Annotated in this window: 33 protein-coding genes and 8 pseudogenes (1 of these 41 running past the window's edge); 26 read left to right on the forward strand and 15 right to left on the reverse strand. The window is 31.7% G+C overall.

The features are described from left to right. Positions 1–388, forward strand: a 388-nt coding sequence (locus V1503_RS23440; protein ID WP_410629522.1) for a DDE-type integrase/transposase/recombinase, incomplete at its 5' end; no start/stop codon positions are given. A 983-nt stretch (positions 389–1371) separates the two neighbouring features. Beyond that, a complete protein-coding gene (locus V1503_RS23445; RefSeq protein WP_410629523.1) occupies positions 1372–2685 on the forward strand; it encodes a replication initiation protein in 1314 nt (437 codons plus the stop codon). A 424-nt stretch (positions 2686–3109) separates the two neighbouring features. Here the strand turns inward: V1503_RS23445 and V1503_RS23450 are convergent. Continuing rightward, a pseudogene (locus V1503_RS23450) lies at positions 3110–3283 on the reverse strand (IS3 family transposase); the annotation flags it as partial. A gap of 499 nt (positions 3284–3782) precedes the next feature. Between V1503_RS23450 and V1503_RS23455 the strand changes: the two are divergent. From V1503_RS23455 to V1503_RS23470, 4 genes are all read left to right on the forward strand, one after another. Continuing rightward, entirely contained in the window at positions 3783–5051 is a 1269-nt protein-coding gene (locus V1503_RS23455; protein ID WP_410629525.1) for a hypothetical protein, read from the forward strand. Between the two features lie 1524 nt (positions 5052–6575). Beyond that, the gene (locus V1503_RS23460) at positions 6576–6998 is read left to right on the forward strand and encodes a cell wall hydrolase (protein WP_410629527.1); all 423 of its coding nucleotides are present in this window, start codon (positions 6576–6578) and stop codon (positions 6996–6998) included. A gap of 2806 nt (positions 6999–9804) precedes the next feature. Further along, positions 9805–10299 (forward strand): hypothetical protein, encoded by a 495-nt coding sequence (locus tag V1503_RS23465; protein ID WP_410629529.1) that lies wholly within the window; start codon positions 9805–9807, stop codon positions 10297–10299. A 438-nt stretch (positions 10300–10737) separates the two neighbouring features. Next, positions 10738–13059, forward strand: coding sequence for a TULIP family P47-like protein (locus tag V1503_RS23470; protein ID WP_410629531.1), 2322 nt, complete (start codon positions 10738–10740; stop codon positions 13057–13059). Positions 13060–13938: 879 nt separating this feature from the next. Here the strand turns inward: V1503_RS23470 and V1503_RS23475 are convergent. Both V1503_RS23475 and V1503_RS23480 read right to left on the reverse strand, forming a co-directional pair. Then, positions 13939–14034: pseudogene (locus V1503_RS23475) on the reverse strand (hypothetical protein); the annotation flags it as partial. Between the two features lie 328 nt (positions 14035–14362). Further along, positions 14363–14842, reverse strand: coding sequence for a CAP domain-containing protein (locus V1503_RS23480; RefSeq protein WP_410629533.1), 480 nt, complete (start codon positions 14840–14842; stop codon positions 14363–14365). Positions 14843–15424: 582 nt separating this feature from the next. On the opposite strand from V1503_RS23480, the gene cas9 reads away from it, so the two are divergent. Beyond that, positions 15425–18625, forward strand: coding sequence for a type II CRISPR RNA-guided endonuclease Cas9 (gene cas9, locus V1503_RS23485; RefSeq protein WP_410629534.1), 3201 nt, complete (start codon positions 15425–15427; stop codon positions 18623–18625). 184 nt (positions 18626–18809) lie between these two features. On the opposite strand, the gene V1503_RS23490 is transcribed toward cas9, so the two are convergent. The 3 genes from V1503_RS23490 to V1503_RS23500 all read right to left on the reverse strand — a co-directional run bounded on the left by V1503_RS23490 (position 18810) and on the right by V1503_RS23500 (position 22471). After that, positions 18810–20231, reverse strand: a complete 1422-nt coding sequence (locus tag V1503_RS23490) for a spore germination protein (RefSeq protein WP_410629537.1) — start codon at positions 20229–20231, stop codon at positions 18810–18812. A gap of 69 nt (positions 20232–20300) precedes the next feature. Beyond that, positions 20301–21374, reverse strand: a complete 1074-nt coding sequence (locus V1503_RS23495) for a GerAB/ArcD/ProY family transporter (protein WP_410629539.1) — start codon at positions 21372–21374, stop codon at positions 20301–20303. Continuing rightward, positions 21371–22471 (reverse strand): Ger(x)C family spore germination protein, encoded by a 1101-nt coding sequence (locus tag V1503_RS23500; protein WP_410629541.1) that lies wholly within the window; start codon positions 22469–22471, stop codon positions 21371–21373. The genes V1503_RS23495 and V1503_RS23500 overlap by 4 nt, the downstream gene beginning before the upstream one ends. 257 nt (positions 22472–22728) lie before the next feature. Here V1503_RS23500 and V1503_RS23505 point away from each other — a divergent pair, with 257 nt between their 5' ends. Further along, on the forward strand, positions 22729–23217 hold the full coding sequence (locus V1503_RS23505) for a hypothetical protein (RefSeq protein ID WP_410629543.1): 489 nt from the start codon (positions 22729–22731) through the stop codon (positions 23215–23217). A 316-nt stretch (positions 23218–23533) separates the two neighbouring features. Continuing rightward, positions 23534–24594 (forward strand): annotated as a pseudogene (locus V1503_RS23510) (IS3 family transposase). A gap of 393 nt (positions 24595–24987) precedes the next feature. Here V1503_RS23510 and V1503_RS23515 read toward each other — a convergent pair. From V1503_RS23515 to V1503_RS23535, 5 genes and pseudogenes are all read right to left on the reverse strand, one after another. Further along, positions 24988–26670 carry a hypothetical protein gene (locus V1503_RS23515; protein ID WP_410629545.1) on the reverse strand — a complete coding sequence of 561 codons (1683 nt, stop codon included), beginning with the start codon at positions 26668–26670 and terminating at the stop codon, positions 24988–24990. Between the two features lie 57 nt (positions 26671–26727). Next, complete coding sequence (locus V1503_RS23520; RefSeq protein WP_410629547.1) at positions 26728–26856, reverse strand: hypothetical protein; 129 nt, start codon at positions 26854–26856, stop codon at positions 26728–26730. A 30-nt stretch (positions 26857–26886) separates the two neighbouring features. Beyond that, a complete protein-coding gene (locus V1503_RS23525) occupies positions 26887–27186 on the reverse strand; it encodes a hypothetical protein (protein WP_410629548.1) in 300 nt (99 codons plus the stop codon). Between the two features lie 266 nt (positions 27187–27452). After that, a complete protein-coding gene (locus V1503_RS23530; protein ID WP_410629550.1) occupies positions 27453–27677 on the reverse strand; it encodes an IDEAL domain-containing protein in 225 nt (74 codons plus the stop codon). Between the two features lie 121 nt (positions 27678–27798). After that, positions 27799–28167 (reverse strand): annotated as a pseudogene (locus V1503_RS23535) (CAP domain-containing protein); the annotation flags it as partial. Positions 28168–28615: 448 nt separating this feature from the next. Here V1503_RS23535 and V1503_RS23540 point away from each other — a divergent pair. Beyond that, positions 28616–29609 (forward strand): annotated as a pseudogene (locus tag V1503_RS23540) (zinc ribbon domain-containing protein). Between the two features lie 163 nt (positions 29610–29772). Here the strand turns inward: V1503_RS23540 and V1503_RS23545 are convergent. Together V1503_RS23545 and V1503_RS23550 are read right to left on the reverse strand one after the other, a co-directional pair. Continuing rightward, a complete protein-coding gene (locus V1503_RS23545; RefSeq protein WP_410629552.1) occupies positions 29773–30687 on the reverse strand; it encodes a GH25 family lysozyme in 915 nt (304 codons plus the stop codon). Between the two features lie 132 nt (positions 30688–30819). Further along, the gene (locus V1503_RS23550; RefSeq protein ID WP_410629554.1) at positions 30820–31296 is read right to left on the reverse strand and encodes a hypothetical protein; all 477 of its coding nucleotides are present in this window, start codon (positions 31294–31296) and stop codon (positions 30820–30822) included. A gap of 764 nt (positions 31297–32060) precedes the next feature. On the opposite strand from V1503_RS23550, the gene V1503_RS23555 reads away from it, so the two are divergent. The 13 genes and pseudogenes from V1503_RS23555 (at position 32061) to V1503_RS23610 (ending at position 51050) form a co-directional block, all read left to right on the forward strand. Then, positions 32061–34652: a TULIP family P47-like protein gene (locus V1503_RS23555; RefSeq protein WP_410629556.1), complete on the forward strand. Its 2592-nt coding sequence runs from the start codon at positions 32061–32063 to the stop codon at positions 34650–34652. 30 nt (positions 34653–34682) lie between these two features. Continuing rightward, positions 34683–36674 carry a TULIP family P47-like protein gene (locus tag V1503_RS23560; protein WP_410629558.1) on the forward strand — a complete coding sequence of 664 codons (1992 nt, stop codon included), beginning with the start codon at positions 34683–34685 and terminating at the stop codon, positions 36672–36674. 210 nt (positions 36675–36884) lie between these two features. Further along, positions 36885–38927 carry a TULIP family P47-like protein gene (locus tag V1503_RS23565; protein WP_410629560.1) on the forward strand — a complete coding sequence of 681 codons (2043 nt, stop codon included), beginning with the start codon at positions 36885–36887 and terminating at the stop codon, positions 38925–38927. A gap of 169 nt (positions 38928–39096) precedes the next feature. Further along, entirely contained in the window at positions 39097–40503 is a 1407-nt protein-coding gene (locus V1503_RS23570) for a TULIP family P47-like protein (protein ID WP_410629561.1), read from the forward strand. A gap of 419 nt (positions 40504–40922) precedes the next feature. After that, a complete protein-coding gene (locus tag V1503_RS23575; RefSeq protein ID WP_410629563.1) occupies positions 40923–41312 on the forward strand; it encodes a hypothetical protein in 390 nt (129 codons plus the stop codon). Between the two features lie 281 nt (positions 41313–41593). Then, positions 41594–41791: a cold shock domain-containing protein gene (locus V1503_RS23580; RefSeq protein WP_410629947.1), complete on the forward strand. Its 198-nt coding sequence runs from the start codon at positions 41594–41596 to the stop codon at positions 41789–41791. 349 nt (positions 41792–42140) lie between these two features. Beyond that, complete coding sequence (locus V1503_RS23585; protein ID WP_410629564.1) at positions 42141–44051, forward strand: hypothetical protein; 1911 nt, start codon at positions 42141–42143, stop codon at positions 44049–44051. Between the two features lie 131 nt (positions 44052–44182). Further along, a complete protein-coding gene (locus V1503_RS23590; RefSeq protein WP_410629566.1) occupies positions 44183–45016 on the forward strand; it encodes a YihY/virulence factor BrkB family protein in 834 nt (277 codons plus the stop codon). Positions 45017–45314: 298 nt separating this feature from the next. Next, positions 45315–45734, forward strand: coding sequence for a hypothetical protein (locus V1503_RS23595; RefSeq protein ID WP_410629568.1), 420 nt, complete (start codon positions 45315–45317; stop codon positions 45732–45734). A 1207-nt stretch (positions 45735–46941) separates the two neighbouring features. Next, positions 46942–47109: a DUF4279 domain-containing protein gene (locus V1503_RS23600; protein ID WP_410629570.1), complete on the forward strand. Its 168-nt coding sequence runs from the start codon at positions 46942–46944 to the stop codon at positions 47107–47109. A 23-nt stretch (positions 47110–47132) separates the two neighbouring features. After that, the gene (locus V1503_RS25120) at positions 47133–47255 is read left to right on the forward strand and encodes a hypothetical protein (RefSeq protein ID WP_436976277.1); all 123 of its coding nucleotides are present in this window, start codon (positions 47133–47135) and stop codon (positions 47253–47255) included. 7 nt (positions 47256–47262) lie between these two features. Next, positions 47263–47424 (forward strand): annotated as a pseudogene (locus V1503_RS25125) (IS66 family transposase); the annotation flags it as partial. Between the two features lie 914 nt (positions 47425–48338). Then, on the forward strand, positions 48339–51050 hold the full coding sequence (locus V1503_RS23610) for a TULIP family P47-like protein (protein ID WP_410629574.1): 2712 nt from the start codon (positions 48339–48341) through the stop codon (positions 51048–51050). A 109-nt stretch (positions 51051–51159) separates the two neighbouring features. Here V1503_RS23610 and V1503_RS23615 read toward each other — a convergent pair. After that, positions 51160–51561 (reverse strand): annotated as a pseudogene (locus tag V1503_RS23615) (IS66 family transposase); the annotation flags it as partial. Further along, a pseudogene (locus V1503_RS23620) lies at positions 51561–51937 on the reverse strand (peroxidase family protein); the annotation flags it as partial. The pseudogenes V1503_RS23620 and V1503_RS23615, both read right to left, overlap by 1 nt. 211 nt (positions 51938–52148) lie before the next feature. On the opposite strand from V1503_RS23620, the gene V1503_RS23625 reads away from it, so the two are divergent. The 3 genes from V1503_RS23625 to V1503_RS23635 all read left to right on the forward strand — a co-directional run. Continuing rightward, positions 52149–52772 (forward strand): hypothetical protein, encoded by a 624-nt coding sequence (locus V1503_RS23625; RefSeq protein ID WP_410629575.1) that lies wholly within the window; start codon positions 52149–52151, stop codon positions 52770–52772. A 272-nt stretch (positions 52773–53044) separates the two neighbouring features. Then, complete coding sequence (locus tag V1503_RS23630; protein WP_410629949.1) at positions 53045–55702, forward strand: TULIP family P47-like protein; 2658 nt, start codon at positions 53045–53047, stop codon at positions 55700–55702. Between the two features lie 902 nt (positions 55703–56604). After that, a protein-coding gene (locus V1503_RS23635) for a TULIP family P47-like protein (RefSeq protein ID WP_410629577.1) crosses the window boundary here: on the forward strand, positions 56605–57671 show its start. Its footprint extends 1609 nt past the window's final position; only the first 1067 of its 2676 coding nucleotides appear in the window; its start codon is at positions 56605–56607; its stop codon lies off the right edge, out of view.

Raw genomic sequence — 57671 nt, forward strand, 5'->3', positions numbered from 1 at the left:
TTCCTTTTCAAATGAAATGACAACAAATGTCGTAATAAAAGCTCTAGAAAACGCTTACGCAACTCAATTACCACCCGAAGGGTTAATTCTACATACTGACCTAGGGTCACAATATACAAGCCAAGCATTTACTGACCGTATTAAATCTTATGGTATAACACACTCCTTTAGTCAAAAAGGGTGCCCTTATGATAACGCCTGTATTAAATCATTCCACGCTATATTGAAGAAAGAAGAAGTAAATCATGTTCAATATCTAGACTATAAAACTGCCAATATCGCCATCTTTGAATTTATTGAAGCTTGGTATAACAGAAAAAGAAAGCATAGTAGCATTGCATATAAAACACCTCAAGCAGTAGAAGAACTATTCAAAGACTCTGCATAAAACTTAATCTTTTTGTGTCCAAGATATTGACTCAAATCCAATATAAAGGTTGGAGTTATGAGTTGATTGATATTTGTCTATGTTTATATTGTTATTATATGTTTTTATATGTTTTTATTTTGTTTATTTGTTTACTAGATTTATAATCCTTGGGAGAGTAAGGATGGAAGGACTTTATAGCTACCTATTCGATGTGATAAGTCTATCATTTCGGTGAATAAGTCTATTAAATCGATATTATATGGCTATAAATTTAGTGTAATATGTCTATTAACTCGATGTGATACGTCTACTTAAACGATAGGAAGGTATCTGTTACAAGATAATATGTCTATGATTTCGGTGGATAAGGGTAAAATTTGGATTATTCTTGTCTAGTTCTTTAAATTATATAGTTATATTTAGAAAATATACCCATTTTTATTAAGAAAATTTCATTCCATAAGATTATTAGCATCGTTTTGATAGACATATAAATTAGAAAACGAAAAAACGATTTCTTAAATAGTGGCACGGCATCATTGAGGTAGCTATATGTCTTTAACTCTTATATTATCTATGATAATAACCATCTAATCACTATATTTACCAAAGTAAATCTTTAATAACAGAAGAATAAGATCCATTTAGAGAATAAATAAGTAATATATATGTCTAGTAAAACGATGTTAGATTGTTGTTCAGTAAAAAAAATTTTAGCATCTAATAAGTAGACATATGAAACTGATTTTTTTTAGACATTCATTCCTTTTTACCAAAAATGCAGTCATATTTCCATAAATACCTAATAATAAAAGGTTTTTACGCACCGTTAAGGTAGACATATACTATTTTGACTTAATATTAAAATTTTTCATTACACCGAATAGGTAGACATAAGAGATTTCTTTCGTTTCAGGATATCAAACTTTGTAAATTAACGTGGATTATTACTATTATTTGTACTATATTGTAATTATACCTATGTGTTAAGGAGGCAGAAAATGGTGGATGCAGAAGCAATACAAGAGGAGCAACTTACATTTGATGCTGATTTGGTAGAAGCAGATATTAAACCATATTATTGGGTCAATCAATCCAATGCTTTAATTAATATGAGGCAGAACCTATCAATTAATGAGAGAAGACTATTGTACGCTTTAGTTTCATTGGTTCAGCCTGAACATAAGGACTTTAAAACATATACCTTACAGACAAAGGAATTGGCGCATTTATTTGGCATTTCAGAAACAGGATTCTACGAAAGAATTAGAGAAGTTGTTCAAGGCTTAAATAATAAGCCGCTATCAATTCAACGAACAGAAAACAATAAACTTGTAATAGATGATATATATTGGGTACAAAGAGCATCGTATAAAGAGGGACAAATAAAAATTAAATTGTCTGAGGATTTGGCTCAATTTCTATTAAATTTAAAGTCATATACTAAATATCAACTTTATAACGTATTACAGTTAAGGTCGGAATACTCCTGGAGGATATATGAACTATTAAAAGAGAGAGAGCCTTGGCATCAACGGATTATTAAAGTAAAAGAGTTGAGACACTTATTAGGTATACCCGATGATAAATTGAAGCTCATGAAAAATTTCCGTTCAGTTGTTCTTGAGAAAGCGAAAAAGGAAATTAGTGAGAAAACAGATATAAGATTTGAATATGAAGTACATAAAAAGATTGGTAGAACCATTGATTCATTTATTTTCTACATCTACAAAAATACGAATAATATTGAGATGAATATATCAGAGGAAGCAGTAGATTACGATATACAACTAATGTTGAGTCGTTTAGTATCCAAGGGTGTTAGAAGAGAAAAAGCAGTAGCAATTATTAAAAAGTATCATCCAAAGTATATAGAGGACAATCTGCGTTATGTCATGCGAATGGATAATCAAGTCCTAGGTAATGTTGCAGGCTATATAGTGAAAGCTATTGAAAACAATTATGCGGAGGTTTCATATGAAGTAGAAAGTAATGATAATCCGTTATATAAATTAGCAATCGGAAACGTAGCTAGTCGAATAAAAGAGTTAACTAGTAAAGATATAAAAGAACTGGAGGAACTTTATGATCATTTCATTATAATGATTAAGAAAGTAAATCCAGAAACGAAAGCAGATGTTGATGAAATAGCTAGAGAAAGAGAGAAAGTCTTATTCAACAAATTTGATAGTATTAATCAATATCGTATAGACAATCGATTACCTCCATTATCTGAATTGGATTTAGAAAAAACGAAGGTAATACAATTATATAAAAAATGGTATGAAAATCATATCGATGAAATGCCATATTAGAAAGATTGAAAAAAGTGGCCATATGAGGCATTGTTACAACACATATAAAGTGTTTCTACTAAGCTTAGTATGGCTTCTTTGTTAGTTTTTATCATTTTTCGGTCAGAAGACTCCCACTTCAAATGGAATCAATGCGAAACGAGTGGAGGTTAAGTGTGTATCCTCTGACTGTTAGTGTAAGCCAAAACTCACTTTTACCTCTTTGTCTAAAAATATTACTACAGAAAAGTCATACCGAGTACATCAACAAATTAATGACATGAAACTGATAGGTTTGTAATTGAACAGTATTTTTCCAAAGACATTTGATGAAAAACGAATATTAAAGAACAAATGAAATTATAACTACCGTAATGTTATTTTTTATGCTAAGGGAGAGAAGCAAGGAGTCCTCGATTTTATATAAGCATATAATATTTACTATACCATTTTCTTCGAATAGCTCTCTTGGAAACTTGCCTTTGTCTGTAATAAAAATATGTTTGAAATCCTCTGTATAAGTAATTCCTTTTGAGCTTACTGATTTAACATAAATGTTAGAAGATAAAAATTTGATCTCTTTCTCCGAAAAAATCTTTTTACTCATAGTTTTCTCCATTATACAAAAATGTACCCTATAGAGAGACTTTTTTATAGTGTCTACTCTATAGGGTACATTTTAATATGAGCAGGGTTGTTAAACGAAAAATATACTTACCACACATTGAATATTTCTCAAAGACATATGAATTATTCGTATAACGTAGTGGCACTTTACCATAACCAGCATTTATTTTAATTTGAGACCTAGCATCTATAACTTCTTTTATTTAATTAAATGTTTCTATCCCTCACAAATGTACAATTCTCCTCGAAGTTTACTTTCATTTATTCCTTGGTTAGCAAGAGAATTTAACGAAAAACTAGATTCTAGGGAATGGAGGTGAATTAAAACAATTAACAGCACCAAATTTCCCATTCTTAGGCATACACTCTTAGAGGATATTTTAATACTAAATAATATTATTTCGAATAAATCGAAAAAAAATATTAATAATAGTATTAATAAGAACCTTTTTCTTGTATTATTTCACAAAAATTAAATAAGAGGTGATTTGGTGACCGCACAACTAGCTCTTTTAAATAAAAATGGCATTGCTTTAGCTACTGATAGCTCTCTAACAATTGTAGGTAATAACAACAAAAAAGTTTTTAATACAGGGGATAAGTTATTCCAATTATCAGAATACAACCCTGTTAGTATAATGATTTATGGCTCTGCACACTTAATGGGTATACCATGGGAAACCATAATTAAGTATTATAGAAAGGATTATTTAAGAGATATATCATTTGATAGCTTAAAGGAATATTGCATAGATTTTTTTAAATATATAAGAGAAGCTCCATTACTAAATAATAATTATTCTAGAGAAAAGCACCTTATTCAAACATTAGGAGTTTATTTAAGGAAATTCTTAACCGGTGTCGATAAAATAATGGAGGAAAATGAAAAGGATGAAACTGTTGCTAATGTTATTCATAGTGAGCTAGATCGTCTATTATCAATGGTTATTAACAAAATCCCTTTTAGCGAAGGTTTTAATGAAAAGTTTGTAGAAAGGAATTTAGTAACACTTGATGCGATACTTGATAACCTTATTAATGACACATTAAATATAGAAGTACAATCTAATACCAGAAAAAAAATAAAGGAGCTATTGATTTCTTGTTTAGCTAGAGAGTTCTATGAAGATACATCTACAGGTGTAGTGATAACAGGATATGGAGAAGGAGAAATCTTTCCATCACTTTATGAATATAAAATTGAGGGTATAATTCAAGGTATATTAAAATTAAAATTGGAATCTAGTACAACTATATCTTCTGAGAAGAAAGCTGTTGCACTAAAAACTTTTGCTGAAAAAGAGATGATTGAAACTTTTATGTTAGGTATTGATCCGAACCTACAAGAAGAAATACTTAAATCTTTCCGAACTATCATCTTAGAAAAATATCCAAATATTCTCACTGAGGATTTAGGTATTACTTTACCAAAAGATAAAGAACATAGTTTAGTTAAATTGTCTTATCAATTATACAATGTAGTTAAACAGAATATCCAAATGTACCAAAACCACCATTGTACTGCACCTATTCTTAAAACTATTGAACAAATGCCTGAGGAAGAAATGGCAATAGTAGCTGAAACATTAATAAATTTAACATCATTAAAGAAGAAAGTTACAATGTCTACTGAAACAGTTGGTGGGCCAATAGATGTTGCCTGTATCTCTAAAAATGACGGTCTTATTTGGATAAAAAGGAAGCATTATTTTAATCCAGAATTAAATTATAGATATTTTAGCCAGCTTAACTTTGACTAGTGTTTTTGAGAAGTTCATTTTTGTATTTTTAATTGCGAATTGATTTTTAAAATTGGTGTTTTACCACATTATACTTAAAGTTTTATCAAACTGACCATAGGGTACTGTACAAACTTTTTCAAATCTATTTTATTACACTAATACAAATTCTTTGTTTTCTAATAAGTACAGCAAATTGTCTATAGTAAACAGACAACAATTTTTGTACTAGCAAAGACAGTAATGCAATATTAATATCACATGGCAAGCTGATAATTATAACCTCTTTGCGAGTGATACATTTGTAGAAAATAGGGCTACAATTGTAGAGAATGATTCAGTAATTGCTAGTACTGGAACCAGATGGACATACAATTATAATACATTTCAACCTACCACAGATGGCACATCAAAATCTTTTGGCTTAGCGCAAGTTTATCTCTCCCTAAGCATCAGTAGTATGACCATGAGTGCAGAGGGCACTATGGTCTTTTTTATTGTATACAGTTACCACTTTTTTACGGTTAGAATATCATAATTGCAGGAAAATGCACAATTTCACTAATTTCATTATATTTTTTCAAGTCCACAATAAATACACTTTCTCCAAAAAAGTTTCTTCTCAAATATAGAGTGGGGTTTACAATTTTGTTATCTTTTCACATTGTTTCTGATTTTAAAAAATAAGTATAAGAAAGGGACTATAGGGAAATTATAATTTTAAGGCTTGTATTAATACTTTTAATTATAATTTTTAATACAAGGGGCCGTTTCATAACATCAAATTCTTTAAGTATGCTTTTTCATGTTCAGCAAGTGTCCACCTCTTTGTAAATGCACGGCCCCTTCTGTTAGAAATTATACATAATATAATGATTAAATTGAGGGAACGGTGAAAATCCTCAAAGTCCAACCATGTTCTTTTAAACAGGGTGAATTATTTCCAAAAATGTAATATAGAAAAGCTGTTATTACATACTCATAAAATACGGTTTAATCTTCTACTTCTTACTATTTTAAATCACAGTTTTTTATCAAGACTTTATAATGAAGGGGGGAAGGATAGTAAATCAGAAGTATTTCGCATGATGGTAATCTAAAATTGTATCATGAGGAAAAAAATGAGTCCGCATAAACTCAATTTATTATATATATAACAGGAAGGAGGATTGCAAAACCTATAGAGATAATTATGAAATTCAATTGAATTGCTGCTACAATTACGTTCCATATTTCAATTGACATCTTTTATCACCCGACTTTACACATTAATTGTTGTTTATTAAAGACTAAACTTGAAATTTGAGTAAGTCTTTTTATACTTATTAGTATTAGTATATCCCATTAAATTTATAATTCCCTTTTTATAACTTCTTATACTAAGTTTTTTCAAAGAGGATATGAGGTGTTTAAAAAGTTTTGACAATGCACTAAGAAATATCATGATTTATAATGGAGTATCGAAAAGTTGTCTTTACTTATAAGAAGATATGTTGTTAAGTAATCATTGAAAATACACACTTTGCTTTAAGTGAGGTGAATAAAATGGCAGTAATCCCTTTTACAGAAAAGGATGTAGAACTACTTGCACGATTAATCCGTGCTGAAGCAGAAGGAGAGGGTAAACTTGGCATGCTCATGGTTGGAAATGTTGGAGTAAATAGGGTTAAAGCCAGTTGTTTAGATTTTAAGGATATTAAATCAATCTCAAAAATGATATACCAACGCCCTGGCGGATTCGAAGCAACAATCAAAGGGTACTTTTATCAACGTGCTAGAGGATCTGATAAAAAATTAGCAAAAAGAGTAATCAATGGAGACAGATTTGATCCAGCTACTAATGCATTATGGTTCTTTAAACCTGAAGGAAGTTGTCCTGCCCAATGGTATAATCAATGGAATACTGGACGCTATAAATCACATTGTTTCTTTGCTCCTGTAGAATCAAATTGCCCTGAGGTATATTAAATATCCTTTGTGAACTTATCAGACTTAGTTTGCAGAGAATAATCAAGTTTTTAAAAGCTCATTTATGAGGATAATTGAACCTTGTTCAATTATCCCTTTTAGATTTATTTACTCTGTTTCTATACTGATTCCCCACTTCTGGAGCTTTCATACTCCCTATCTTTTGTATTAGTTTTTACTGTTACCTTTCTTTTTATTATTTAAAGACGTAGCTGAAAAAAGAAATGTTCTTTTGTTTTATACTTATATGTATAAAATAAATTGTGCTTTGATTTCATAGTTCTGAAAGATCCTTCGTAACCTAATTTTAATAAATGTTCACCACAGTTATTTATTCCTATTTTTCTTTAGAAGAACTTGGCATAAGTGGAATATATTAGATTCAATGTCCTTCAATTCATCTTTCTTTAAACACCATCTTAATATTTAATGGGATATTGTTGGATAATTTTACTATCACTATCGATTATAATTTCTTGAACAAATAGGGAAAGATTGAGAATAAAGAAAAATCTAATTTGTTTATAATGTGATCGTAATGGAGAAGAATAAAAAATGGTGGATAACCATTTGGATTGAAAGATACAGTTGTAGGTTAAAGTTCGCAATTTGAACCTATTATTACTCAACTTATTTGAAGGATAAACCTGATGGGTGTGTAGTATGTTGTGGAAATCCATTGTACATTGAGCGAGTTAAAAAACATAAGATTGGTATAGTAAAAACAGCCCTCACCGTATTTTATCTGAAGGTTGATGGAACGCCTTTCTAACAATGTTGAAGCTGAATTGAATTAAAACAGCAGGAAGAAAACATGAGTACAACTGTAATTATTGTTGTTCATTTTTTAAGAAGGCAGATTTTTTCCTTTTAACGACTTTTGTTTAAAAATATGTATAAAAAGAAATTCGTAGGGAATTATATTAAGGATCATACTAATACTATTTTTAAATTTAATACTAATACAAGGGGCTGTTTTACATATAGATGTTTTGTGTCAACTTTCAACAAGTTAGCATTTCCGTTAAGTAAGTGAACGGCCAACTCATTTTAGAATCACGGCCCCTTGTGTTAGAAATTATAAAACATAATTCTATAAGATAGGAACAGTATCATTTAAAGCTATCTGTAATTTAAAGAACTTAGCTAATACTTTTCCGAGTACCCTTTAAGGTAACAAAGCCATAATAAATAATTGTTAACAGAAGGGGCCGTCGTTTGCCATATAATTCTTCCTCAGATTATGATGACATATAACGAAAACGTATTCAGCCTACGTGTCCCTCGGCCCCTTCTGTTAGAAATTATAATAATATAACACTTTAAATGAGGGAGCGTATCGTCCACCTACGCTATGCTCCCTCATTTAGGGTGATAGTAATTCCTCTGAGTCCAGCCCTGTTCTTCATTGAACAGGGCTAACATTTATGCAAATGTTCTACACATTCTCAGAATACTATTGCAATGGAGAGTATCAACGTTCCGATACAAGTTGATAGCTATACCGAGAAAATGTATTGGGGGAACAGAATGTGGTGGTAATTCAGCAAATTACGAAAAAAATTTATAGGGACAAAAAAACATAAGGAATATTGTTGTTTATTAACATGATAACTTAAGTGACACCTATACATCTAAACTTGAATTATATATTGATGATGTATTGATAGATACACAAGGTGTTAAAAACTATGGAGGTGTATTATACAGAGACTAGGGCGGATTGACACAACTAAGTATTGGGGATTTCAAACATATTAGGAGAATATTTCAACACAATGATTTAGTCAGTCAATTAGTTCCAGTTCATCAAACAATCAAATTGGAGATTTTTTGTTTAAAAGCTAGGTGGGGCCAATTAGGGCGGACTATTTCATTTGATTTAAGCACAGGTACACTGAGGGAATGGTCTATTGTGTGCGACCGTTGATGTGTTAGCACCTTCGGTCTTTCCTATTGTATACAGTTTGTACTTGTCTATTATTAGAATATCAAAATTGTTGGGAGTTAACCCTATTTCAATTCTCTCATGATCGTATCCACTATTCTTTTTGTCTGAGTATACATAGAACGTATACGAAAGAAGCTGAGTGAAGGTGTAGGGGAGCACTCAAAGTAACAATACAGAAATCTAACACTTCATGGAGTTTTACAACATAACCAAATAATAGGTGACTAATTACATGTAGAAATAAGGTTGGATATTAATTTCTCAAATTTTAAAGGATTAAAAAATGAAGAAAATATAATTATTTTCATAATATTTCAATTTTACTTATATAGTTTTCATTTCTATACTCCCAAGCAAAATTTGATACAGGTTATATTTTTACTACAGTCATAGCTGACCGTGCATTTAATAATGAACACCCAAATAAAAATTACATATACATAACTATCAATACCCTGTTCTTATACAGGGAGAGTAGGACTTGCTGTATTGTCCTTTTTTCATATTAGTATAAAAAAATGTTTATTGGAAATTATAATTTTAGGGTACTACTAATACTTTATTTCCTTTTTTGGAATAGTGCCTTTCGGTTTGATACAGAAATACAATATAATTTCTAACACAATGAACCTTATTACATTTAGGTGTTTCGATAATAGTAAGAACTTTTCTATGTGAACAATTTATCATTAACTCTTTTGATACACGATGTATCTATTGTTAGAAAATATATTATGGTTAGGTGGAGTACCTAGCTCTGAGTACGATCACAATTCCTAAGTTGACATTCCATTCAATCCAGCATCAATTTATGATGTTGAAAACTCTTATACATTCTAAGGAGGATCAAATTTAATGGGCAATGAAGAAAGGATATCTATAAATATCAGTGATTTCCAAAGCTCCGATCTAGCAACTATTCAAAATACTAATGAATCTTATAATGGACTACCAGTGATTGAAATAGCAGCGGGTGCACCGAATGTAGGGGTAAGCAAAACCATCGACGTCATACCAAGTGATGACACTTATACCTTTGGACTATGGATGAAAATGAAAGGTGATTCGCAAGCACAATTTGTTTATTTACTTTTAGACACTGCTCCTTTAAATACGGATGATTTTAGTGTACCAAAAAGCGTCAGGAAATTTGATTTGACCAGCGAATGGAAGTATTGTGCTGTAAGTCGCTTCTTTGATAATACTCCAAATAGTGTCACAGCTACTATCTACCCTGCAGGTGTTCAATCTGGTACTGTTACCACTGTAGGACTAATAACAAAGGTAGCATCCGGACTACCTGTAGGGCCTGTTGTCCTAGCCTCAGGAGCAGAATTAATCAAAGTTTAATACACTGTGAACTCTTACCACGGAAATGGATTGAAGATGATATACCTTCGTATAATAGATATCAATCACAAGGGACAACGTTTTCCCTAGAATTTCAACAACTACTTAATTAGAGGTCATGTCGAATGTGGGATTGTAGAATAAGTACATAATTTACTGATACTACTAGTTATCCATTTAGGTACTTTCATGAAAAACAGTTTACATAGAAAAAGCATCTATTGAAAAATGTATCATACCATTCGATTTGCTTTTAAATTGAGTTCTTGAACAACCTTAGTTATGTTTGAAAATTTAAAAGGTTTAAGTATAAAAATAACAAGGACTCTATTAATACTTTATGGTTATTGTTCATGTGTTCTATATGTTATCTGTAATCATGCCTTAGCTTAGTTTAGAGCATTAGTAACAAACAATACTAATATTAGGATGTGGAATATGGATACTAAAGGTTGGGATGTAATAAATGTATGTTCTATAAATGAAATAAATCAACAACTACAGACTAATATGTCAAAGGTTATTTCTTCATTTCATTTTGTAGAAGATGCGATAGAATTTTCTGGGGAATTTAATGCTTGGCAGATCGTGTCTGGAGGATCAAATTCGCTATTAAGATTTGAAATACCAATAAAAAGTGGGTTTTTAAAGATCGGGACTGCAGAAGCTGTCGATTTAAGTGGTATCAAGCCAATAATGGAAATGCAGTTAAAATTTATCGACAATGTATCAATTTCAAATGTTAAAAACCTTCAATTTAATGTTGAAGTGATTGGAAATCAACCTGGAGATACGACTCCTGGTGCAGTGACGACCGTTACACCAGATAAGACAAATAAAATTGATGCATCTAATATTGCTTGGGGCATACTAAATGGGTTATTTCCAAAGTTATTTCTACAAAATAAAGCTCAATTATCTTATATATTTTCTAGTGTAAGTTTTAATGGTTTACAAGATTCTCCTCCACCCGTTCAGCCCCTCATAGTGGATCCGCCGAAAAACTTACAGATTACGATGAAAACTGATAAAAGTGTTTCATTAAAATGGGAACCACCAACTAACAGCTTGAACTTAGTAGGATATAAAGTATTAAGAGATGATGGTATTGAAAGAACAGTTACTACACCAAGTTATGAAGATTCAGATCTCATGTCTAACACTTCATATAGGTATACAATTAAATCTTACGCTGAGGATGGTGCAGAGTCTGAGGAATGTTCTATAGAAGTAACAACGGTATCATCATATTCAAAAATTCTCAAAAACGATTACGAAATAGAATTGGTTGAAAATAATGGGAAGCTGGCCATCTCCTTTAAACCAAAAGCAGTAGCTTCTTCTGTAGATTTTCATTATAAGATAAATGATGAAGTCCAACAAAATGTAGGTACATTACTGTACGATGAATTATGGATCTATACCATCTCGAATTTAGCTAAAGGAAGTGTAATAAGCTATTCCTATACATATACAGTGGACTCTAGTTCCTATGATTCTCCGGTAGATAGTTATACAGTAAAATCAAACTTAGAAGAGATTATCTTAAGTAGAAATACAATTAATGAAGGTGACTATACAATTGATATTTTTGATGGGAACGATACTGTAGGATTTATATTCACTCCAAGAGAATTGTCATCTTTTGTAGATATTCATTACACAGTGAATGAAGATGTCCAGCAAAATATAAAAATTTCACAGAAGGATGATAATTCTTGGAATTATACCATTCCAAATGTAAGTTCAGGTAATAAGATTACAGTCTACTATACGTATACCAAAGATGACTTAGCTTATGATTCTCCAATATATACTTATATAATAAATTCATTAGATGATAATCAAAATGAGGAGAATTTCGTTTCACCTAAAGATAGTTTGGAGAAAGATAACCGAAATGAGGAAAATGATATCACTTCATCAAATAAATTTAAGGTTAATGAACTTCCAGAAGAACTAAGTTGGTTAGCTCCTAAAATGGTGAAGTATCTCTATCAAGAACCATCAAAGGGGGGGTTAGGATATTTATCTCTTTTGTCAGTAAATACAAATAAGAATATAGACGATTTGCCAGAAGCGATTGATTCAACGCTTCTAAAAGAAAACTATGGGGTTTTTATGTTAATATCAAATGAATTGTTTTTAAAAAATATGATTATCTGTGAATTACCAGATTCATTTGGGAATGGCGCAACTTCTTCTAACTTTGTATATGCCCCTACCACAGGAACAATAGGGGAAATACAAAATAATGGGAATTTAAGCTGTGGTACAGTAAAGTGGGGTGCAGATACCTACCATCCCAAGTTGACTTCATTAAGTATTTTTGTACAAGATAATGATCTTCTATTTGAAGCTTCTGGTGAATTTTCAGTTACTGGCTTAGCTAACGCATCCGTAACGTTTACTATTTCAAGTAAAAATAAATGTAGATTTGACCCAATAAAAAAAGAAATCTATTTTGTTAAAGACCCTAATCCATCTATAAGTTATAAAAAACATATACCATGGTATGATTATGTACTTGGAATTTTAGCTGGAGCAGTACCTCTTATGATTATAGATATCGTAATTGATAAAGTTACTTCTAAGGTTAGTGAATCTGTACGTAATTCTCTTTATTCCGGAAATGCTACCTCTTTTGTAAATGATTTAAGTGTAAATTTTATTACTTGGAATGGTTTGAAAGATTTATCAGTAGAAGAGGCAGGGTTATCAGAATCATTTTACATTAGAGGGGGTACAGGTGGAATTTAATGGTTTAAAGGGTTCATAAATTAAATATGAGACATCTGCACAAGGATCAGCTAATGATTAAGTCGGTGAAAACACTTATGTCATAGTATGGGAGGATAGAACGATAAACAAAGTCCATGAATCAGGTTTTTAACATGTATAGAATGTTGGAACAATTGAAGGTATTCCTTTGTTTGGTATGAAAGTATGAACAAAAAGATGGCTAGAATTTACAAGTCATCTTTTTTTATCAATATTTTGGGATATTACTTCGTCTTTTACTATTCCTTTTGTATTCACAGTAAATATAAATAATTCTCCAGGTAACTCCATACCAATAATACCTGAAGATGACGCAACATTATAACCGTTTTGATGATTAATTTAGCTCTTTTTTATATCCATCATTAGGCTTTTCCGAGCGGGAAAGCTCATTCCATTATGTGTTGGATGATAGTGTTGAAAGATGAGGTGTAGTTTTTGCAACATTAATTACCTGAAAGGCTCAGATACTTTTGTTGCAGTATAGCGTTAAAACTGAAAATAAAAATATGGAAGAATATAGAATAACTAAAATTACTGTTTCATTAAATAACTATCATTTTGTTTTTTGTTCACAGGTACAGATAAAAGCTATTTATTAACACATCACTACACTCAGTCCAGCCAAATCACAAACTTGTCCTAGTTGTTTAAAAATATGTGTTAATAAAAGCTTACCATTAATAATGAAGGGAGAGATTACAACAGTGATAAAGGTAGAACTACAACACCAATAAACATCATTCAGGCTGTTTGAAGTGGGCACTTCCTATGTGGAAAAGACTAACAATTTATAAGTGACTAGGCTATATTAATAAGTGGACTGACAACACCGAACTAGACAATTTTCTTAAGGTGTCAAGTTTTGTACTCAATAGGACTTGCATACCCTAATGTGCTTTTATTACGAATATGGTAAAACCAACGCACGTGATGATGGAGCTCTCGTGTTAATTCTTCTAAACTTTAATACCGACTGATCCAACATTTTTTCGGTTAAAGAAGTCAACAAATACACATATATTTTTTTGATTTTTACATATGTTAAATCCCTTAAGACAACGGACAATGCTTCGTTTTGCGTGAATTCTTGATCTAGTACATTGGGAATACATGTCCTCTTTTGGCCTTTCTGAATGGGGTTTAAGTTTGAGTATATTCAACATTTAATTCCCTGTGGTATAGTTTTACGACACTCACCTAAAGAGTAATCTCTAAACAGGTTTCGGACAATGGATATTATATACAGTTTTTAAATTGCAATTTAAAATACAGTCATTTTTTATTTTTGTATAAAGAGTAGTGTCCACACCGATCCTTCTTCTAAGTAACCCACACCAGTATGCGTGAATTCAGGTTTTAGTATATTGCGTCGATTTAATTTACTTGTCATCCATATATTTACTACTTCATAAGGGGTGTATATTCCTTCTGCAATATTTTCACCAGCAATTTGATATGAAACTCCGAAATAGGTTAACATTTCATTAAAATATCCATATGTGGGGCTTATGTGGGAGAAATAATTATTTTTTTTCATATCCTTAGATTTTATTAATGCTATTTCACTTAACTTTTTATCCACTTTTAACGGCTTCATACCATGACTAGTTCTCTCCATATTTACCAAATTAATTAATTGCTGTTCCATATTAAATATATCGGATTGTATGCTTTTGATAGCTGATGGATCAATAATATTTTTTTTTACAAAAAATACTATAGGTATTATGATAATGGTAATTAACAAGAGCTTTTTCACTATTGTAAACCCTCCTCTACTTAGTATAATAGTATTAGAATATTCTTAAATTTAGACACCAAGTCGACAATTGAATTTGTTACTAAAGGCCGAATTTTCCAATCAATGATTAAGTAAAAATATAATTTCCTCATCTCTAGACTGTACTTAAATATTGAAAATTCTCACATCTTAATGACCCGATAATTACCTTTTGCAAAAATAGTATTAGATAATACCCACAAAATGTAGTATGTCAGTTTTTTGTAAGTTTATGCACTAAATCACCCTATTATCTAACTGAAAAACCCGAAAAATGTTAAAAATATAGTGGAGTCTAGTTTTAATAGACACCCTTCGTTAAATTTTTTTTAAATAAATTGATACAATTAAGGGTTAAATAAATTAATTCATGTACATAATAAAAGTATAGTATTAGTAATTATAGCTCCCATTAACTTTATCCATATCAGTTAAGTAATAATGGTTGCTATAATAAGAGCAATTAAGGCTCGTAGCGTTGGGGATCGCTTTCCTATTGGATATCCCCATTTATTTTTTATTACATTGAATTTTTTTAATCAGATTTAAAAGGGGGATATTATGGCTCTGAAATATAGATTGGGTTTATCAATCGGCATTTCTTCTTGTGGTTGGTCTGTCACTAACTATGAACAGAATAAATTTGAGGATTTTGGTGTTAGAGTGTATCAAACACCAGAAAACCCAGAAAATGGAAAATCTTTATCTGAAACGCGTAATCATGTGCGGTCTGAGAGGAAGAAATTAAGAAGGAAAAAGCACAGAATTGATAGAATAAAAAAATTAATATTGCGTAATGGATTAGTACATAGCTTTCAATTAGAATCTATGTACAGACATTCTATTTATAAAAATATAATTAAACTAAGAGTAGATGCTTTAGATAGAGAATTATCCAATATTGAATTTGCTGGAGTATTGCTTAATTTAGCAAAAAAAAGAGGATTTAATCCTAATGGGAAATTTAAAACAAAGGAAAATGGGGTATTAATTAACAATATAAACGAGAACAAAAAATTAATGGAACAAAATAACTATAGAACTGTTGCAGAAATGTACAATCTTGACAATAAATTTTATAATAATAGAGATGGAAAATCAGATAGCTATTATAGAGCTGTCCATAGAGAAGATTTACTATCAGAAATAAAGCTTATATTTCAAAAACAGAGAGAATATAAAAATCAATATGCAACTGAATCATTTGAAAAGGAATATATTGATATTTGGTCTTCACAAAGACCTTATATCACAAAAGAACAACTTGAAAAGAAGGTTGGCTTTTGTAGATATGAAGTTAATGAAAGAAGAGCACCTGTAGGTTCATTTACTTACCAAAAATTTCTCGCATTACAGGCTATAAACAAGTTGAAGTTAATACAAAACTCTGCAGTTATCCAACTAACAAGTATACAAAGAAACCAAATTTTAGAACTAGCTTTACAATTTAAAAAGCTTACATATAGTAGTATTAGACAAATGTTAAAATTGAATGAATCTTTTCGCTTTTCTGGATTATATTATCCTTCAGGGTCAACCTCTTTTATATGTGAAAAAGAAGTGTTTGTTGAATTAAGTGAATTTCATTACTTAAAAGAAGTAATTGTAGGTATATATGGGAAGTCACTATTTGAGATATTTGAAGAAACAGACTTAGATGTATTTGCTTATGCACTTACATTTATAAAAGATAAAGGTGATTTTCATAATTATTTATCAAATTATCAGAGGGTCAATTCCTCCACTCCAAAAAAAGGTTACGATGAAGAATTGATAATACAATTAGAAGGATTAAACTTCCGTAAAATTAGTAATTTTTCGTTAATAGCTATAAAAAAACTTACTCCTTTCTTAGAAAAAGGTTACACCTTAAAAAAAGCTTGTGAAAAAGTTGGATATCAAGATCGCGTAAAAGATAGTCATCATATAAAAGGACTTTTACCCCCCATAACTAATGAGGTTTCAAATAATCACATAATAAAGAGAGCACTTACACAAACACGTAAGGTGGTAAATTCGGTCGTAAAAAAATATGGGTTCCCTACGGAGATCAATATATTGGTGGATGAAAAGTTAACCCAGAATTTTAATCAAAGAAAGAAAAACTTAAGAAATAAGATCCAGAATGAAATATTCAATAAAGAAGTTCACCAACTATTAGTTAAAAAGGGGATTGTCAATCCTCAAGAAAAAGATATAGATAAGTACAAATTATGGTTAGAGCAAGAAGGAGTATGTTTGTATTCCCAGAATAATATTGATATTAATAAATTATTTATTAAGGATTATGTTACAGTTGATCACATCATTCCGTACAGTAAAAGCTTTGATAATACCTTTGATAATAAAGTTTTAGTATTTCCTTTTGAAAATCAGAATAAGGGAAATAAATTACCATTTAACTATTTTCAATCTGCAAGAAAAGATTGGTATACTTTTGAAAATTTAATAAATGTAAATAATAAAATGAACTTCAGAAAAAAACAAAATTTTTTAATGCAAGATATTAGAGAAAAAAAGGAAAAAAAGTATGTTGAAGACTATATATCTGGAGAGATTGGTTTTACCTCTCTGAGAATTTCTAATTATCTTCAAAGAAATTTAATATTTGAGGGAGGGGGAGATAAAAACGTCCATATCGTAAATCAAAAAGTAGTCTGTCATTTTAAAGAACTCTGGGGATTAAATGAGGTAGCCAAATCATGTGATCTGGATCATGCGATTGATGCAGCAATTGTTTCAAGTATAACCAAAAATCTGAATCGCAAACTATCTGAATATTTCGATAAAAAAGAAATGGATTCAAATTATACGGTTGATGAAAGTGTTATTTTTCCTACTCCTTGGAATAATTTCACGGAAGAAATAAAAGAGAGGATATGCCATAACCCCTATCAGTATTTAGAAAATCGTCAGACTATTCACTTTAATAACAAAGATGTCGAAAAAATAAAACCTGTATTTGTGTCAAGGACACCAAGTAGAAAGATTACTGGAATAGCCCATCAGGGAACTATTAGACGTTACATTGGACAATCAGGTGAAGGAATTGCATTAACATGTGTAAAAACACCTTTGAGCAAGATAAGACTAGATAATAGTGGTGAATTCGACATGTACAATAAAGACAGTGATCCATACACTTATAACGCTATCAAACAAAGATTATTACAATTTCAAAATAATCCTGCTAAAGCTTTTGAAAAAGAGTTAAGAAAACCCACTAAATCTGGTGAACAGGGACCTGTTATTAAGTCAGTAAAAATGATAGATAAAAGAAATGTAGTTAGGTATGTAAATAACGACAAAGGAGTTGTTTACAACGGAGATATTTTAAGAACAGATGTTTTCTTTAAAAAGAACAAATACTATTGTGTCCCAATTTATGTTATAGATAGTTGTTGTAAATATTTACCAAATAGAGCGGTTGCAAATAGCAAGCCTTATAATCAATGGCCGTTAATGGATAATAGTTTTCAATTCAAATTTAGTTTATATCCAAATGATTTGATAAAATTCACTTTAAAAAAAGAAAAACAAGTAAAAACATTAGAAGGGGAAAAAACGTCAATTTGTGAATTTATAGGTTATTATAAATCAATAGATATTAATAACGGTCGTTTTACAGTTGATAGTCATGACGGTTCTATTAAGAATATTAGAATAGGCTCCAAAACACTGCTTGATTTAGAAAAATATCAAGTTGATGTGTTAGGGAACATAACTAAAGTAAAGAAAGAGAAGAGATTAAGCTTCTCATAGAGAGTTTATCTATTATTATTTCCTGGTTAGTCGACCCTCACCTGAACCATAACTATATAGAGTAAGTGAAAGGTAAGTAAGGGATATATGACTATCTACCTTATCCAGAGCTAATAAAAAGCTGAAAAATAATATAAAGTAACAATATTCATCACTTCAACCAATAAGTTACTGGCCGTATCCCTTAAAGTACACGTTGCCTAATTAGTATTTTTAAATCATCATGAGAAAAATATGGTCTCCCAAAAGTTTTTAATTTGCAAAGATGTGATATTAAAAACAGCATCCCTATAGCAAGTCCAATTAAACCAAAAAGAGAGGACAAAACCATAATTGGAAAACTTATAAAACGTATTGTCAATCGCATTTCTTGATAAGGGCCAATAAACGCTAAGATAGCTGTAAGGGCAATTACTATCACCATTAGATTTGAGACAATCCCTGCGTCAACAATTGCTTGTCCTATAATTAACCCTCCTACAATTCCTATAGTTTGTGAAATTACAGGAGGTAATCGAACAGCAGCTTCACGAAGAAGCTCTAGTGTCATTAGCATAAAAGAAGCTTCCATTAAAGGTGATAATGGTATTTGTTGTAATGAATGTAATATTGGTAATAATATTTCTAATGTAACTGAATCAAAGTTAAAAGATATGACACTTATATAAAAAGAAGGGAGGATGAATACTCCTAATGTTGCTAAAAGACGGATAAATGGATATATCGCTCCTATGGTCCATCTAGCATTAACACTTTCAGGTGATTGAAAAAAGGAAAAAAAGTTAACTGGCAAAATCAGACATGCTGGGTGTCCATCAATAAATAAGGCAATTTTTCCATTTAATAGATGATTAACTGTATGGTCTGATCTTTCAGTTCTTAATAATTGAGGAAATGGTGATTTTGGATAATCATCAAGGCATCTTTGAATCATGCCTAGCCCTTGTAATGATTCAACATCAATCGAAGAAATTCTTCTATCCAGTTCTTCTAAAATTAAAGAATCCGTTAATCCTTTAATATATGCAATAGAAAGTTTAGTTTTTGTTTTATTACCACAATAATAATACTCAATTTTTAAATCACGATTCTTTATATACCGACGAATTAATGATAGATTATTATCAAGGCTTTCTACAAAACCAATGTGTTGACCAGCAATAACTTGTTCAGTAGGACTTTCTTCAAATTCTCGACTAGTGTTATTTGATATATCTAAAATATATGCTGTAGAAATAGAGTCAACTATTACTACACACATTCCATCGAGGAGTGAGTTAATCACATCTTCCATATTTTCAGTTTTATTTATTGAACTAAGCGTTAATTTTTTATCGAACTCTTGATGATCTATGGATGATAAGATTGGTCTAATCACTTTTTCTTCAATCTTAGAATCGTCTACAAGTACATCTAAAAAATATATAACTCCCTTTAAATTGTGTAAATCAATGTTTTTTTTAGATATATCTGAAGTACCTTCAAATATTAAGTCGATATATTTGCTGTTTTTGTATAGAGAACATGATAAATCAACCTGCGTACTAGTAGAGGTTTCAATATCTTTAAATTTTGTATTTTTTTGAAATCTATTCTTGGTATCCATCTGCAGATCTCCTCTCGTATAAAAGTGCTTAAAACCTGGTTATTTGTGTTTATCAAACCATTAAACGGTTCACTTATTGTTAACTCTGAATATAATAGATATAAACAATAGAAGTATTGGGATGATATATACAAAGATAGAAGTAGTGATAAACTCCATTCTTATAATATATTCAACAGGAATATACATTGAAAGCAACAGTATCACAATTCCTAGATAAGGAACAACTGGTTTATGTTGTTCTCTATTTAATATATAACTCGCACCAGAAGAAGCTAAGTAAAATACAGATACAAAAGCTACTATTTTGAAAATATAACGTAAAATTAAAAAATATAAATCTAAACGCTGAAAAATAGAAATTGCAGTATCTTTGAACATATACACTAATGGATTAACGATGTGACCAACTTGATCAGGACTATAAATAATACTTGCCATTATTGAAAGAGAAGTGAAAATAAAAATGGAAATAAAATTAGCTATTAATACTGAATATAACTTCATTTTAGGAGCCCCCTTTGTCTTTGAATACAACATAAACATTAGTGTATTCCCAATCAAATAAGACATAGGAGAAGAAACTTCTTTCATGATAGTAAGTAAGCCACTACTTCCTAAAGGAAATAAAAATTGTAAATCCTTAATATCACTAATTAATAAACTAAACATAAGTATTTTGATTACAATTAAGAAAAAGATCCAGTTCTGGAATCTTACTATTGTATCAACAGTGTCTTTTGTAATGTAAACCCCAATTAATATAGTTAATAATGAAATAACAAAAAATGGGGTTCTAGGTAGAGCCCATATGGAAATAGTTCTAGTAATAACTGATAACTCAATACTAGCCATAATGGTGAAAAAAATTGTATAAGTAAAAATAATTACTTTGCCTAATATTGGTCCAGTAATATTTTCTGTAATTTGGAAAAATGTCTGAGATGGAAATTTTTCTAACAATATCCAAAATACAACTGTCACAACCTGTAACGCTAACCCCCCAACAATTATGGTTATCCAGGCATCCTTCCTAACATTTGATTGCATTAATTCTTGAATTCTAAAAGCAGATAACCCCACCTGTGTACAAACAATGGATAGAGTAAGTTGAGATGCTGTAAGTATCTGTTTGTTATTCATAGTTTATTATTCCCTTGAAATTTGAGAATACCTGAATCAATAATTTGAACGTCTATTATAGGTTCAATAATTACATCTTGATATTCCTTTTCCCAATCTAATTTCTTCCACACTTCATGATACTTAGAGTTTAGAGTTTTTCCAATCCCGAATGCATCACAGTTTGCATCTTGAAGCTTATGAATAATTCTTTCTGCTTCTGTTGTCAATAATTGTGCAAGTTCTTTTTCTAAATCTTTTGTATCCATTTCCTCAACACCTATATCTGATGAGTCTTGTAAAGACATTTTCACTGACAAACTTACAATTACCTTTATCTTTTCATTCTCTATATTAACTTCAACTTCTGATTTGCTTTTTGTAGTATCTAAAATTACAAAAGATGGGTTATTATTGATTTCTCCCACTTTAATTTCCATTCTTGCAGTGTTACCTATTTGATCTATTAGTAGCATATACAATGTAGCCTCATCACCATATAATATGGTACCAGTGAAGGAATTCTTATGAAATAATGCGATTCCACTAACTTTAATATCGTCTTGCAACTCTAAATAGGGTATTGAGAAATCAATACCTTGACTGAAGATAATTGGAAACAGGTCGAACAAATTTATTTCTGGTGCTATGGTTGCACGGTCGGCTTCTTCTAATAGATGCAACATGTAGTCATAACGTTTTTTTTCGATTTTTGTGAAAATATCTTCGATAGAGTCCTTAGTTAAAGCTAAAAGTGGTCTTGTTGAATTCTGAGATGATTTGAAAAACACACTAAGAGTAGGGAATAAATCCTTCTTAGCAACTTTTTCAGATAGTAATATGAATGTTGTATTTGCTAAAGAGGAATCACCTGGAATTTCCCGGTTAAATCTATCTCTAGCCCCCCTGAAGGTTTGCGAATTTTCTGTAATAACATTCTGTCCATCATCATCATCACTAAAATCCAAGAATATTGAGGTAATCTGCAATTTACCACCTTCATTTATATCGACCCCTTGTCCAGTAGATAAATATAAATCCTTAAGAGAGCGTTCATCCCAACAGCCACTTAAAAATAAGGTGGTAGCGAACATAATTATGTAAACAATTTTATTCATAGCAACCTCCTTATTTTACTAAACTTAAATTAAGTATTAGTAGATACCATTAATATGAGCGTTTTTACTAATAATATGCAATATTTTTGTTCTAAATTTAAATTCAAAACGAATGATAAGTTCACATTTATGATTTCAGGGAGGGAGTAAAATCTCACTGAATAATTCCATTTTGGGTGAATAATTAAATGAAGGAACTGTAATAATAATTCCATATCCTTAAGGATTATACTAATACTAGAAAGGATTGATACCTTGTGAATGTTCAACATTGTATTCAATTGTTAAAAGAAGGGAAATCATTAAAAAAAATTTCTGAAGAAATTGGTGTTTCTCCAAGAACTTTGAGCAGATATTTGCAATCTGTAGGTATTGTATTCAATAAAATTATGAGGTGTTGGGAATTTAACGTACCTAAAGGCGACCTAGAAAAAGAGATATTAATAAAACCAAACGAACAAGTTCCACCCCTAACAGATGATGAGGTTTTAAAATTAAGAGTACTTATTCAATCAATTCCTAATCATTTGAGTTTCAATAGTATAATTGATTTAAATTTATATACAATTCATCAAGCTATTAACTCTAAGGTCTTACATACGCCAAATAAGATACGCCGTACTTATGGTTTGTCAAATGACATACTTGTACGTTTTGAAGCACTAGCTGATTCAAAAAGGTTGTATAGATCAGACTTGGTAGAGTTGGCAATAATCGAGATGTTGGAAAAATATGACTGGCGCTAGAGAGCTGAAGGGGACAAATCCTATCCTAGAACCAGCAACTGAATAAGGGATGATTTTAATGGAATGATGGATCGATATGGTGAACGATGAGACAGGAGAAGAGAGTGATGTTAAAGGGGAAAAAACTTTTCAAAAAGGATTATATTAGATCAAGGAAGAGTAATATTAGGGGCTGAAATCAAACCTTTTATATTATATCAATACTATATAAAACTTTAAAGTTACATTAACGATGGAGTTAGTATAGTTTTATGGACACAAAAACGTTAAGTACTTAAAATGTATATAGAGAGGTTGTGTCCGGGTGGGAAACAAAATTACGGGTAAGAAATATACTCAAGATTTCAAGAAAATGGCCGTTGAACTTTACCGTTCTAGTAGCTCAGTCAAAGAACTGAGTAATGAATATGGCGTATCGGATCATTTGAATAAGAAGTACTCTCCTATTGAAACAGAAGATGGTTCAAGCCCTACGGTTGATGATATTTCTAAGATACAAAACAGATGCTTCGTCTTAAAGAGGAGAATGAAATTTTTGAAAAGCTATGGCCATATTCGCGAAAAAGAAAATCCAGAAGAGCTAACGAGCTTCATCCAAAAGAAAACGAAAGAATATCTAGTATCACTTATGTGTGAGGTATTGAATATATCTCGCATTACATATTATCAATCATTAAATAAGGTTGAATCAAAAAGTGAAAGAGAAAATAGATAAATCAATGAGCAAATGACAACTACCCATAAAGAGAGTAAAGGACATTATGGGGCTCCAAAAATTCACCATCCTATTGTTAAAAAGAAATTCGGTCCACATGGTTCAAATGAGAAAGTTGTAAATCTAGAAAACATCTTGAAAAGAGATTTTTATTTTCCAACTTCATCAATTAATGAAAAGTGGGTGGCTGATATAACTTATGTGTGTATACAGTGAAAGATGGATGGTTTAGAATCGATGGTGTATTTACATTCGGAAAAATTGTCGGCTATTCCTTTTCTGTGGAAATGTCAACAGAAATCGTGATAAAAGCTCTAGAAAACGCTTACGTAACTCAATTACCACCCGAAAGGTTAATTCTACATACTTGACCTAGGTTCACAATATACAAGCCAAGTAATTACTGACAGTATTAAATCTTACGGTACAACACACTCCTTTAGTCAAAAAGGATGTACCCTTTTGATAACGCCTGTTTTGAATCAACACACGCTATATTGATGAAAGAAGAAGTAAATCATTTTCAATATCTAGACTATAAAACTGCTAATTTCGCCATCTTTGAATTTATCGAAGCATGGTATAACAGAAAAAGAAAGCATAGCAATATCGCTTATAAAACACCTCAAGCAATAGAAGGACTATTCAAAGACTCTGTATGAAACTTAATCTTTTTGTGTCCAAGATATTGACTCAAGTCCAATAGTCGTCACTATTAAGCTAAGGTTATATCAATACCCTTGAGGTGTAAGTATATTGATATGATGCCGTACGAGTTACATTTATACATAATCCATAACTACTGAAGTATACAAGAGACATGTATTTCGATTGAGACACACATATGTTTAATATTATCCCATTATTTTATTTATTAGGTACCTATGATTATTGAATCGAATAGTCCTGTTCTTCATAAATGTTATGACTTCTCTTTATATATTAGATGATGTCATTATCATCTGCTTGCAGTAGATTTCCGCCTAAAAGGAGGCAGGAATGTAATGAAGCAGTTTGTAATTCAAACCCTCCAGAGTTTGGCCATTTTACTGAACTTAAACAGTTTTGACCAAATGACCAAATTCATCTAGAGAAGGAAATTTACTGTATTCCTCGTTCTTGATTTTGTCTTTAACATAGCCTGGAATTTTTGAAAATCCCAAAGTCATACCAACCACGCAAGCAGTATAAAATGGTACTCGAATTTTTGAAAGGTTCTTTATCACACTCTGTACAAATAGTTTGTCATTTTCAATCACTGAAATATTTAGTGGTAAGTCCTCTACAACATTAAATCTTCTTGCTTCTTCTTCTAGTTCTTCTGGGGTCATATCAACGCTTGGAAATAATTCCTTTCCTAATATCTCACCAAAATCATTCTGTATATTTAGAGTAGTAGTGTTGCTTGTTATAAAATTTAAACTTGCATTAACATTACCGGCAAATAAATTTTGGGTTCTAATAATGACATCACCTTCAGAAGTAATTCCGTATATTGGTTCAGAAGAACCGTCACTGTAACTGACTATATCTTCATCAAATGTATTGGTTTTTATTATTTTTGGAAGGGACTTAATCTTTTCATCACTTAATCCAACTTTTTCAAAATAATTTTTTATGCTATCAGCCTGTTTAATATCTAGGAATTCTTCTTTCTCTATATCATGTACAATAAGTTGGCTTTGCTCACCAAAACCCAGGATTCTAAACTCATTGGTGCTCGTATACTTTGAGTATTCTGTGATCTCACCACTATCTGAGAATTCAATTTTTATTTTCTCCATAAAATTTTTACCCATCGTTTTATGCAGACTGTTGTCTGCAAGATTATCGTATTCAGATGTGAAATTTCCAATGTCATCTATTTTTCCTAAAGCACTTATTCGGGGATTATCAATGTCTAGGAAACCATAAACAGTCTTGTCTTGGCTAATGTGAGATACTATAACTGGTTCATCTTCTGTATTTAGAACAAGCAGGGTGTCATCGCCATTATATAATCTAGGTGTATCTCTTAATGTATTAACACCATCTATGATTGGTCGGTTATTAATGGTATTTTCCTCTAAATTATATTCTATTTTCGTACCATTTAAATCATATAAATATTCATCATCCTTACCGAATATATCAAATGACTCTACTCCATCATCTGTAGTAACAGATATTCTATTGATTTTATCTGGTTTTATTCCCATATTTTCTGATAAGTCACGATATCCCTGTACTACAGGCTGAGTGTCGTACTTTATAGTTTCACCTTCTTCGGCTATTGCTGCTGTCTCTAACTCAGATGATTCAAATAAATCAGAAAGTATCAAATATCCGCCTTTAATAAGCCCTTCAACAGTCAATGCTCCTAAAGCATCTACAAGTGCACCAAGAGCAGCGTTCAATAGCAAATTACCTATACCCCCAAAGTATCCATCACCATCAATTTCTAGATCTATATTCGGTACCAAATGTGTTGAATTCAACTGTAAACTGTTTTTATAAAAACTCCCACTAGGATCAGGACCACCCCTTTGGATAGAAAAAATAAAGTCATCGAAATATCTTACATGAGCTATTACGTTTTCGTAGTCTGTCTCACATTGCATATCATTAAATTTTACTGATATTTTATCATCACTTAATGTCATTCTAAAACTACCAGCTGGTATTTTAGCCTTTTGCTTTTTACCCGTACTATCTTCAAAAGTATCCCAAATCATTACTTTAGAATTGGTTATGGTCAAGCCATCATTTTGTATATCAAAATCTTTAATATCATCCTCTTCAAATAAATAATCAACTCAAGGTAAAAGCCTATTTTCTACAAATAAAGGACCAGATATCGCAAAAGCTGATGGAGACTCAGAGTATTTAAGCATATTTGGATCTATCGCATGCCCACTTATAGGAGGTTCTCTTCCTTCTGTCATACACATAACCCTAATGTACTCTTCCTTCTGTCATACACATAACCCTAATGTACTCTTCCTCAGGTTTGTTTCTTCATTTTCACTATTATTAACTGATGTTAGTGCATAATGAACATAGGTTGGCTTTAACCACTGAAAATTTTCATTTGTAGATTGTTGATTAATTATAAAAATTGAAAACACATGATTAAATTCATCAATATGATCCTCGGAATACTGTGCAAAAACAGTCTCACAAAGAACTTTTACCATAGTAAAATCAGTGGAGGGTGCAAAATCAAATGATGAACTTGTAACTACAACATGGTCTTTATGGAGTTGTAAATTCATTTGGTCTCATGGAGGGAAGGGTATGATATCCTGCGGAAGTAGACCGATTTTTGTAAGATTGTTTTTCTTGGCTAAAATATCATGTCCGTATCTCCATCTCCATAAAACTAGGATTACTTAGAATCGAAAATATAATATAAACAACACAAAAACTCAATTTATTATTTCCAAAATATTGACTTAGATCCATTACTTATAAGCCATATCTTCTCATGACAAGATAGTACATCTATAGTGTAATATACTAGGTTTATTTAAGAACACATTCAAATTAATTGGATATATTTAGACGAAAGCATCATAAATAAATTATAATTTCTAGCATCTAGTGCCTCATCGATCTCTTGCAATAGCATTTCTTTTTTTCGATTATTAAGCGCTTCGTCAATTATTATTTGGATGTATTCATCTAAAATTGTTAATTCTTGTATATATCCTAGAGCATTACCGTAGGACTTCATGATCTCAGTATATGATTTATAATCTCTCATTAAAAAACACCTCCTACGTATTTGAAAACTGAGCATTAGTTCATATAAGATTTTCAAAAATTTAGAAACGGTATTATATTAATACATAACAGTTAGTAACAGAGATCTAATAATGAATTTATCAGCTAATAAACATTTGAGTCCAGTAATACCCCTTCTTTTCAAACCCTACTCCAGTATGAGTAAAATTAGGGTTTAATATATTCTTACGATGATCTGGACTTTTCATCCAAGCACGAACTACTTCCTGCGGCGTTTTCTGACCATAGGCAATATTTTCGCCAGCTGATTTAAACTGAATACCAAACTTCCTCATCATATCAAATGGCGTACCATATATTGGACTTGTGTGATTGAAATAATTATTTGTTTGCATGTCTTTAGATTTAATTTGTGCCACTTTACTTAATTTTTTATCTTTTTGCAAAGGTGGTAAATTATATTTTTGTCTTTCTTCATTTATTAAATCCAAAACAATCTGCTCATAATTTTTCTCATCAGCGGATATTGGAATAGTTATATTTAAATTACTAGTGGTGTTAGAACTTTGTAAAATTAATGGTATACTATTGTTTTTACCGATCTCTAGCACCGTTTTTTGGAAATTGTTATTCCCCAAGGTAAATCCAGAGCCCAATAAAAGTACAGTACAATAAATGCCGATATATAATAGTTTAATTTTCATTATTGTTTTTCCTCCTGAAGTATATTTGTTCTATAATGATTAGTTAATTTATCATTGTTCGGTCAGAAGACCCCACTTCAAACCGGAACAAGTCGAAGTGATGAAGGTTAAGTGTGGGGATGATTGACCGTTTGTGTGAGATAAAAATCACTTTGATATTGTATAATTAATTCTTAATAGACAAGTGAGATGAAGAAAATGATTGGTCAAAACTGCCATTAAATTTGTTATCTATCCAGACTAAGAACAAAACCTGCTAATTGCTAAAACTATTGATTGTAGTAGTTTTGTTTTCAATCATTATTTAGCTTCATGGAATGATACATATAAACAGCCTAGTAATGCCTAACGTATGTTATTTGTTCTGCCGAACTGACTAAGTAAAAAACTACTTTATTTAAAGGCGTTTACTGTATTTCTCTTCAACCTTCATTACGTAATCTTGCAGAGGCTCTTGATTGTTTTTTTAAAAAAACATAATGGTGTGCGTAGGTTAAAATCTAAAAAGAATAAAGTTCAACCGTATATGACAAAACATACAAACGGAACATTTCCATTGTAGGAAAAAGTCAAGTTGCCTACAATGGACTAATAAAATATACAAAAAGTGATAATGTTGAGGTTAGAATTATCATTGCAACGATTAGACGCAATTCTAGGAAAGTATTTTGTCTTTCTTCAAGCTGAAGTTGTAGCAAAAATATTAGTGAGAACAAACTCGTCCATCGACATTGATATGGGATAAATATACTTCGCCACCCTTAAAAAGAACTATTTAAATCCTAAATTCTTTCTAATGCTAGAAGAAAAACTAGCAAATGCTCAATGTATTCTTTCTAGACGTACAAAAGGTACGCGAAATGGAATGAAAATTGTATCAAAGTAGCAAGTCTACAAGAGAAATTATCGAATGCTAGGAACAAGGACTTGCAAGTGAGTAATACGCTTAAAAAACGTTTATCGAGCTAAAGTAATTAGTGAAGTATATTGGGCCAAAGTTTGTACAATCCTTGAATATAAGGGTAAATAGTACGGTAAAAAAATCATTATAGGTATCTAAAACATTTGCCTTAAGGCAACTTTGTTCTCAATGTGGTTTCAAAAACAAAGGTGTTAAGAATCTAAACTTAAGTATATGGGATTGTCCATTATTCGTAACCAATCACAATAGAGCTATTAAATCCGGACAGAATTTCAGAAACGAAGCAATTCATCTCTTATCCGTAGGAACGACGGAGATAGCTTAGTCAATTAAAAAACCTTTAGGATTTTGCATTTCGAAATCCCTCATTATTAAGTGGTGGATAGTTCATTAATTAGCGTTTATAACAGGGTTTCTCCTGGCTCTACCTCTATTTAATTAAGTAGTTAGAGATTTATCTAACTACTCTCATGCTGTGTTGAGTTATTTTAAAGTACTTCACAGCCTCTTTCTTTGAGGAGACTTGCTATTTTTTCTCTTGTATTTGCCCCATATATGCCATCAACTTCATATGGTAAATATACTTTTTGAAAGCGCTGTACCATGTCTTTTGTTTTTAGTCCATATACACCATCTATGCCATGTTGAGGAGCATTTTTGTTTGGATAGAAATTTAAATCTGCTAATATTTTTTGAATCTTCATGACATTTTCACCACGATCTCCGTGCTCTAATGTTTCAGTGGGTAAAGTATATTTACATTTATTTATTAATTCACTTTCGGATTTTCCGGATGTTACCATATAAAAGAATTCTTTATTCATTTCATTCATATCAACATTTCCTGTAATACCATTAATAGTCCCGCTATCAGTATATTGAAAAATAGCCCAACTATCCCAAATCTCATTATCATTAGGTTTTTCTACTTCATACTGGGCTATCCAGAGTGGCCATTTGCCTAGAGTACTTTCTAAATAAGATTTAGCGAATGAAGAATAGGTGTAAAGAATTGGCTGATAATTGGACCTTTCCTCAATGCTTGATAACCATTGCTCACAGTATTGTGTAATCTGCGCTTTAGATAGCTGATTATTTTGTTCAATATCTAGCACATGAGGCAGATCATTATGATAATTAGATGTTACATTCAGAAACCAACTAGCCTCGTCTAGTGGACTTTGACTTGGTGTACCAAAATGATAAAATCCTACTTTTATCCCCGCTTGTTTTGCGTTATTATAATTATTCTCTAAATTACTATCTACGAAAGTGGTTCCTTCACTAGCTTTTATATAGGCGAATTCTATGTTATCAGATTTCACCTTATTCCAGTCTATATTCCCTTGCCAATGAGAAACATCAATACCTTTTACATTATTAGCTGGATTTCTTTGTTGCATCTTTATTCTCCTAACTAGATATGTTTTTGAAATTTTGAATATAATAAAAACTTGTCTGTTCTGTATTTAATCAAGTTTCCTTTAAGAGTCTAACTATATCAATGTGAATCTGTTAGCTTTTGTGTGGCATATTTAATTGAATTTATTTATATCTATTTTATCGTTATAGACCTGCTTTAAATCTTCTTCTTTACTTTGTGATTTCACATCAGTTTTGTCCTTGTCTTTTTCTACTATATGATCACTTGGAGTTACATTATTTGTTTCAATTTCATTATCCTTATCTACTTGTTCTAGGTCTGCTTCTTTGTCATGTAATTTTACATCAGGTTCGCCCTTGTCATTTTCATAAACTACGACACCATCTTTATTAACCAAAAACTTGTTTAAATCAATTAATCCATTTGATGCTAAACCAATTATGATTCCATAGAAAAGTGCATTTTTGGTTCCTTCTGCATCAATATACACTAATCCAGCGATAACCCCTAAAGAAAGCCTAATTATAGGGATGAATTTGTTTGGTATTAATTTGTTAACTACTTCACCTAAAGCATAAATTACTGCAACTAGAACACCTAGCTCACCTAATTCACCTAATTGAAGCATTTAATCACCTCATTAACTTTATTTATGAGTATTAGTATGAACCAGAAAAATATTTTAATTCAAAAATCTTTTGGGTTATTGAAATACCGTTGTTCTCAGTTATATGTATGAATTGTTTTTTATGATAGAAGAATACTTTTTTTCAGATGGACCCTTAGGCCAAACTTAAAATGATGAGAATGAAAATTTATTACACAAAGTTTTTTATACATTCAATAAAAATTACTAGGACCTTCTCTATCAGAGAGCATATATATTTGTAGGAGAAATGTTATCTATTAAAAAGAAAATTTTGTTGAATAAGAATACAAAATTGAAGAGATGATATTTGTTGTATTAGATGAAAATAAATATAAACATATTCTCAGTCTTACTTATATTTTTAAAAAGAGAACATGTATATTCGCCAGGAAAATATTATCAGATAAAAAGGAAAATTTTGTTGTATATAAAAATTGAGAATTGAGCAAATTATATTTGTGGCTACTAGTAATACTTCAACAGAAAATAAATACACTTTGGATCTCAGTCAAATTATTATTCGTACTAATGCTTTATAGAATAGGGAAAATATTATCAGTTAAAAAAGAAAATTTTGTTGTATATAAAAATAGAAAGTTGTGAAGATTATATTTTATGGGTACTACTAATACTCTTGAAAAAAGTAAAATATTCACAAATTCTTACTCATTTAACTGGTAATGATTAGACCCTTATTGCTATTAAATTTTGAAGATATTAATGGGGGTGATGGAGGTGTAGATGTGGATACAAAAGGTTGGGACATAATTAATGTGTGTTCAATTAACAGAGTTAATCAGCAATTGCAAAGTAACATGTCTCAAATAATTTCTTCATTTCATTTTGAACAGGATGGTATAGAAATTTCAGGAGACTTTGATGCATGGCAAATCATATCAGGAGGTTCAAATTCATTATTGAGATTCGAAACACCTATAAAACAAGGTGTCTTGAAAATGGGTACTATGGAAGTTGACATAAAAAATATCAAACCGGTCATGGAAATGCAGTTACAGTTTATTAACGATTCAAAGGTTTCTAATGTACAAAACCTTATATTTAACGTAGAGGTAATTGGAAGTGAACCTGGGGATACGACACCTGGAGCTGTTACTGTTGTTACTCCTGATGTAACTGGTCAAATTGACACCACCAATGTTGCTTGGGGTGTGCTAAATACAGTGTTACCTAAGTTGTTTCTCTCAAATCAAGCAAAGCTATCCTATGTATTTTCAAGGATTGAGCTATTTATAGAAGGTGACGAACATCTTCAAAATTCTAATGAATTTAGATTTGTAGAAACACCAGTAAACTTATCTATTTCCGGGCTAACGGATAAGAGCGTCAGCTTAACTTGGGACAACCCTACGATTGAGGGTGCAATTACTGGTTATAAAATAAAGCGTTCTGACGGAAATGTTCAAACCTCTAGTTCAACATTCTATGAAGATTCAAGCCTTTTAGCTAATTCAACATATAGTTATTCTGTATTAGCTTATGATGATGAAGGTAATGAATCACCTGAGAGTACAACTATTACTTTAACTACTTTAGCAGCTTATTCTGAAATTAAAGAAGATGAATACATGATTAAAATCGGTGAAATGAATGGTAAATTAGTAATTTCTCTTATTTTATCAGATTCTACTTCTTCAGTAGATCTTCATTATCAAGTTGATAATGAAGGTGAACAAGATGTGAAGGCAAAAGAACATGATGATGGATGGAATTACGTTATCACAAATGTAAGAAAAGGAAGTACAATAAAATTTTCCTTCACATATTTACTAAATGATATTTCTAAGGCTACTGTATCAAACAGCTACACAATTACTACAGAACTTCAAGAACCATCTATTAATGATATTACTACAATTGAAGAAGATGACTATTCAATCGATATAGTTGAGGGAACAGGTTCAATAGCATTTACTTTTTCCCCTTACAAAACGTCATCCTATGTTGATCTTCACTACACAGTAAATGATCAGATTCAACGAAAAATAAAGGTTGAACAAAATGAGGGTGTTTGGATATTTACCCTTACAAATGTAAATGAAAGTGACAAAATTAATTTTTCCTATACTTACACGGTAGATGAATTATCAAACAACTCTCCAGTCTATACTTACAAGAAATTGTCATCTGACCAAAAAGGAGAAGAGAATGTTGTTAATTCAACTGTTAGTAAGAGTGAACCGACAGAAACAATCACATCTAATATCTTTGAAGAAGGCGAAAAATCAACAAACCTAAGATGGTTAGCACCAAAAAAATGTCATTACCTTTATCAAGAAACATCAAAAGACCAAAAAGGATTCCTTGCTATACTGTCAGTTACTACCGAGAAACAAGTTAATGATCTTATAGAAGAAATTGATTCAACACTCTTAAAAGAAGGTTATAGTATCTTCTTGCTGATATCAAATGAGCTTTTCTTGAAAAACTTAATCCTGCCTGAATTATCAAGTTCATTTAGTAACGGTACAACTGATGAAAATTTTGTGTACCATCCTACTAAAGGAACCATAGGTCGAATAGAAAATAATGGTGAAATTAATTGTGGTTCTGTTAAGTGGGGGCTTGAAACATATCATCCCAAGTTAACATCATTAAGTATTTCTATTCAAGATAAATTCCTAATTTTTCAAGCATCAGGAAAGTTTAATATAACTGGGTTGGCAGGGGCTAATGTAACTTTTAATGTTTCAAGTAGAAGTGAGTGTAGATACAATCCTGCAGAAGAATCAGTTTACTTTGTTAAGGATCAGAACCCGTCAATCAGTTATAAAAAACATATCCCATGGTATGATTTTGCACTAGGTGCGTTGGGTGGACCAGTTGTTGTAGCCATAATTGACATAGTAATAGCGAGTGTTACTTCAACAATTAGTGAGTCTGTTCGTAAATCTCTTTATTCAGGTCAAACTACTTCATTTGTAAGTGACTTAGGAGTAAATTTTATAACTTGGAATGGCTTACATGACTTTAGGGCATATGAAGCAGGTCTATCTGAATCTTTTTATATTAGAGGTGATTATTTTAGACCAGAAGAGATAAAGTGGATTGGTGGGTCATACAACCCTGATACGAATTCCATTAGGATGTCGTGGAATCTCCCGAATGACAATGATATAGAGGTTGCGAAATTTGAGATATTTCGCAATGACAATGTAGATCCCTTTATTGTAGAACCAAATGATCCATTATTTGATTTAAGAGGTTTTGAAGATTTCTTTGTGATACAAGGAAATATATATAGCTACAAAATAAGAGCAATAGATACAAATGGAATTGCATTAGAATTGAGTGAGCAATTAACAGTACAAACTTAACAAATACTTATAATACTAGGAGGTACCATAATGAGTACAACACTATTTGGATGGGATACAGCATATGCAATAAATTTTGATCAAGTAAATGAGATTCTGCGTAAACAAGATGAAAATGACGGTATTCAGCCGCATGATTTTAGTGGAAAATACACAAGTGGGACAATTACAGGAACGCTTGAAGATGGAGTATTTGATACTTGGAAAATTTCAACACTAAGTGATGGGCAAAACCTTGTACTGGAGTGTCCTATTTCATCGGGTATTTTTACTATAAATGATGGAAACCAAGAACTATCTGTTGAGCTAAAAGACAATAAAAACATATATTTAGAAGTAAACCTTGATTTTTTAGATGAAGCGGAACAACAAGAGATTCAAGCAACAATAGAAGATCAAATTCAACAACAAGTTGAAGAACAATTAAATGCAGTTTGGGAAGTTACTGATTACACTCCTTATTATTTGGCGGTTAGTGGTAATACTGAAAATCCTGCTAGAGTAGTACAGCACGATTTTGATTTAAGTGAATTGTCAAATGTTTATTCTGAAGCAATAGTAGAAGCAATATTTTCAAAGTTATTCAGTGATTGGTTTATAGAACATATTTCTGAATTTAATGCAGTGTTTAATATATTTGTTATTAACAATGAAGTAAATGAGTATCTAGGTGATGAAGAAGATGATATTAACACTTTCCAATGGTTAAGACCTACAGACATACACTATGGAATTTCTTCAACAGGAAGTCCTACAACGAGTACGCTTGGAGTCATGGCAATGACTTCGAATAAGCCTCGCCCTAATGATGCGCATAATATAGACTACAGGCTTTTGGATGGTTTGACGAGATCTCAATCAACATTTGCAATTGATGCTAAGCTTGTGATGAAAGAAATATTTATGAAAGGTGCAGAAGTTACGTTTCCCCCAGGAAATGAAGAAAAATTAGAATTGAGCCCTGACGGATTAACTATTAAAAATAATGCTGAAATTGAGTGGACACAATTTATAAATGATAACGGGGAAGAGATAATAGGAATTGTTCCTCCAAATGGATACAACTTAACTATGTTTGAAGATAAGCTAACAGTTACTTTCACAGATATAACTTGGGTAGAAAACAAAATGAAGTACATGCTTAACTTTTCAGAGTCGTATAAAGTAGTATTATCTAATAATAGACTTCGATTAGAAACTGTTGGTGAAACAACTCACAATTTAACTGTGGATACATCAAGTTCCAATTCGGATGATCAGTTAGCTAGTTTTAAAGCAGATTTTGCAGCGGCGGTAATAGGAGTAGTTAGTGGGGAAGTTTTCAATATTATTGCTGAGCCACTTGATATATTTTTAACAACAGGATTCTTTAAATGCACCGGTTTGAATCCGGAAGATTTCATTAATGATAAAAACTATTTAGGATCTATTCTAGCTGGCATGGATAAATTAGAGCCGGTAGATCCTGAAGTAGCTGCGCAAATGAGAATTCCAATGCGAACGGAATCAGGATTACGTAAAGCATCAGCTGCTTTGATAGAGGCGGGTAGTGAAGAAGAAATCGAAGTAGGATTTGGACAAGCTGCACAAGACAGAGCCGCAGTTATTGCAATAGTTTCTGAAGGGCAGTATTTAACAGTTAGTCAAAAGTATGTTGCAGGTCTTTCTCGAATAAATGGAACTTTTTGGCAACAAATTAGACAAAGACTACCATTAAATTTAAAGTATTATGGTGGAAGAGTAACGGATTTAATTTTTTCAAATAAATTTGGTCTTTTAGGTGGGTCATTGGTAGGGGTATATGTTAAAGATCCTTTAAAAGATAAGATTAAAGGTCCTGAACCAGAAATGCTTAATGAGGATGAAGTTTTTGATAGTATTGAACCCCTACAAGATTTTAAGGATTTAGCGATTGGGAATGTCACATGGCCAGGCCAAGAGTTTACATTAGATTCGATAGAATTAAATGGGAATTTATTGTTACAAGGTACGCTTAAACCAGAATCTGATAATGTAGTATAAGATTAATAACCCTACCTAAAAAAATATCAAAGTTAAATATACCAACTATCTCAAACACAGTTAGTAGCATGTAATATAGATCCCATTCATCGTAAATATTTAATTAACCGTATGTACAAACCGACACGCTTCATAGGACCTTATCCAAAGCATGTTAGTCATGCTTTGGATAAGTGAAAATTTGAGTGGAAAATAGAAGGGGTGATTTAGATGGCACTTGAATCAACAATCGATTTGTTTGGTTGGGATACAGTATATGCAACTAGCTATAAAGATGCTAATGACGCAATCAGAAAAATGAATACAACACCAAGGTCATTTAGCTTTGAAAGTATAAACCCTACCCTGGGTACAGCAACAGCATCAATAAATGGTGCATTTAACTCTTGGGAAATTTCAACAAATAGTGATGGTCAAAACTTAGTATTAAGGTGTCCAGTTCCAAATTGTACCTTCATTAGTATTTTAGAAAGCAATCCATTGATTCTAAACGATGGTTGGCTAGATGTAGAGGTAAAATTAAATTTTATTGAACAAGAAGAAAGAACTTATCTTGATCATTATGCTGAGATAAATTCTGGATCAGAGCATCATTTGAAAATTTCTGCTAGTGAGAGTGTCAGTATACAATCAGCACATTTTGATTTTTCGAACGCAGATGATCCTCTTATGGCTGAGGCGCTTTGCAAGCAACTTTTTCTTCAAGCATTTCAAGAAGATTTACTAGGTGCATTTGAACATGTCTTTTCAATTTTTATTATTAATCAAAAAGCACAAAATGATGATTTTCAGTGGCTGAAAGCAACGGATCTACATTATGCACTTGCTTCATCTAACGAATCAACGGATAACGATGCCAACTTGAGAAATAGTGTATTAGGAGTCTTGGCCATGACAGAAAGTAGACCACGACCTGGAGATGCTCATTTAGTTGATGCTCGAATGGTTCCTGCATCAGGCGGACAATCAAGTTTTGGGATTGATGCTACGAGGTTCGTAGAAAAATGGTTATTACCAGGTATATTAGCTATGAATTTAGGATCTACAAGGTATGATTATGATCTAGACTCTGATGGACTTGGATTTACAAATAATAAACGACTGTATTGGGATTCATTTGCAGACGATGAAGGGGAATTGTATCACGCTTATATAGACGTTGGAAATTTTCATATGTCTTTAATTAATAGTCAAATAAGGTTAGAGATAACTGATTTATACTGGGAAATCAATGATGATGTTACTGCTCATGTTGATTTTATTCAGTACTATACAGTTTCTCTAGCTTCGGGTATTGATTCAGATGAGGAACATTATTCTAATGTACTACAATTAGATCAAGTAGGGGATCCAACGTGTAATCTACGTTATACCGAAAAGGATAAAGGCTGGACAGATATTTTAAAAGACACAGCAGTAATGCTAGCGATAGGTATAGCAGGAGTATCATTGGGAGGGCTTCTCGATATTGCGGCCGCTGCAGGTGAAGCCGCTGAAGCGGGTGGTGAAGCTGTTGGTGAAGCTGCTGAAACGGGTAGCAAAAGTATTTCTGAAACAGTGGACAATGTTAAACAGGAAGTGGACGAAGGGATAGATATGAATAAAATCGGAGATGAGGGGGTAGAGGGCGAAGGTAGTTTTAAACTACCTGTACCTGAATTTAGTGATGAGGCGGGCGAAGCTGCAAAAGCTGAAGTTGAGAGTTCAGGTAGTCAAGCAGCAGCCGATGAGCTTAGTACCATGGGAGACGACATGAATACAATGTCTGAAGGTGAAGGCGACATGAATACAGTGTCTGAAGGTGAAGGCGACATGAATACAGTGCCTGAAGGTGAAGACGACATGAATACAATGGATGAAGACGATATGAATGAAGAAGAAGAGAAAAACGATGAAGAGAAAAAGGAAAATAATGAAGAAAATGCTAAAGAAATGGCTTCACAAAAAAAACAGAGCTTTGCAGAGCGTTTAGCTGCTAAAAAGTATAAAATGTTGTTTGGATTTCTAGGTGGTATTGGTGGTTTTGCTTATCAAGAAGCTCCAAAAATTCAAAATTACATGGATGAACAAAAATGGAGTAAATTTCCTACCTTAGATGAGTTTGGTCAAAATTGTGTAAGTGGTGTCCATTGGCCAAGTACAAATGGGTTTCAACTTCAAGCTGCATCACTTCACAATTGTCTACTTCTTGGCGGAAAATTAGTTGAAGACGATGACTTCTTACCGGATGATTTCCAGCTGGGAGTAGACTAATAAAGAGGTATTTTTAACCACTAAAATAACAGTATTAAACTAAATATTGGGTGTTTTAGTGGTTTTTATACTTTTTTTGTTTAGTATTATAGAACACTACCATGGAAAGGACTTTGTTAATCATTTTTTACAATATTATCAACACTACCACTAAAACGAGGAGATAATAATGAGTCATCAAACAGATACATTAAATTGGGATACTGTCTTTGTAATACCTATCTCTGAGGTAAACAAGTATATTATTAAACGAGAATCTTCTCCTAATAAATTTGAATACACTTGTCTTGAAGATTCTATACAGGGAGATTTTAAAGATTGGCAAATCGTTCAAGGCGGTGACGGTTCATTAATTTGGTTATCGATCCCAATAGAAGAAGTATCAGGGAGTAATCAATTAGGAAATTACTCAATAGAACGAGGAGAACTAATCGTTGAAGTAAAACTACAGTTTCTTGATCATTCTGAAGATGAAAAACACTTAACAATTAGATGCTCTTCTGAATCTCAAACGGATCCAGTTGTTTCATTAAAATCATTTACATATAGTACAAATCCAACAGGTAATCTAGTTGATGTTTTTGGGATAGAATTCGCTAATGCTATGATGGGTAGCCTTATTATTAGTTGGCTAAACGAACATTTAGAGGAGTTTAATCACATTTTTGCAACTGTAAATTTAAATACCTATATTGATGAAAATGAAGGATGGACGTGGTGTAAACCGTCCTATGTTGATTATGCTTATTTGGATGGTTCATCTCTAGATAATAGTTTACTTGGCGTATTATGTATGACGGGTGGGAGAAATGCAACCATTCAGCAAATCCAAAAAATTGATCCTTTTGCAATCCCCGATGGGAGTAATTCAGGCTTTCTAATTTCTCAGGAAAGGTTACTAAAAGACCTTATATTTCCAACAATTCCAATGCATTGGACAAGCTCAAATCCAAATGATTTTGAAGTAATTGTTGGTGGTAATACAGAAACAGGTGATTATGAGACTATTTTGAAGCTTAAAGATGGAAAAACTGTAAATTTAGACCCCATTACACAAGATGGTATACTGTATTATCCAAAGATGACAAACATGAAGATTACTTTAGAAAGTGACCGTATTATTCTTAATGCGTATACAGAAACAGAAATTAATTCAAATGTCACTTCTTGGTGCCAGACTACTCATAAGTACACACTTACTTTAGCAGATACACTTCAAGGCCAAACCATTGTATATAAAGAGTTACAAGATGCTGATGTGTTACATGGAATATATGATGAAACTACATCTATAGAAAAATGGATTACAATAGCTGTGAGTGGTTTATCAGTGTTGATTCTAGGGGTGATGGGTGGTGCTCTTGCTGCTTTTGCAGGTGGGATGGTAATGGGTCTACTAACTGGAATCCTTCCTGAAATCCAAAGTCATAAAGAAACAGAATTGTCACCAACCATTGACCTTTTAGCTTTCAACGCTACAAATCCTATTAAATGGAGTTCATCAGACGTATATGAGTTAGATTCTGCCCGTTTAATTGGGCCACTTCAATTAGGTGGAACATTAATTCTTGAATAAAACAAGAAATATATCTACAATCATGGTCTAAAAGTATGGAATTTGTTATATGATTCAAAATAATCTGGTGTGTGTAGGTTATGTAGGAAATAATCTTCTTAAATTGTTCCTAGATCAGTCAATTTAGATTTTATACTTTTGTAAACGTACTTTAAGGGTTGTTTATCGTCTACCATCTCATCAGAAAGAACGTATGATCGATATTGTTGAATTACCGACAAAAATAATAAATGAGAGAGAAACTATAACCAACTTGATTAGCCTCTCTGCCTATGATTAATGAATTAAACAAATAACCTGAATCCATGTAAACTAAAGATACAAGTAAGGAAAAATGTAAGTAATTGGTGAGAAAAAAACTGTTATAAAAAATGTATAAATTAGTAATAGAATTGAACAAATAATAGGAGAGAGTAATAATGGAAGAAGCTTTGAATCAGTATGAGGAAACACTAAATCAACACATTAAAACATCAAACTTTACAGTTATTAGATTATTACATGATGTTATTTCAACTTTTAATGTTATCTTTCAAGTACCAAAAGGTGTTAATGAAGACGAGTTTTGGGATGAGACTATAGAAATTGAAGAAAAAGTTTTGGACGAAAACGGTATATATACAAGTTGTAAGTCAAGTGGCACAATTGAAATTTGGTTAAGAGAAGAAGCTTATGATAAGTATGGAAATATAATTAAAAATAACCATAGAAAACATATTGTTGATAATGATATTTACTATAATGGTGACGATGAAGGATATAGGATTATGCTAACAACTTTATTGAATAGAATCAAAACAGTACATTAATCAGAATATTTGTGATTTTACCATGAAAGACCGAATTATGGTGAAATTTAACACAGGTAGCTTCAAAAATTTTGTTTTCTTGAATTTTAATTGACTGTTATTCAGGTTATATTTATACCAAAATAGGGAATGATAATTTTGTGGTTATTACTAATACTATTATAAGTTGAATTAATGTAAAGATAGTTACATATATGAAAATTATTTTGAACTTAGACAAATTTAGTATAGGAGTAATAACGATAAAAATAGTATTGGAGGAATTAATTATGAAAAAAAGAATGATAGGAAAAGTCAAATGGTTTAATGCTGAGAAAGGTTATGGTTTTATTGAATCAAGTAATGGAGAAGACATATTTGTACACTATTCAGGAATTTCAGGAGAAGGTTTTAAAGATCTAGAGACTAATGAAGAGGTGAGATTTGATATCGTAAATGGACAACGTGGTCCTCAAGCTGATAATGTGGTGAAAATCTAAATTAATAGCTACATTTATTAGTGGATTGTAGATAAGCTTATTTTGTTATTAATTGTAACCAAGTTTATCAATTTAGGAAATCTGCTGTAATCTTAAGGGGTTGTTAGAAAATCTGTGAAAGATGTCTTTCTTGCGACCTCTTTTGAAAATAAAATTCGACAATCACCCCAAATTATCGATAAAAATTATCTCATATTTAGTTGTCCGGATAATAGTAATGGGAAAGTTTAAGGACTATCATCCTTCATAATAGTGTATTTGTATTTATGAACCTATCAATGGTGTCATAAAACAATAAAACTAATGATCGTACCATTTAAATTGGTGTGAATATTCAGGGGGACAAATAGTGCATTATTTAAACATAGTGAAAGATTATTTAGACAGACGTAATACAAAATATGGTCTTTTCATTACTGGTGAGGCTGGATGTGGAAAAACTTATTTTTGGAATAGCTATGTAAGAAGTGAAATTCTAAGGAGAGGGCTTAGGCCAATATATATTTCCTTGTACGGATTAACAACAATTGAGGCAATAAGTCAAAGCTTGTATTTTGAATCTATTGTCAAGAACAAAATAAATATGGAATCTAGAGAAATCAAATATACAAAACAAGCCTTTAAATTTATTTGGAGTGTGGCTGAACTATTTACAGGAGCAGGTGAAGTGAATGTGCCAATTGACTACCAAGAGTTGATTACTTTTGGTGATGGTACTGTATTATGTTTTGATGATTTTGAACGGTCAAATATAAACATTACAGAATTGCTAGGTTATATTAATAATTTTGTGGAGCATGATGGCATTAAAACTATTATTATTGGTAACGAAGAAGAAATTACTGAAAAAATAAGTATAAATAATAAGGAATTAAAAGCAATCAGTGTTGAGATAAATCAGCTTCGAGATAAAAAACCTTTTTCTCCTAGTGAACTTAAAAGTAATATTAAGCGATTCTTTAACGAGGGAAGAGAATATCAACTATTAAAAGATAAAGTGATTGGAAAAACCATATATTTTGAACCTAGCTCTGAAATCATTATTAACAGCATAGTTGCTGAATATGAAGCTTTTGATCTTTCTTTTTATAAGTTTTTAGAAAAACAAAAATCATTATTATTGAAGTACCACAATTTGAGTGAGAAAAAGAATATTAAAATTATAAATCACTTCATTAGTGATTTCAGGAGAGTATATAGTTATTTGAGTAAGGTGTCCGATGATTATAAATACATTAAGGATATTGGAGAGATGTTATTTATACCTGCTTTTATAATATATTACGAATATAAAGTTGGAAATATTGAAAGGCAAACTGTTAGACATTTAAAAAGCAATATATTTTTTCCGAGTGTATTAGCACTTACAAATCCCGACGCTATATTTTATAAATATTTTTCCAACACTGAAGACCAAGGCCCTTACATTATTTCTGAAACCTTTAATAATTACATTATTACTGATGTTTTTAATATTGATAATTTTTCAAATGAAATTATTGGGTTTGAACAAAATTTGATGTATAAATATGAAACTGAATATGAGTCTCCTGAATCTTCATTTAAAAAATTAACTATGTTTTGGAATTTAGACGAAGACGAGTTTAGAAATACAGTCTCTGATGTTTTAAGTTATGTTACAGAAGGGAAGTATCAGGTAAGTGTTTACCCAACATTATTTTATTTTTTTGAATATTTAAAAATAAATAATTTGATTCAAACGACAATAGATGTTTCTATTGACAACTTTATTAATGGGCTAGAAAAGGCATTTAATAATCACCTATATGATGTTGGGATAATTGTAAACTCCATTTCCGATATTAATAAATCTAATGAAGTTAAACAGCTTGAAGAAATGGTTAATGAAAAAAATCACTTTTTATTAAATACAGTTCTCGAATCTGAGATTAATGCGGCTTTTCTATATTTTCCAAAAAATATTAAACTTTTTAAATTACAGGTGTTAGGTATCGCAATGCAAAGGCAAATTTCCTTTATAGATTATATCTCAATTGAAGATTTTTTTGAAGATTTAGTTAGGTTAAAAAATTCTGATTTAAATGAAATCAAAAATACCCTTGAAGAAATCTATTCTAGAATTTTAGTGGATTACGCTAAATGGAACAATAAGAGATTGCTACTGTTATTAAAAAAAATAGATGGGTATTTAAATATCAATAAATCCGGAATAAAAAGTTTCATTCTGCGTCAGCTCAAAAGGAACCTAGAACTAATATGTGAAAAGTCTAATTCTTAATTAAACCACTAAGCGAAAAATACATGCTACACACTATACCTTCTAATTCTGTATATTGTTCTTACTGAAGCCTGATGAAGATATATCTAAAGAAACAATTCTATTATTTCAGATTGGTCAGGAGGAAAATAATGTACAAAAGATGGGAAGTTAGTATACTTTCTTTTTCTAAAGAATTTGTAAGGAGATATAATAATCATGCCATTTTCTGGGTATCTGCAGAGCTAGCTTATTTCTTCTTACTTTCCTTGGTCCCTTTCTTACTATTATTGTTAACGTTGCTAACCTATTTACCTATTTCCCCAGAGGATGTTTTAGTTATGATTAAAAAGTTTGCACCTATTGAATCAATTCAATTTATTGAAAACAATATGAACATTATAATAACATCGCAACACTTAACAATTCTTTCTATAGGGATTGTAAGTGCGATTTGGTCTTGTTCTGTTGGTATGAATGCAATTGTGAGAGCATTTAACAATGCATACAATGTATCTGAATATAGATCCTTGTTCTTCACAAGGTGTCTTTCAATTTTATTAACAGCTCAAATGATTCTTGTCATATTAGTTACATTAGTACTATCTGTTATAGAAGAAGAAATGATTTTTATTATTTTGTCATACTTTTACTTTTCTAAAGGGTTTGAAAATATATGGTATGCGTTAGATTGGTTTATCATCTCTGTAGTTTTATTTCTCATTTTTTCATTTCTCTATTACCATGGTCCAAATAAGCACCTAAGGTTTAGAGAAGTTGTAGCAGGTTCCATTTTTTCAACATTAGGTTGGATTCTAGTTTCTCTTGCTTTCTCATTTTACGTAGATAAGATAGGGAATTTCGGCTTAATGTATGGGAGTTTAAGTGGGATTGTTATTTTTATGATTTGGCTTTATTTAACTGGGATGATAATAATTATTGGTTGTGAAATTAATGCTACTATCTATAATAGAGAGAATATTTAATTAATTTAGCTAAAAATCTTAAGTATAAAACTATTTGTGAATAATTGCTTTATTTTATAATAATACAAACTTGCAACAATTAAGTTTTATTTGTTTTTTATAATTTTTAGATATATTAATTATCACTTGAAAATAGTTTAATGAATTGAGTTATAGAATAGTAAATGTCCTTCTAAAACTTGTCATTAACTTTGGATTTTGAAGACTATTAACACAGCCTATTCCTACAGTATGACTTGAATAACAATGTTAGATATATCTTGTTAATTAAAAAGGTAAAGAGAAAGGATTAATAAATATGACATTAAAGACATTTACCTTACCTGATAACTTTTCGTTCTTAGCATCAGAAATTACACGAGATTATATTAAGTTAGAATGGGATTCTTTAGCAAGTCCGTTTAAACACTTTTCTGAATTTTATTATCAAATACACCGTTCTAGTACTGGAAACGGTATTTATGAATGTTTATGGACATCGTCAATGATTAATAATAATCATTCTCTGTCTAGTAGAAGAAACGAAAATAACTTAGATAACACTTTTTTTGATAGAGATGTTAGTTTATTTAACAAGGGGGATAGGGTTTGTTACTTATTGGATATTTATGTGACAAAAGAAACAGGAAATTTTAACTTATCTACTTCCAGTTGGTCTACTCGTGAAAAATACAACTCTTTTTTATTTTTACCTTCTATCACTTGGGAATTTGAATAGTTTCTTTTAATTAATATACACAAAATGGAAAACACAGGATAATATACTCCGTGATATGTAGCTGATATTAACGTAAGATCTCTATATTGTTATATAGATCCATACTTGCTCTATCTTTATTCATGACACTGATGTTTTAGAAAGAATAAGATTTTAAAGATCATCAATGCTTCATAAGAAATTGTATCCAATGTCACGAATCACCCCATACCTTATGATGAGATTAACTGTTCTTGGAACCTGGTAATGATAAAAAGGAGGTACTTTTATGATAAATACATCTAATAAATCAAAGTATATACAATTTATCTTGGTATTTACAACATTTTCACTCTTAGTAAAACTATATGGATATAGTTATTCTGTCAGCAGTGATTGCAGTTCATATAATTATAATGATATATCCACTCTGCTTTTTATTATTTTTATCTGCGGGATGGATTTAATGGCACCAAGGGAAAAAGCAAATGATAATTAACTCAAAAATTTAACTAGACGAGAATTATAATACTGCTACCTTTAGGTTTAAAGAAGGGGTCTTATAATCACATAATGCAATTCAAAATTTTCTGAGCTATAATACTGATTTATCTAAACTTTTAATAATACCTAGACGTTATTTCTTTCTTTTAGATATGTGTTGGTAAATAAATATGTTATATAGTCCTCTAATTCTCGTAAATAGGATGTCTGTTGCATTCTGTGAGTAACATAAAGTGAATGTTCCTATGTTACATCCACCTGGCATTCATATCATTCATTATTCTTAGGAAGCAATGCGAAAGAAGCCTATACCACAGATCACATAGACGAGATTATTTACCCAAAAACTTTAACAGATACAATGTAAAATCAGGATGAACACATAAAATAAGCCAGAAAAGTACAGTCTGCCACTGGTGAGATAGATTTTGAAGGTGATACAGAAAAATATATTGTGATGAGAAAGAATAACAGTCCAATCAATAAGACACCTAAACTCAATATATATGAAGTGGAGATGATTAATCTTGTCTACAAGTATCGATTTATTCGGTTGGAATACTGCGTATGCGATCAGTTTCTATGACGCAAACAAAGCAATTGAAGAGTTAGATACAAACACCACCTACTTTTAATTACAACACTCTTGATGCTACTGGGAATATTACATCTTCGATAACTGGGGATTGGGGTCATTGGTCTATCTCTACGTAAACGTCAAGAGATGGTCTACTTTACCATATTTGGTGAGACATTTCCCTTAGATTATGTGACCGATAAATTAGGGATAACACCAACAATGACTTATAAAAAAGGGGATGTAATTCCTAGACGCTCAAAGACACTTTATAGAAAAGAAACGGAACAAGCTACGAAGAATCTTTTGATGTAAATGAACAGTTAAAACAAGTATTAATCCTATTAAAAAATAAGATATCAATAATTAACGATATAAAAAAGAAATATGCTGTTGAGTGTCAATTTAACATCGTAATTGTATGTAATAGAAGACGGGAATACACCTGGATTACATCTTGATAGAGACGAGAACGGATTGAGCCCTTATCATTATCTTCATTATTTGTTTGAAACGCTACCCAATATTGATCTAACCAATAAAGAAGAAATCGAAAAAGTCTTACCTTGGTCAACAAGTCTCCCCTCGATTTGTAGAGTTCCGAAAAAAAGTGAACCAAATAAAAAGTAACCCAGAAACAAATTCAGTTTTGTTTCCTGGCTACTTGACGTTCACGTATAAACACTGTGTTAGACACAAATAGAAGCTTTTCATTTTCAAGAAAGATTGATCAAAATGAAGAATCCCCTTGTGAATAAATGAACAGTTTTTTTATAAAAAAGTTTGAACAAAATATTTTCAAAACCCCTATATAACAATGTTTATTTAAGAATTCAGCTTCCAAAACGGTTCAACTTTTTTATAAACGGTACGACTTTTTTACAAACAGTTTAACTTTGTTTTAAACCAACAACATAGTTGTATAAAAGTAAATGGAAGTTTACAAATCAATAGTGATTTCTGAGAGATTAAATAAGTTATACAGAAATGTGGAATTGACTCTAGGTGATCTAGAAGAATAAGCAAATAGTAATGTTAATGTACCCCGTACTGGTATCTAATATTGATCCAAAAACAGGAGGTGAATTTATAAAAAAGGTGTTGTTCCGTTTGAATGTATATTCATGTATGAAGATAACATCATCAAGCCCATTTATTGGTTTCGTCCTGATAAACTCCAAAAAATAAAGTGTCACTATATCTTGGTTGGGCGGCTTCGTCTATTGGTTACACTTCCCTTATGAAAACAACAATAAATGAATGCATTGAAGAAAAAATCCAAAACAAGGAATACAGTGAAATTCCTTCCTTAGATGAATGTGGACAATACTTTTTAAGTTCTGTGACCTAACTGAATTCTGTCGGATTTGAAATAAGATCCGCTTCATTACATTCTTTCCTTCTTTTAGATGAGATCCTTCTACCAAAGGAAGACGTTGACACTCTCTAGGAGGGGGTGAGTCAGCATTATATATATGCATTTTTTTAAAGGTTTATACTAATACTAAAGGTGTCTAGTTAATTGTAAATGGAGATGATTACTGATGTCAAAAAATATTAATTTACTTGGTTGGGATACTACCTATGCAATTAGTTTCTATGAAGCAAATCATGCAATAAAAGAGCTAAATTCAACGCCACCCGAATTTATTTACAACATTACTGATATTAATGGAAATATTACATCTTCAATATCTGGATCGTGGGATCATTGGACTATTTCCACTAAAAGCGATGGTCAAAACCTTGTATTAAGATGTCCCATAAAAGTAGGAATATTTACTACTCAACTTGAACCTTCACCGATCAATATGAATGATAGCTGGGTTGAAGTTCAAGTACAGCTAGCTTTTATTGAATCTGAGGAGAATTTACAAATTGATACAAGGTCTGTTGAAGGTACAGGAGACCAAATGAATTTACAACTTCAGAAAGATGGTGTTTTAGTTACAAGTTCATCATTTGACTTTGCGTCCTCTGCTGACTCTAGTATGATAAAAGTTCTTTGTGAGACTGTATTTGCAAAATATTTCGAGGATCATATTGGTGAATTTAATCATGTGTTTTCTACCTTCGTTATTAATCAACAATCTACAAATGAAAATTTACAGTGGTTAAAGCCAACATATGTAAACTATGCTCTTACATCCGTTAATAACAGTGAACATGAAGAAACAAACATGCGTAATAGTACTTTAGGGGTAATGTGTATGACTGAAGGAAGAGAACCACCTATAAGTGGGCATATGATAGATTCAAATCTGCTGAACTACTCTGGACGATCTTCATCAGCTTTCGCAATATCCGGCCCTCTATTTTTGAAAAAAGCGCTTTTACCTACAATTAATTATTTGTTTGAAGAAAATGACATTGAGGATTTTGAAATCACAAATGTGGGCTTAACAATTACTAACCACAAAGAAATAACATGGGATACTTTTAAAGATAGCAACGGTAAAGAACAGTATGCGAAGATACCTACTAACAAGTTTCAGATGACGTTAGATGGTAAGCAAATAAGAATAGATTTTGATGATATTCAATGTGACACAGATTATCCAGACAAAATAGCTCATATAAAATATTCGGTAAACTATGATCTCTCCGTTAGAAACGGTAGAGATTCTAATGGAGATCTATTCAAAAATAGTTTACAATTGACACCCACTAATGAAATACCGAATCCTACTGTCTCTGTTACAGGGGGAGATATGGAAATGTTAAAAGATTTAGGTATTGGAGTAGCAGTTGCAGTTGGAACAATGCTACTTGGAGAAGCTATTGAGTTAGGAATCATAAAATATCTCAGTAGTTCAGAGATACCAGAAGCTGCAATTATTGAAGAAGAAGAATTTGTTTCTTTCCAAACTGGAGAAGTAATAGAGGATTTAGTTGCTAAACAAAAAGTAGCATTAGGGGCATCAGATTCTAAATTGACACTCAATTATTTACTTGAAAATCCAGATACAGGAGAAAAAAGCATAATAAAAATAGCAGGAAAAAGTATCGATGGGGATCTAATTGTAGTAGGTAAAGACCCTAATACAATCTCTTGGGGCATTGATATGAAATCCAATGAGTTTTATGAACGCTATACTATAGATCCTAAGGGGGTATGGGGTACGAAAAGGTATCCAATTCCTTCTGAGCTAGACGTTAACAGAATACCTAAGCTTTATAAACTTGAACAAAAATATTGGCCCTTTGTAGATGAGGATATAACCACTTATTTAAGATCAGATGGTATTGTTATTTCTGAAGATGGGGATATATTAGGAAATATTGATTCAGAAGGTTCACCTAAACCTGTCATCGAAGGGAAGTTTTATGATAACCTCAAGTATTTTAAAGGGAATATTGACAGAGTGAAAATTAAAGGTTTTGGAATAGGAATTGATAATATTGAAATATACCCTAGAAACCCCAGAATTGCAATGGATAATAAAGAAATAACATTAATAGGGGTTGTTAGAAATGATAGTGGTACAATAGAAGAAATAATTGCAAATGAACAGGGGGATGTTTACACATTAGGTAAGAGTCTTCCTGAAAATTTTAAGTCTATTTCTATGAAGCTCATTGACAGTAAGGAATTAGAGCTGACAAAGGATGACATCATGGAAAATCTTCCCACAATAAGAAAAGCTGATGGCAAGGCTAGTATTATAACTATGCTTGGTAAAAAATCAGACATATTCGGAATTACCAATGAAGGCGATGTGATTGACGAATTAGGTAACGTTGCAGGTATTATTAATGAAAAACTAGAGTATGTACCATTTCATTATGACCAAATATTTAGTTATAAACCAAATAGCTTACAACTAACACCTAAATATCGCCAGCAATTAATAGGTGATTTATTTCCCAATGTTAACATGACTCTTGAAGAAGTTGAAGAAGTTGAAGAAGTTGGGAAAACTGTAGTGATGGAAGAGAAACCAACGTTTAATTCAATATTAGAAAAAGGGGTGAATGATTTTAAAGACATTAAGGTTAAGGTTTACAGCGGGTTGCTTGTAGCAACTACGGCGTTTACCATGCTGGGAGTCATTATGAAAAATAAAATCATTGAGGATAAGATTAAAAACGAGGAATATAGTAAAATTCCTTCTCTAGATGAGTTTGGTCAAAGCTGTTTAAGTCCAGTCAAATGGCCAAATGTTGGCGGATTTGAATTACAAACTGCTTCATTAAATTCCTGCCTTCTTTTAGGTGGTAATCTTCTTCCAGAGGATGACGTTGATACTCTCTAGGAAAGTGAACGTCAAGTAGCCAGGAAACAAAACTGAATTTGTTTCTGGGTTACTTTTTATTTGGTTCACTTTTTTTCGGAACTCTACAAATCGAGGGGAGACTTGTTGACTAAGGTAAGACTTTTTCGATTTCTTCTTTATTGGTTAGATCAATATTGGGTAGCGTTTCAAACAAATAATGAAGATAATGATAAGGGCTCAATCCGTTCTCTTTTGCCGTTTCAACCACACTATACATTATGGCACTACCACGAGCACCTCGCGGTTTATTTGAGAACATCCAATTTTTTCTTCCAATGACAAATGGCTTAATGGAACGTTCACTACTGTTATTATCGATTTCTAAATGACCGTCCAATAAAAAAGCATCAAGATGACTCCATTGGTTTAAACAATAGGTGATGGCTTTTCCTAGAGCGCTTTTAGGTAGAACGCGATCTTTCTGTTCATGAAGCCATGCTGAAAAAAGTTCCAAAATGGGTCTGCTTTTTTCGAGTCGCTGCTCATATTTTCAAGTGTAGCTGCTTCAGGGTCGTCACCTACTTGAGAGGCATCACTTGCGCCATGTGCTTTACCAAATGTGTGTCCACCCGCGACAAGCACTACTGTTTCTTCGTCATTCATCCCCATACGTTCGAATGTATCACGAATATCACGGGTACTTGCAAGTGGATCTGGCTCTCCGTTTGGACCTTCAGGATTACATAAATGAGCCCCATTTGTACAGCAACGAGTGGATTTTCTAGCTCACGGTCACCGGAATACCTGTTGTTTGCTAACCATTCCTTCTCTGAACCCCAATACACATCCTCCTCAGGGTGCCAAATGTCCTCACGTCCTGCTCCAAAACCAGAGATTTTCAATCCCATCGATTTCAAATCTTTATTCTTAGGGGTAGAGCTTTTTTTGAATTTGAGTATAGGATATAACTTTTAGGAGATCATAGTATATGGGATTGTACTAATACTATCTAAAATATTTTCCTAACTCCTTTTATAATCAGTATCCTGTTCGATAAAGAACGGGGTACAAAAATAAATGATGACAAGGGGTTTATGATATTGAAAGATACCTATGAGAGTTATGGAGGAAAATACTATGGTTGAAGATAAAAATATCTGTATATTGAGCTTTTTTGATTTTAACAAAAAAATCAGAGAAACTGGTTTATCTCCAAGAGGTTTTAAATACCCATACTATGATGATGATGGTGATGTTCACTCTTCTATAATGGTAGACTTTGGTGATTGGGAAATCTCCAATAGGAGTGATCAACAATACCTGATTTTTAAATGTCCTATTTCAGACGGGAGTTTCCAAACTCCTTTAGAATCAGCAAATTTAACGTTTAAAAATAGTTGGATACAAATAAAATATGAACTTGGTGATATTGAAAATTATTTTAATTACATTCTTGCACTTGATATTACTGCTCCTGTTCCTGTTTCTGATCTACCCGATAATCCTGTGGTTGTAGTTATAGATTCATCATATAACTTTTCTACTGCAACTGATCCTTCAAGGACAGAAAGTGAGTGCAATAGCCTATTTGAAAAACTATTTTCTAGTGAGGGCAGTATAATCTCTCATGTTTTATCCATTGTGTTTCCTGACCCTAATGTCAGAGGGGAAAAAAAGTTTTGTCTTAAAATATCTGTAGATAAAAACCCTGATGGGGAAACAAATTTAGAAAGAAGTATGATAAGTATTTCATATATATAAGGAATTTGAATATTTAATTAAAAAGATCCCTGGCATGTCTATAGCAAAGGCACGTGCCAATGTGAGGTAGTGAGCTTTTATCTGTGAGTAAACTTTGATATTCCATATATCTCTTTGCTCGAAAAGATGCACCTAAAATGTCTCATTTTGTCTTTGTCCATTGTTTAGACTAACTTGAAAATTTTCTATAAAAGAGAAATTATACATCGTTAATTAAGACTTATTAATACATTAAAATTAACTTTAAATGGAGATGATACACCTTGTCTACAATGATCGATTTATTTGGATGGGATACTGCGTATGCAATTAGTTTCTATGACGCAAATAAAGCAATTAAAGAGTTAGATACAACACCACCTACTTTTAATTACAACACTCTTGATGCCACTGGAAATATTACATCTTCGATAACTGGGGATTGGGGTCATTGGTCTATCTCTACTAAAAGTGATGGACAAAACCTTGTATTAAGATGTCCCATAAAAGCAGGAGAATTTACTACTCCACTTGAACCTTTACCGATCAATATGAATGAGAGCTGGGTTGAAGTTGAAGTACAGCTTGCTTTTATTGAATCTGAGGAGAATTCACTTATCGACTCTAGGTCTATTGAAGGAACGGGAAATCAAGTGAATTTACAGCTTCAGAAAGATCGCATTGTAATTACAAGTTCATCATTTAATTTTGAGTCCTCTACCGACCCAAGTTTGATAAAAGTTCTTTGTGAGACTGTATTTGCAAAGTATTTCGAGGATCATATTGATGAATTTAATCATGTGTTTTCTACCTTTATAATTAATCAACAATCTACAAATGAAAATTTTCAGTGGTTAAAACCAACGTATGTTCACTATGCACTTACATCAGTAAATGATAGTGAGAACGAAGAAATAAACCTGCGCAATAGTACCCTTGGGGTTATGTGTATGACGGAAGGAAGAGAACCTCCTATAAGTGGGCATATGATAGACCCATATATGTTGGAATACTCTCAATCTACATCAGCTTTTGCGATATCTGGGCCTTTGTTTGTAGAAAAGTGGCTTTTGCCATCGGTTGAATATTTATTTGAAGAAACTAATATTGATGATTTTGGAATCAGAGATGACGGTTTGACAATATATAATATTAATGAAATAACGTGGGATACATTCAAAGATAATCAAAAGGCAATAATAGGCCCTGAGAATTTTTTGATGACAATAGATGGTGATGAAATAAAGGTGGAATTTGTTGACATGGAGTGTAAATCAATAGATTCTTCAGAACCAATCCACATACAGTATAATGATTCATATAATCTTTCAATTAGTAATGGTATAGACAATAGTGGATATTTTTACAGAAACAGCTTGCAATTAAATCCTCTACACCTAAATCCAAACCCTAAAATTTTTGTTCCAAGTACCATCGATTACAAAACTATATTGAGAGATGCAGCGATAGCAACAGTTGTTACACTACTTTCCATTGCAGCTGGAGAGGCTTTTGAGAGTTATGCACTAAACGAGCTTAAAAAACCAGGAAATGAAATAGTAGATCAGTCAATAGAAGAAGGAGAAGAGTTTGTTTCCCTTGATACTGGAAATGTATTAAATCAATTTCTTTCTAACGATAATGAAGTAGAACCTCTTGAAAGTACCAAAATACTCTTTGAGCATACAAATGGACAAACATATACCTTAGATGTAATAGGTAAGGATGAAGAAGGTAAGTTATTATTAGGTGCAGAACCAGCAAAAGCGGCACAGGGGAACTGGTGGCTTAATGAGGAAACTGGTGAACTGACTCAAGACCCTTTTTACTCAGATCTTGATGATAACGAGCTAAAATATTTTTCAGTTAAGAATAGTGAATCGATTGAGCAAATAACTAAACTAAATAAACTGAAAAGCACTACACTTACTCTTGAAGTAGTGCAAAAAGACGGAGAAAAGATTCCAATTAAATATATTAGCGAATATGGTACAGTATATAATGAATATGACAATGAAATAGGAACTATAGATTTAGAAGGGAACTTTAAAAGTACACGAGAGAATTTGGTTAGTAACAGTATTTATTTAGGAAAAAATAATGTAAAAGTAGATTTTACAAATGGTATAGATTTGTACACAAATAGGCCAACAGCAAGGTTAGGAAGTGGCTTCTATGGGATATTAGGTGTTGTAAGAAATGAAGATAACATAATAGAGGAGGTAGTGGCAAGGACCACTAATGATGAAATTGTTAGTATAACTGAAAATGATGCTCTAAGTGAATTAATTAATGGTGAATTAAATATTGATGATGTTCCCGAAATAATAAAAAGTGAAAAGCTAGGTTTAAAGCGGGGTTTAATTAATAAACCTGATGGTAGTACATCAGAAATATATGGGATCACTAAGAATGGAGACGTAATTGGAAGAGTAGGTAACTATGCAGGTACAATTGATGAAAATTTAAAGTTTGTACCCGATCCAATCGAACAAAGATATGTAGCGAATAGTTTAAAAATAACAAAGGAATTTAGAAAAGAAATATTAGAATTTTTATATGATAATGTTACACTAACTGCAGAAGATTTAGAAGAAGCTGCAGAAACCGCGGAAGTAGTATCGCCTTTAACCGAGGAACAAAAACCAGATTCTCTTTTACAGTCGGCGGTACAAAAGTTCATGTCCAATAAACAAAAAATATACTTTGGTTTGACTGCTATGAATATAGGAGTAGTGCTAGCTAAAGATGTGGTATTTCCATATATTCAAGAGATGAATACTAAAGGTGAATACAGCAAACTTCCTTCTTTAGATGAATTTGGTCAAAACTGTTTAAGTTCAGTAAAATGGCCAAATTCTGGAGGGTTTGAATTAAAAACTGCTTCATTACATTCTTGTCTTCTTTTAGGTGGAGACCTCCTTCCAAACGATGAGGGTGACACACTCTAATCTTGAAAGAGAAGTTGTGAAAATAGTTCCAGTTTGTCATTTCAAGATCTAGGACTAAATTTAATTGCCAATCTGGCCAGTAATAACAATTTTGATTGAGTAATTAATGTTGCTAGTACACCCTTAAGCAAAAGTATTTTTTAACTTCCTATTTATAGATAAATGTAAATTGAAAAGCCGGTAGTTTCAAGGATGCCTTAGATTAATTTTTAAAAATGTACTCTCTACCCACAGAGGGAGGGTAGAGAGTTACATAGATGATATAGTAAGGAGGTTACATCGTTTTAAGCTATGTAAAAACAGCTTTTTTTTTATTCCATTTTTAAAAAATTAATTTAATTTGTCAATAAAAAAATGGGCTGGAAAAAAGTTGGCTTTCGATTTTGGCTCTATCAGAATAGAGATATTTATTTTTATAAACCGTGTATACGTAGTCTTTTTCAGGGGATTATAATTTTAGGGGTTTATATTAATACTAAATAACAAGAAATGATTTATATGAGGGATCACAGTCTCTTGATCCACCGCGTCCTAAAGTGATCCTTCATTTAAGTCATGATTCTTCCTCAAGCCCTGTTCTTGATTGAACAGGGTACAAAAATAATATTATTTATCATGTAACACCAGGGGTCTTTATTTTGCAATTAAAATTGCTAAAAAATGCTTTATATGATGGATCGTAACTCTCCAATTTGTATGTTATTCATAAATGGTAGAGAGCAATGTGGAAAGGTAGAGACGAAAAAATAAAAACCAAAAATTAATTAGTCAACGTTTATATCAACTTTAAATGTCATCTTTTGCACTTATCTGTTGATATATAACCTTGTTCTCTATCAATGTTACAATGATCAGCAAGGCTTTGTATCGGCTACATACACTTGAAAAGGAGTTGATGTATCATGTCTACAAGTATCGATTTATTTGGCTGGGATACTGCGTATGCAATCAGTTTCTATGACGCTAACAAAGCAATAATAGAGTTAGACTCAACACCACCTACCTTTAATTACAACACTCTTGATGTTAACGGGAATATTACATCTTCAATATCTGGGGTTTGGGATCATTGGTCTATCTCCACTAAAAGTGATGGGCAAAACCTTGTATTGAGATGTCCTATAAAAATAGGAGAATTTACTACTCCACCTGAACCTTCACCGATCAATATGAATGATAGCTGGGTTGAAGTTGAAGTACAGCTTGCTTTTATTGAATCTGAGGAGAATGTACATATCGACTCTAGGTCTATTGAAGGAACGGGAGATCAAATGAATTTACAGCTCCACAAAGATCATGTTGTAGTTACAAGTTCATCATTTGATTTTGCATCCGCTACTGATTCTAGTATGTTAAAAGTTCTTTGTGAGACTGTTTTTGTAAAATATTTCGAGGATCATATTGACGAATTTAATCATGTGTTTTCAATTTTTATAATTAATCAACAATCTACAAATGAAAATTTTCAGTGGTTAAAGCCAACGTATGTTCACTATGCACTTACATCAGTAAATGATAGTGAAAATGAAGAAACAAACCTGAGGAAGAGTACATTAGGGGTTATGTGTATGACAGAAGAAAGAGAACCTCCTATAAGTGGGCATGCGATAGATCCAAATATGTTGAGATACTCCGAATCCCCTTTGGCTTTTGCGATATCTGGGCCTTTATTTGTAGAAAATTGGCTCTTACCAGCGGTTGAAGATTTATTTGAAGTAACTAATATTGATGATTTTGAAATCAAGAATGATTCTGATGGTTTAGCCATTACAAACACCAAAGAAATAATTTGGGATACTTTTGAATATAGTGAGGATGGAAAACAGCGCGCCAAGATACCTGTAGAAAAGTTTAGGATGGAATTAAAGGGTGAGCAAATTAGTCTGGGTTTTGAAGAGGTGATTTTAGACCTTTCACCTCAATCAAAGGACACCATAAGTATGAGTTATAACGATGATTTTAAGGTATC

It is taken from the genome of Nanhaiella sioensis, from assembly GCF_046557775.1.
Lineage (GTDB): Bacteria > Bacillota > Bacilli > Bacillales > SM2101 > Nanhaiella > Nanhaiella sioensis.

Bases quoted from the DNA above. Each gene is read 5' to 3' on its own strand.
- V1503_RS23565 (WP_410629560.1), top strand. From the start codon at position 36,885: ATGGCACTTGAATCAACAATCGATTTGTTTGGTTGGGATACAGTATAT.
- V1503_RS23580 (WP_410629947.1), top strand. From the start codon at position 41,594: ATGATAGGAAAAGTCAAATGGTTTAATGCTGAGAAAGGTTATGGTTTT.
- V1503_RS23465 (WP_410629529.1), top strand. From the start codon at position 9,805: ATGGGCAATGAAGAAAGGATATCTATAAATATCAGTGATTTCCAAAGC.
- V1503_RS23545 (WP_410629552.1), bottom strand. From the start codon at position 30,687: ATGCAACAAAGAAATCCAGCTAATAATGTAAAAGGTATTGATGTTTCT.
- V1503_RS23445 (WP_410629523.1), top strand. From the start codon at position 1,372: ATGGTGGATGCAGAAGCAATACAAGAGGAGCAACTTACATTTGATGCT.
- V1503_RS23495 (WP_410629539.1), bottom strand. From the start codon at position 21,374: ATGAATAACAAACAGATACTTACAGCATCTCAACTTACTCTATCCATT.
- V1503_RS23575 (WP_410629563.1), top strand. From the start codon at position 40,923: ATGGAAGAAGCTTTGAATCAGTATGAGGAAACACTAAATCAACACATT.
- V1503_RS23520 (WP_410629547.1), bottom strand. From the start codon at position 26,856: ATGACAGAAGGAAGAGAACCTCCTATAAGTGGGCATGCGATAGATCCA.
- V1503_RS23560 (WP_410629558.1), top strand. From the start codon at position 34,683: ATGAGTACAACACTATTTGGATGGGATACAGCATATGCAATAAATTTT.
- V1503_RS23550 (WP_410629554.1), bottom strand. From the start codon at position 31,296: ATGCTTCAATTAGGTGAATTAGGTGAGCTAGGTGTTCTAGTTGCAGTA.
- V1503_RS23625 (WP_410629575.1), top strand. From the start codon at position 52,149: ATGGTTGAAGATAAAAATATCTGTATATTGAGCTTTTTTGATTTTAAC.
- V1503_RS23595 (WP_410629568.1), top strand. From the start codon at position 45,315: ATGACATTAAAGACATTTACCTTACCTGATAACTTTTCGTTCTTAGCA.
- V1503_RS23630 (WP_410629949.1), top strand. From the start codon at position 53,045: ATGATCGATTTATTTGGATGGGATACTGCGTATGCAATTAGTTTCTAT.
- V1503_RS23610 (WP_410629574.1), top strand. From the start codon at position 48,339: ATGTCAAAAAATATTAATTTACTTGGTTGGGATACTACCTATGCAATT.
- V1503_RS23590 (WP_410629566.1), top strand. From the start codon at position 44,183: ATGTACAAAAGATGGGAAGTTAGTATACTTTCTTTTTCTAAAGAATTT.
- V1503_RS23570 (WP_410629561.1), top strand. From the start codon at position 39,097: ATGAGTCATCAAACAGATACATTAAATTGGGATACTGTCTTTGTAATA.
- V1503_RS23525 (WP_410629548.1), bottom strand. From the start codon at position 27,186: ATGAATTTACAACTCCATAAAGACCATGTTGTAGTTACAAGTTCATCA.
- V1503_RS23460 (WP_410629527.1), top strand. From the start codon at position 6,576: ATGGCAGTAATCCCTTTTACAGAAAAGGATGTAGAACTACTTGCACGA.
- cas9 (WP_410629534.1), top strand. From the start codon at position 15,425: ATGGCTCTGAAATATAGATTGGGTTTATCAATCGGCATTTCTTCTTGT.
- V1503_RS23530 (WP_410629550.1), bottom strand. From the start codon at position 27,677: ATGAGAGATTATAAATCATATACTGAGATCATGAAGTCCTACGGTAAT.
- V1503_RS23470 (WP_410629531.1), top strand. From the start codon at position 10,738: ATGGATACTAAAGGTTGGGATGTAATAAATGTATGTTCTATAAATGAA.
- V1503_RS23600 (WP_410629570.1), top strand. From the start codon at position 46,942: ATGGTCTACTTTACCATATTTGGTGAGACATTTCCCTTAGATTATGTG.
- V1503_RS23490 (WP_410629537.1), bottom strand. From the start codon at position 20,231: ATGGATACCAAGAATAGATTTCAAAAAAATACAAAATTTAAAGATATT.
- V1503_RS23500 (WP_410629541.1), bottom strand. From the start codon at position 22,471: ATGAATAAAATTGTTTACATAATTATGTTCGCTACCACCTTATTTTTA.